The 54,563-nt window shown below is 71.0% G+C and carries 63 protein-coding genes and 1 pseudogene (2 of these 64 cut by a window edge); 52 read left to right on the top strand and 12 right to left on the bottom strand.

The window, feature by feature from the left end; genetic code table 11:
• The 3 genes in view from AB0E90_RS36435 to AB0E90_RS36445 are tightly spaced (at most 41 nt apart) and all read left to right on the top strand, a layout consistent with a single transcriptional unit that may run on beyond the window.
• Positions 1-473: the end of an iron-containing redox enzyme family protein gene (locus tag AB0E90_RS36435; protein ID WP_360416105.1), read on the top strand. 484 nt of this gene lie to the left of the window's left edge; the window shows 473 of its 957 coding nt (coding positions 485-957); its start codon lies off the left edge, out of view; it ends in the stop codon at positions 471-473.
• 41 nt (positions 474-514) lie between these two features.
• Positions 515-1,105, top strand: coding sequence for an RNA polymerase sigma factor (locus tag AB0E90_RS36440; protein WP_360416107.1), 591 nt, complete (start codon positions 515-517; stop codon positions 1,103-1,105).
• The gene (locus tag AB0E90_RS36445; RefSeq protein WP_360416109.1) at positions 1,102-1,827 is read left to right on the top strand and encodes a hypothetical protein; all 726 of its coding nucleotides are present in this window, start codon (positions 1,102-1,104) and stop codon (positions 1,825-1,827) included. The genes AB0E90_RS36440 and AB0E90_RS36445 overlap by 4 nt, the downstream gene beginning before the upstream one ends.
• Before the next feature lie 47 nt (positions 1,828-1,874).
• Here AB0E90_RS36445 and AB0E90_RS36450 read toward each other — a convergent pair whose 3' ends face one another.
• Together AB0E90_RS36450 and AB0E90_RS36455 are read right to left on the bottom strand one after the other, a co-directional pair.
• Positions 1,875-2,642 (bottom strand): aminoglycoside phosphotransferase family protein, encoded by a 768-nt coding sequence (locus tag AB0E90_RS36450; protein WP_360416111.1) that lies wholly within the window; start codon positions 2,640-2,642, stop codon positions 1,875-1,877.
• Between the two features lie 10 nt (positions 2,643-2,652).
• Positions 2,653-2,847 (bottom strand): hypothetical protein, encoded by a 195-nt coding sequence (locus AB0E90_RS36455; protein ID WP_360416113.1) that lies wholly within the window; start codon positions 2,845-2,847, stop codon positions 2,653-2,655.
• Between the two features lie 88 nt (positions 2,848-2,935).
• Here AB0E90_RS36455 and AB0E90_RS36460 point away from each other — a divergent pair, with 88 nt between their 5' ends.
• The 9 genes from AB0E90_RS36460 (at position 2,936) to AB0E90_RS36500 (ending at position 11,495) form a co-directional block, all read left to right on the top strand.
• Positions 2,936-3,589, top strand: a complete 654-nt coding sequence (locus AB0E90_RS36460; protein ID WP_360416115.1) for a hypothetical protein — start codon at positions 2,936-2,938, stop codon at positions 3,587-3,589.
• Entirely contained in the window at positions 3,579-4,574 is a 996-nt protein-coding gene (locus tag AB0E90_RS36465; protein ID WP_360416117.1) for a TIGR03617 family F420-dependent LLM class oxidoreductase, read from the top strand. The genes AB0E90_RS36460 and AB0E90_RS36465 overlap by 11 nt, the downstream gene beginning before the upstream one ends.
• A 535-nt stretch (positions 4,575-5,109) precedes the next feature.
• Positions 5,110-6,111, top strand: a complete 1,002-nt coding sequence (locus AB0E90_RS36470; protein ID WP_360416119.1) for a sulfotransferase — start codon at positions 5,110-5,112, stop codon at positions 6,109-6,111.
• A gap of 60 nt (positions 6,112-6,171) precedes the next feature.
• Positions 6,172-6,654: a hypothetical protein gene (locus tag AB0E90_RS36475; protein ID WP_360416121.1), complete on the top strand. Its 483-nt coding sequence runs from the start codon at positions 6,172-6,174 to the stop codon at positions 6,652-6,654.
• 91 nt (positions 6,655-6,745) lie between these two features.
• Entirely contained in the window at positions 6,746-7,828 is a 1,083-nt protein-coding gene (locus AB0E90_RS36480; protein ID WP_360416123.1) for an efflux RND transporter periplasmic adaptor subunit, read from the top strand.
• Positions 7,829-7,884: 56 nt separating this feature from the next.
• Positions 7,885-9,036, top strand: coding sequence for an HlyD family efflux transporter periplasmic adaptor subunit (locus AB0E90_RS36485; RefSeq protein WP_360416125.1), 1,152 nt, complete (start codon positions 7,885-7,887; stop codon positions 9,034-9,036).
• The gene (locus AB0E90_RS36490) at positions 9,036-9,755 is read left to right on the top strand and encodes an ABC transporter ATP-binding protein (protein ID WP_360416127.1); all 720 of its coding nucleotides are present in this window, start codon (positions 9,036-9,038) and stop codon (positions 9,753-9,755) included. Before AB0E90_RS36485 ends, AB0E90_RS36490 begins: the two co-directional genes overlap by 1 nt.
• Positions 9,752-10,957: an ABC transporter permease gene (locus AB0E90_RS36495; protein WP_360416129.1), complete on the top strand. Its 1,206-nt coding sequence runs from the start codon at positions 9,752-9,754 to the stop codon at positions 10,955-10,957. The genes AB0E90_RS36490 and AB0E90_RS36495 overlap by 4 nt, the downstream gene beginning before the upstream one ends.
• A gap of 40 nt (positions 10,958-10,997) precedes the next feature.
• Entirely contained in the window at positions 10,998-11,495 is a 498-nt protein-coding gene (locus AB0E90_RS36500; protein ID WP_360416131.1) for a DUF5666 domain-containing protein, read from the top strand.
• A gap of 7 nt (positions 11,496-11,502) precedes the next feature.
• Here AB0E90_RS36500 and AB0E90_RS36505 read toward each other — a convergent pair whose 3' ends face one another.
• A complete protein-coding gene (locus AB0E90_RS36505) occupies positions 11,503-11,883 on the bottom strand; it encodes a DUF427 domain-containing protein (protein ID WP_360416133.1) in 381 nt (126 codons plus the stop codon).
• Positions 11,884-11,926: 43 nt separating this feature from the next.
• Here AB0E90_RS36505 and AB0E90_RS36510 point away from each other — a divergent pair, with 43 nt between their 5' ends.
• The 3 genes from AB0E90_RS36510 to AB0E90_RS36520 all read left to right on the top strand — a co-directional run bounded on the left by AB0E90_RS36510 (position 11,927) and on the right by AB0E90_RS36520 (position 13,281).
• Positions 11,927-12,382, top strand: coding sequence for a YbaK/EbsC family protein (locus AB0E90_RS36510; RefSeq protein WP_360416135.1), 456 nt, complete (start codon positions 11,927-11,929; stop codon positions 12,380-12,382).
• Between the two features lie 9 nt (positions 12,383-12,391).
• The gene (locus tag AB0E90_RS36515) at positions 12,392-12,742 is read left to right on the top strand and encodes a UBP-type zinc finger domain-containing protein (protein WP_360416137.1); all 351 of its coding nucleotides are present in this window, start codon (positions 12,392-12,394) and stop codon (positions 12,740-12,742) included.
• 74 nt (positions 12,743-12,816) lie between these two features.
• A complete protein-coding gene (locus AB0E90_RS36520) occupies positions 12,817-13,281 on the top strand; it encodes a hypothetical protein (RefSeq protein ID WP_360416139.1) in 465 nt (154 codons plus the stop codon).
• Here the strand turns inward: AB0E90_RS36520 and AB0E90_RS36525 are convergent.
• Both AB0E90_RS36525 and AB0E90_RS36530 read right to left on the bottom strand, forming a co-directional pair.
• Positions 13,188-13,730 carry a DUF6114 domain-containing protein gene (locus AB0E90_RS36525; RefSeq protein WP_360416141.1) on the bottom strand — a complete coding sequence of 181 codons (543 nt, stop codon included), beginning with the start codon at positions 13,728-13,730 and terminating at the stop codon, positions 13,188-13,190. The genes AB0E90_RS36520 and AB0E90_RS36525 overlap by 94 nt on opposite strands.
• A gap of 5 nt (positions 13,731-13,735) precedes the next feature.
• Entirely contained in the window at positions 13,736-14,368 is a 633-nt protein-coding gene (locus AB0E90_RS36530; protein WP_360416143.1) for a DUF6230 family protein, read from the bottom strand.
• 313 nt (positions 14,369-14,681) lie between these two features.
• On the opposite strand from AB0E90_RS36530, the gene AB0E90_RS36535 reads away from it, so the two are divergent.
• The 3 genes from AB0E90_RS36535 (at position 14,682) to AB0E90_RS36545 (ending at position 18,359) form a co-directional block, all read left to right on the top strand.
• Positions 14,682-15,350, top strand: a complete 669-nt coding sequence (locus AB0E90_RS36535; RefSeq protein WP_360416145.1) for a Tat pathway signal sequence domain protein — start codon at positions 14,682-14,684, stop codon at positions 15,348-15,350.
• A gap of 110 nt (positions 15,351-15,460) precedes the next feature.
• Entirely contained in the window at positions 15,461-17,689 is a 2,229-nt protein-coding gene (locus tag AB0E90_RS36540; protein ID WP_360416147.1) for a glycoside hydrolase family 9 protein, read from the top strand.
• A 106-nt stretch (positions 17,690-17,795) separates the two neighbouring features.
• Positions 17,796-18,359, top strand: a complete 564-nt coding sequence (locus tag AB0E90_RS36545; protein WP_360416149.1) for a DUF2087 domain-containing protein — start codon at positions 17,796-17,798, stop codon at positions 18,357-18,359.
• Here AB0E90_RS36545 and AB0E90_RS36550 read toward each other — a convergent pair.
• Entirely contained in the window at positions 18,343-19,206 is an 864-nt protein-coding gene (locus tag AB0E90_RS36550; protein ID WP_360416151.1) for an LLM class flavin-dependent oxidoreductase, read from the bottom strand. The two genes, AB0E90_RS36545 and AB0E90_RS36550, sit on opposite strands and share 17 nt — an antisense overlap.
• A gap of 78 nt (positions 19,207-19,284) precedes the next feature.
• Here AB0E90_RS36550 and AB0E90_RS36555 point away from each other — a divergent pair, with 78 nt between their 5' ends.
• Entirely contained in the window at positions 19,285-19,845 is a 561-nt protein-coding gene (locus AB0E90_RS36555; RefSeq protein WP_360416153.1) for a helix-turn-helix domain-containing protein, read from the top strand.
• Here the strand turns inward: AB0E90_RS36555 and AB0E90_RS36560 are convergent.
• Positions 19,839-20,105 (bottom strand): annotated as a pseudogene (locus AB0E90_RS36560) (methyl-accepting chemotaxis protein); the annotation flags it as partial. The gene AB0E90_RS36555 and the pseudogene AB0E90_RS36560 overlap by 7 nt on opposite strands.
• A 423-nt stretch (positions 20,106-20,528) precedes the next feature.
• Here AB0E90_RS36560 and AB0E90_RS36565 point away from each other — a divergent pair.
• The 6 genes from AB0E90_RS36565 (at position 20,529) to AB0E90_RS36590 (ending at position 25,832) form a co-directional block, all read left to right on the top strand.
• Positions 20,529-20,978, top strand: a complete 450-nt coding sequence (locus AB0E90_RS36565) for an oxidoreductase (RefSeq protein WP_360416155.1) — start codon at positions 20,529-20,531, stop codon at positions 20,976-20,978.
• A 165-nt stretch (positions 20,979-21,143) separates the two neighbouring features.
• A complete protein-coding gene (locus AB0E90_RS36570) occupies positions 21,144-22,271 on the top strand; it encodes an ABC transporter substrate-binding protein (protein WP_360416157.1) in 1,128 nt (375 codons plus the stop codon).
• 55 nt (positions 22,272-22,326) lie between these two features.
• Positions 22,327-23,145, top strand: coding sequence for an ABC transporter permease subunit (locus tag AB0E90_RS36575; protein ID WP_360416159.1), 819 nt, complete (start codon positions 22,327-22,329; stop codon positions 23,143-23,145).
• Positions 23,133-23,924, top strand: coding sequence for an ABC transporter permease subunit (locus tag AB0E90_RS36580; RefSeq protein ID WP_360416161.1), 792 nt, complete (start codon positions 23,133-23,135; stop codon positions 23,922-23,924). The genes AB0E90_RS36575 and AB0E90_RS36580 overlap by 13 nt, the downstream gene beginning before the upstream one ends.
• On the top strand, positions 23,921-24,961 hold the full coding sequence (locus tag AB0E90_RS36585; protein ID WP_360416163.1) for an ABC transporter ATP-binding protein: 1,041 nt from the start codon (positions 23,921-23,923) through the stop codon (positions 24,959-24,961). Before AB0E90_RS36580 ends, AB0E90_RS36585 begins: the two co-directional genes overlap by 4 nt.
• 64 nt (positions 24,962-25,025) lie before the next feature.
• Positions 25,026-25,832: a M15 family metallopeptidase gene (locus AB0E90_RS36590; RefSeq protein ID WP_360416165.1), complete on the top strand. Its 807-nt coding sequence runs from the start codon at positions 25,026-25,028 to the stop codon at positions 25,830-25,832.
• A gap of 60 nt (positions 25,833-25,892) precedes the next feature.
• Here AB0E90_RS36590 and AB0E90_RS36595 read toward each other — a convergent pair whose 3' ends face one another.
• On the bottom strand, positions 25,893-27,395 hold the full coding sequence (locus tag AB0E90_RS36595) for a multicopper oxidase domain-containing protein (protein WP_360416167.1): 1,503 nt from the start codon (positions 27,393-27,395) through the stop codon (positions 25,893-25,895).
• A 34-nt stretch (positions 27,396-27,429) separates the two neighbouring features.
• Positions 27,430-28,743: a cation:proton antiporter gene (locus tag AB0E90_RS36600; RefSeq protein ID WP_360416169.1), complete on the bottom strand. Its 1,314-nt coding sequence runs from the start codon at positions 28,741-28,743 to the stop codon at positions 27,430-27,432.
• 18 nt (positions 28,744-28,761) lie between these two features.
• On the opposite strand from AB0E90_RS36600, the gene AB0E90_RS36605 reads away from it, so the two are divergent.
• From AB0E90_RS36605 to AB0E90_RS36730, 26 genes are all read left to right on the top strand, one after another.
• Positions 28,762-28,857 carry a TcmI family type II polyketide cyclase gene (locus AB0E90_RS36605; protein ID WP_360416277.1) on the top strand — a complete coding sequence of 32 codons (96 nt, stop codon included), beginning with the start codon at positions 28,762-28,764 and terminating at the stop codon, positions 28,855-28,857.
• A complete protein-coding gene (locus tag AB0E90_RS36610) occupies positions 28,854-30,503 on the top strand; it encodes an acetyl-CoA carboxylase carboxyltransferase subunit alpha (protein ID WP_360416171.1) in 1,650 nt (549 codons plus the stop codon). The genes AB0E90_RS36605 and AB0E90_RS36610 overlap by 4 nt, the downstream gene beginning before the upstream one ends.
• A gap of 3 nt (positions 30,504-30,506) precedes the next feature.
• Positions 30,507-30,980 carry a biotin/lipoyl-containing protein gene (locus tag AB0E90_RS36615; protein WP_360416173.1) on the top strand — a complete coding sequence of 158 codons (474 nt, stop codon included), beginning with the start codon at positions 30,507-30,509 and terminating at the stop codon, positions 30,978-30,980.
• Between the two features lie 24 nt (positions 30,981-31,004).
• The gene (locus AB0E90_RS36620; protein WP_360416175.1) at positions 31,005-31,706 is read left to right on the top strand and encodes an ATP-grasp domain-containing protein; all 702 of its coding nucleotides are present in this window, start codon (positions 31,005-31,007) and stop codon (positions 31,704-31,706) included.
• On the top strand, positions 31,649-31,987 hold the full coding sequence (locus AB0E90_RS36625; protein WP_360416177.1) for a hypothetical protein: 339 nt from the start codon (positions 31,649-31,651) through the stop codon (positions 31,985-31,987). Before AB0E90_RS36620 ends, AB0E90_RS36625 begins: the two co-directional genes overlap by 58 nt.
• Positions 31,984-32,328, top strand: coding sequence for a hypothetical protein (locus tag AB0E90_RS36630; protein ID WP_360416178.1), 345 nt, complete (start codon positions 31,984-31,986; stop codon positions 32,326-32,328). Before AB0E90_RS36625 ends, AB0E90_RS36630 begins: the two co-directional genes overlap by 4 nt.
• Positions 32,329-32,450: 122 nt before the next feature.
• Positions 32,451-33,179: a sulfotransferase family protein gene (locus AB0E90_RS36635; protein ID WP_360416180.1), complete on the top strand. Its 729-nt coding sequence runs from the start codon at positions 32,451-32,453 to the stop codon at positions 33,177-33,179.
• Positions 33,176-33,715: a flavin reductase family protein gene (locus AB0E90_RS36640; RefSeq protein WP_360416182.1), complete on the top strand. Its 540-nt coding sequence runs from the start codon at positions 33,176-33,178 to the stop codon at positions 33,713-33,715. Before AB0E90_RS36635 ends, AB0E90_RS36640 begins: the two co-directional genes overlap by 4 nt.
• 90 nt (positions 33,716-33,805) lie before the next feature.
• A complete protein-coding gene (locus AB0E90_RS36645) occupies positions 33,806-34,180 on the top strand; it encodes a hypothetical protein (protein WP_360416185.1) in 375 nt (124 codons plus the stop codon).
• Positions 34,181-34,254: 74 nt separating this feature from the next.
• Positions 34,255-36,174, top strand: a complete 1,920-nt coding sequence (locus tag AB0E90_RS36650; RefSeq protein WP_360416187.1) for a multicopper oxidase domain-containing protein — start codon at positions 34,255-34,257, stop codon at positions 36,172-36,174.
• An 86-nt stretch (positions 36,175-36,260) separates the two neighbouring features.
• Positions 36,261-36,950 carry a response regulator transcription factor gene (locus AB0E90_RS36655; protein ID WP_360416189.1) on the top strand — a complete coding sequence of 230 codons (690 nt, stop codon included), beginning with the start codon at positions 36,261-36,263 and terminating at the stop codon, positions 36,948-36,950.
• Positions 36,947-38,296 carry a HAMP domain-containing sensor histidine kinase gene (locus tag AB0E90_RS36660; protein ID WP_360416191.1) on the top strand — a complete coding sequence of 450 codons (1,350 nt, stop codon included), beginning with the start codon at positions 36,947-36,949 and terminating at the stop codon, positions 38,294-38,296. The genes AB0E90_RS36655 and AB0E90_RS36660 overlap by 4 nt, the downstream gene beginning before the upstream one ends.
• Positions 38,297-38,360: 64 nt before the next feature.
• Complete coding sequence (locus AB0E90_RS36665) at positions 38,361-38,876, top strand: hypothetical protein (RefSeq protein WP_360416193.1); 516 nt, start codon at positions 38,361-38,363, stop codon at positions 38,874-38,876.
• Positions 38,873-39,943 (top strand): peptidoglycan-binding protein, encoded by a 1,071-nt coding sequence (locus tag AB0E90_RS36670; protein WP_360416195.1) that lies wholly within the window; start codon positions 38,873-38,875, stop codon positions 39,941-39,943. The genes AB0E90_RS36665 and AB0E90_RS36670 overlap by 4 nt, the downstream gene beginning before the upstream one ends.
• Before the next feature lie 59 nt (positions 39,944-40,002).
• Complete coding sequence (locus AB0E90_RS36675; RefSeq protein ID WP_360416279.1) at positions 40,003-40,680, top strand: ABC transporter ATP-binding protein; 678 nt, start codon at positions 40,003-40,005, stop codon at positions 40,678-40,680.
• On the top strand, positions 40,677-41,906 hold the full coding sequence (locus tag AB0E90_RS36680) for an ABC transporter permease (RefSeq protein ID WP_360416197.1): 1,230 nt from the start codon (positions 40,677-40,679) through the stop codon (positions 41,904-41,906). Before AB0E90_RS36675 ends, AB0E90_RS36680 begins: the two co-directional genes overlap by 4 nt.
• 99 nt (positions 41,907-42,005) lie before the next feature.
• On the top strand, positions 42,006-43,409 hold the full coding sequence (locus AB0E90_RS36685; protein WP_360416199.1) for an NAD(P)/FAD-dependent oxidoreductase: 1,404 nt from the start codon (positions 42,006-42,008) through the stop codon (positions 43,407-43,409).
• Positions 43,349-43,498, top strand: coding sequence for a LuxR C-terminal-related transcriptional regulator (locus AB0E90_RS36690; protein WP_360416281.1), 150 nt, complete (start codon positions 43,349-43,351; stop codon positions 43,496-43,498). The genes AB0E90_RS36685 and AB0E90_RS36690 overlap by 61 nt, the downstream gene beginning before the upstream one ends.
• 108 nt (positions 43,499-43,606) lie before the next feature.
• Positions 43,607-43,876, top strand: a complete 270-nt coding sequence (locus tag AB0E90_RS36695; protein WP_360416201.1) for an acyl carrier protein — start codon at positions 43,607-43,609, stop codon at positions 43,874-43,876.
• Positions 43,873-45,846, top strand: a complete 1,974-nt coding sequence (locus tag AB0E90_RS36700) for a multicopper oxidase domain-containing protein (RefSeq protein ID WP_360416203.1) — start codon at positions 43,873-43,875, stop codon at positions 45,844-45,846. The genes AB0E90_RS36695 and AB0E90_RS36700 overlap by 4 nt, the downstream gene beginning before the upstream one ends.
• A 31-nt stretch (positions 45,847-45,877) precedes the next feature.
• Complete coding sequence (locus AB0E90_RS36705; RefSeq protein ID WP_360416205.1) at positions 45,878-46,534, top strand: response regulator transcription factor; 657 nt, start codon at positions 45,878-45,880, stop codon at positions 46,532-46,534.
• Positions 46,531-47,772, top strand: a complete 1,242-nt coding sequence (locus tag AB0E90_RS36710; RefSeq protein WP_360416207.1) for a HAMP domain-containing sensor histidine kinase — start codon at positions 46,531-46,533, stop codon at positions 47,770-47,772. Before AB0E90_RS36705 ends, AB0E90_RS36710 begins: the two co-directional genes overlap by 4 nt.
• Positions 47,773-47,817: 45 nt before the next feature.
• Complete coding sequence (locus AB0E90_RS36715) at positions 47,818-48,495, top strand: response regulator transcription factor (protein ID WP_360416209.1); 678 nt, start codon at positions 47,818-47,820, stop codon at positions 48,493-48,495.
• Complete coding sequence (locus AB0E90_RS36720; protein WP_360416211.1) at positions 48,488-49,957, top strand: HAMP domain-containing sensor histidine kinase; 1,470 nt, start codon at positions 48,488-48,490, stop codon at positions 49,955-49,957. Before AB0E90_RS36715 ends, AB0E90_RS36720 begins: the two co-directional genes overlap by 8 nt.
• Positions 49,958-50,012: 55 nt before the next feature.
• The gene (locus AB0E90_RS36725; protein ID WP_360416213.1) at positions 50,013-51,374 is read left to right on the top strand and encodes a DUF2079 domain-containing protein; all 1,362 of its coding nucleotides are present in this window, start codon (positions 50,013-50,015) and stop codon (positions 51,372-51,374) included.
• 95 nt (positions 51,375-51,469) lie between these two features.
• Positions 51,470-52,636, top strand: coding sequence for a GNAT family N-acetyltransferase (locus tag AB0E90_RS36730; RefSeq protein ID WP_360416215.1), 1,167 nt, complete (start codon positions 51,470-51,472; stop codon positions 52,634-52,636).
• Here AB0E90_RS36730 and AB0E90_RS36735 read toward each other — a convergent pair.
• Positions 52,633-53,055, bottom strand: coding sequence for an SRPBCC family protein (locus AB0E90_RS36735; RefSeq protein WP_360416217.1), 423 nt, complete (start codon positions 53,053-53,055; stop codon positions 52,633-52,635). The two genes, AB0E90_RS36730 and AB0E90_RS36735, sit on opposite strands and share 4 nt — an antisense overlap.
• A gap of 23 nt (positions 53,056-53,078) precedes the next feature.
• On the opposite strand from AB0E90_RS36735, the gene AB0E90_RS36740 reads away from it, so the two are divergent.
• The gene (locus tag AB0E90_RS36740; protein WP_360416219.1) at positions 53,079-53,606 is read left to right on the top strand and encodes a TetR/AcrR family transcriptional regulator; all 528 of its coding nucleotides are present in this window, start codon (positions 53,079-53,081) and stop codon (positions 53,604-53,606) included.
• On the opposite strand, the gene AB0E90_RS36745 is transcribed toward AB0E90_RS36740, so the two are convergent.
• Together AB0E90_RS36745 and AB0E90_RS36750 are read right to left on the bottom strand one after the other, a co-directional pair.
• Complete coding sequence (locus AB0E90_RS36745; RefSeq protein ID WP_360416221.1) at positions 53,603-54,232, bottom strand: ABC-2 transporter permease; 630 nt, start codon at positions 54,230-54,232, stop codon at positions 53,603-53,605. The two genes, AB0E90_RS36740 and AB0E90_RS36745, sit on opposite strands and share 4 nt — an antisense overlap.
• On the bottom strand, positions 54,229-54,563 hold the final stretch of the coding sequence (locus AB0E90_RS36750) for an ABC transporter ATP-binding protein (protein WP_360416223.1). The gene runs 547 nt beyond the window's last position; 335 of the gene's 882 nt are visible here — the last part of the coding sequence; the start codon falls outside the window, past its right edge; the stop codon is at positions 54,229-54,231. The genes AB0E90_RS36745 and AB0E90_RS36750 overlap by 4 nt, the downstream gene beginning before the upstream one ends.

The following is a 54,563-nucleotide window of genomic DNA, read 5'->3' on the forward strand; positions in this document are numbered from 1 at the left end:
TCGAGATCCAGCAGGACGAGTACGGCAACGGCGATCCCGAGCGCATGCACCAGGAGCTGTTCCGCGCGACGATGCGCTGGTTCGGCCTCGATCTCACCTACGGCGCCTTCGTCGGCACCGCCTCCGCGCTGACGCTGGCGATCAACAACCTGATGTCGCTGTTCGGCCTGCACCGGCGGCTGCGCGGCGCGCTCATCGGGCAGCTGGCCGCGTTCGAGATGACCTCGTCGCTGCCCAATCGCGCCTACGGCAACGGCCTGCGCCGGCTCGGTGGGACCCCGGACGCCACCCTGTTCTACGACGAGCACGTGATCGCTGACGCCGTGCACGAGCAGATCGCCGCGCACGACCTGTGCGGGTCGTTCGCCGCCGCCGAACCCGAGGCCGCCGCCGAAATCCTCTTCGGCGCCCGCTGTGCCATGCTCCTCGACGCCTACTGGGCCGAGGAAATGCTCGGGAGATTCCAGGTGTGACACAAACGGATCCCCATGCGCTGGAACGGATGGGGGTGTTCATGACGGCTGAGGACGACGAGCTCGCTGCGGTGCTGCCGGCGGCGCGGGCCGGCGACGAGACGGCGTTCCGGATGGTCTACCGGGCCCAGCACCCGGCGCTGCTGCGCTACCTGACGGTGCTGGTCGGTGCGGACGCCGAGGACGTCGCCTCCGAGGCGTGGCTGCAGATCGCCCGCGACCTGCGCTCGTTCGCCGGTGACTGGGACGGGTTCCGTGGCTGGTCGGCGACGATCGCCCGGCACCGTGCCATGGACCATCTGCGCCGCAGCCGCCGCCGGCCGGTCTCGGCCGTTCCGGTCGAGCTCGTCGCCGCCGATCTGGTGGCCGCGCAGGACACCGCCGAGCAGGTCCTGGAGAACCTCGGCACCGACGCGGCGGTGGCGCTGATCGCCTCGCTGCCCCGTGATCAGGCCGAGGCGGTGATGCTGCGGGCCGTGCTCGGGCTGGACGCGGCCTCGGCCGGCAAGGTTCTCGGCAAACGGGCGGGGGCCGTCCGCACCGCGGCGTATCGGGGGTTGCGCACGCTCGCACAGCGATTTCCCGGCGATGTGACGCCACGGCCGGCGACGGCGCTGAGGGGAGTGAGATGAGCATTCACGAAGATCACCGTCCGTTCAGCCGGGACACCGCGGAGCTGTTGCTGCGTGGTGACACCACGGCCCACCCCGCTGTGGGCGCCGTGCTGGCGGCCGCGTCGGCGCCGGCCACCGGTCGCCGCACCGCGGCCGAGGACGCGGCGGTGGCGGCCTTCGCGGCTGCCCATCTGACATCCCCACGCTCCCGGAGGATCCAGATGCTCAAGACCACCCTGGCGAAGATGCTCACCGTGAAGGTCGTGGCGGCGATCGCCGCGCTCGGCGCCGGTGGCGTAGCGGTCGCCGCCGGCACCGGCACGCTGCCCGGCCCGCTCCACAAGCCGGCGCGGCAGCACGCGCCGGCGCTCGCCTGGCCCTCGTCCGCGCACTCGGACTCGCCCGAGTCGCACCCGTCCGGCAGTCCGTCGGCCCGGCCCAGCCACTCGCTCCCCCCGGGCGACCTGGCGAAGCTCTGCGCGAAGTGGACGGCCCGCCCCGCCGAGCAGCGCGGCAACGCCCTGGCCGAGCCGGAGTTCGGCAACCTGGTCAGGGAGGCGGGCCGCAGCGACCGCGACCGCGTCGACAATTTCTGTGCCGACCTCCGCAAGATCGACCCCAGCGGCAAGCCCGCGCCCCGCCCGTCCGGATCCGCACGCCCCAGCGGATCCGGTAACCCCGGCCCCCGATCGGCGAACCCCCCCAGCGGGACGCCGAACTCCACACGGCCGGGCCGGTGAAAAGCGTCCGTCCCGGAGTGGCGCCCCCGCTCCGGGACGGACGCCCCTCAGCGGCCGCCGGCGAGGAACTCCCGGCTCCAGCTGATCTGCGCCTCGAACTGCTCGAACCAGCCGTCGTTCTGCCAGTCCACCTGCGGCTGACGACCCTCGGCGGCAAGCCGCCGGACCCGGGCCAGGACGGCCTCCTGCTGGGCGACGACGGCTTCGGCCAAACCCTCAAAATCACTGATTCCGTACGCCTGACCGAAGCGTTCCATCCGCGCATGCCGGTCGGGTGGCGCCGGATAGCGCATCCACTGCCGGCTGTGGTCGTCGCTGCGGAACGGCGCCACGTACTCCAGCGCGTAGGCGACGTCGTGCAGCGGCGGCTGCGGCCAGGCGTAGTCCCAGTCGAGGATCCCGACCGGCCGGTTGCCGTGCCACACAAGGTTCCACGGCCCGAAATCACCGTGGCAGACGACCTCCCCGCCGGCGGCCGGCCCCGTGGCCCCGGCCCATATGGGCGCGGACGGCCGGAAGTCGGCGACGGCGTCGTGGTAGTCGCGCAGCAGGCGGGCCATCGCGGTCAGGCCCTCGTCGCCGAGCACCCGCGACCAGCCCGCCGCGCCGGAGTCACCGTCGAGATAGGTCAGTACCTCGCGGCCCTCGTCGTCGATGCCCAGAAAGCGCGCCGCCGCGGTGAAGCCCACGCTCTCCAGATGCTGCAGCAGTTCGTGGATGGTGGCCGACCACGGGTGCAGCGGCCGCCGCACGGTGTCGCCGATCCGCACGACGCGCCGGTGCGGACTGTCCTGCAAGACCTGCGGGTCGTCCATGAACGGCACTCTACGACCGGCGCTCCGGGCCGTGCTCGATCAGGCGGTCGAGCCACTCGACCAGTATCTGTCGCTCGGCGGGGGTCAGCGCATCGAGTCGCGGCGCCCTGGTCCGGAGGGCGACCGCGGTCGTGACGAGGCCGCCGCCGGCCGGACCGGATGCGGGTGGGTCGGTGAGGACCTGCCCGAGAACGGCGTCGCACATGCTCGCGGCGAGGCCGGGATCGCGACTTTCCGGTGGTGTCGCCAGCAGGGTCTGGATGACGCCGATGGCCCCGGCCTCGATGAGACCGATGGCACGTTGCTCGCTGAAGCCCGAAGCGCTCTCCTGGGACGTGGCGGGTTCGCTCTACACCACGCCGATGGCGGGTCTGGGGGCGATCAAGGCGGTGCAGCCCGGCCCGGGCGAGACCATCGTGATCTCCGGCGCGTCCGGCGGGGTCGGCTTCACCGCGGCGCAACTGGCCGTTCGCGCCGGCGCGACGGTGCTCGGCCTGGCCGGTGCCGGCAACTTCGAGTTGCTCCGGAAGCACGGCATCGAACCCGTCCAGTACGGCGACGGCGAGCAGGAGCGCCTTCGCGCCGCGGCCGGGCAGCGCCCCGTCGACGCGTTCATCGACGGGGTCGGCGGCGGTTACCTCGATCTCGCACTCGCCCTGGGTGTGCCGCGCGAGCGGATCGACACCGTCGTCGACTATCGCGGCGCGCAGGAGAAGGGGGTCAAAGCGCTGGGGACGACCGACGCCGGCGGCACTCCCGCGTTGTCCGAACTGGCCCGGCTCGCCGCTGCCGGAGACCTGCACATCCCGATCGCCGCCGGCTACCCGCTCACCGCGGTGCAGGACGCCTACCGCGCCCGCCGCCCGCCGCGCGCACGGGCGAATCGTGTTGCACCCGCAGGAGCTCAGCTGATTCCCGCCGTGTTACTACTTTCTGATGTTGGTTGACTTTGCGGCTGGGGTGGCGGCGTCGCCGCTCGAGGTTCAGGACGCTGCGGCGCAGGCCGAGCGGGACGGTTACGACGGGTTCGGGGCGGCCGAGACCAGGCACGACGTGTTCACGTCGCTCGCCCTGGCGGCGCGGGCCACCTCGGCGATCACGCTGCAGTCCGGGATCGCGGTCGCGTTCGCCCGCAACCCGATGACGCTGGCCATCCAGGCCAACGACCTGCAGCTCATCTCCGGCGGCCGGTTCCAGCTGGGGCTCGGCTCGCAGGTGCAGCCGCACATCGAGCGCCGCTTCGCGATGCCGTGGAGCAAGCCGGCCGCGCGGATGGAGGAGTTCGTCGCGGCGGTGCGGGCCATCTGGGAGTGCTGGCGCACCGGCGAGCGGCTCAATTTCCGCGGCGAGTTCTACCGGCACACCCTGATGACCGACTTCTTCAACCCCGGGCCCAACCCGCACGGCAACCCGCCGGTCTTCCTGGCCGCGGTGGGGGAGCGGATGACCGCGGTGGCCGGCCGGGCCGCGGACGGCATGCTGGTGCACCCGCTGACCAGCCCCGACTATCTGCGCGAGCGCACCCTGCCGATCCTGCGCGAGGCCCGCGACGGCTCGCTCGACGGATTCCAGCTGGGCCTGTCGGCGTTCGTGGTGCTCGGCGCGGACGCGGCGGCGCGCTCGGCGGCGGAGCAGGCGGTCAAGGGGCAGATCGCGTTCTACGCCTCGACGCCCGCTTATCGGCCGGTGTTCGAGCTGCACGGCTGGGGCGAGCTCGCCGACCAGCTCAACGGGCTGTCCCGGCGGCAGGCGTGGGCCGAGATGACCGCGCTGATCACCGACGAGGTGCTCGACACGTTCGCGGTCGGCGGCGACGTGGCCACGGGGCTGCGCGACCGATTCGGCGACACCATCGACCGGATCTCCTTCTACACGCCCTACCCGGTCGCGCCCGAGCTGCTCCGCGACCTTCGCACCGTTATCAAGCTGTGAACACCTTCTGGACCGGCTAGGTCTAGATTGCGGTGATTCCGTTGCTTTGATGACGGGATGCCAAGGGACTCACTCGCCGAGATACGTGCCCGGACCTGCAAGCCGCTCGATGCGTGGTGGATCGTCGCGCTGGTCGACCCGTACGCGATTCGCCTGGTCCGGCTCGTTTCGCCCTGGCGGTGGGTGACCCCGAACCGGCTCACCGCCTTCTCCGCCGTCCTCGGGCTGGCCGCCGGGCTGCGGGGCGGCGGCTCACTGTTCGGCGGCTGGTGCGACGGGGCGCGTGCGTCCGGCGTACATCAGCAGGGTTTCGGGTCTTCGAAGGCGCTGTTCGAACTACGGATTGTGCATGCCCTGTGGCGGTCACTCGGGAAACCCCTGTTCATAGCTTTCCGACAGCATCCGGAGCAGTCACCCACAGCCGCGGCCCCGAAGCTTCTCTCATCCGGCAGCCAGCCGGTGGCTGAGTGGATGGGCCCATCCCCTGGCGCGAATAATGTCCGGATCGCGGTATTTACTCCCGTAAGGTCTGCTCATGCCAACTGATCGCCCGATCTTCATCGTCGGCTGTCCGCGCTCGGGGACCACGATGCTGCAGCTCATGCTGCATGCGCACCCGAGAATTGCGCTCCCCCCGGAGAACCGGTTCGTGCTCCCGGCCTACCAGCGGCGGCATGAGCTCGGCGACCTGCACGACCCGGCCAACCGGCGCGATCTGGCCCGGTGGATGATCGCCACCCCGCAGTTCAACGATCTCGGGCTCGGCGAGCAGCAGGTGATCGACGCCGTGGTCGGCGCGCCCCCCACACTCGGCTCGGCCATCGGCACGGTGTTCCGGCTCTACGCCCAGCGGTTCGGCAAGCCGCGCTGGGGCGACAAGCGCCCGGCCTATCTGCGCAGCCTGCCCGCGCTGCTGCGGATGTTCCCGGACGCGCAGATCATCAACATCCTGCGGGACGGCCGCGACTGCGTGGCGTCCCTCAAGGAGGCGCCGTGGAGCTCCGACGACATCGGCGACCACATCGCCAGCTGGTCCCGCTCCGCCGACGCGTCGCTGCGCGCCGCCCGGCGATACGCGCCGGACACCTACCACGCGGTCCGGTACGAGGACCTGGTCGCCGACCCGGAGACCTACCTGCGCCGGATGTGCGACTTCCTCGAGGAGGAGTACGACCCGGCCATGGCCCGCCCGAACGAGATGGCCTGCGTGGCCGTACCGGAGTACAAGATCTGGCACACCCGCACGCACCAGAGCGTCACCACCGAACGGGTGCGCAGCTGGCAGCAGCGGCTCACCACCACGGAGATCGAACGCTGCGAAGCGGTGTTCGGCTCCCGGTTGCGCCGCCTCGGATATGAGCAGTCCACGTTCGCCGCGCCGACCACCGCCGACCGGGCCGACCGGCTCCGGCTGGCCGTGTTCGACCGGATCGGCCCCGTGCGGGGCCTGATGAACGACGCGCGAGCGGCGGTGCGCACCCGGCGCCGCGAACCCGCCATCGCTGCTCGGCTGACCAGCGGCCAGCGCCTTCGCTGAGCCGTCCTCCCCCCTCGTGCCGCGGCGCGATGCCGCGGCCGGTCGACAAGGAGCACCCCCGTGTCCGTAACCGCCGTTCTGTCCCGTAACCGCCGTGTGGCGGCCGGCCTGCTCGCCGTTTTCGCCGCGGCGACCCTCGCCGCCTGCGGTTCGAGTGACGATTCCAGCGGCGACACCAGCAACACCGGCACCAACAGCAACCAGCAGGGCGGCGGCGGTGGCAACAGCGCCATGACCGCGTATATCAACTGCCTGAAGGAGAACGGCGTGACCATCACGATGCCGTCGCGCGGCACCGGCGGCAACGGCGCGATGCCGTCCGGCGCTCCCGGTGGCGGTAACGGCGGCACACCGCCGTCCGGTGCTCCCGGTGGCGGCAGCGGCGCGATGCCGTCCGGCGCTCCCGGCGGCGGCAACGGCGGAGGCGGTGGCCGCGAGATCACCCAGCCGGACGGCGTCGACGACGCGACCTGGACCAAGGCCACCACGGCCTGCGCCACCCTTAAGCCGACCGCGAGGGCCAGCGCCGCCGCGACCAGCTGAGACGGGCGGGCGCGGTCCCGATCACCGGGACCGCGCCCTTCTTCGCGGAAACCGACCCAACCAACCACTATTGACGGAAAAATCCGGATCTGTGCGGATCAAGTGGATAGCTCTCGGGCTCGTACTCGTGGCCGCCGGCGCCGGCGTCACCGCGATCGTGCTCAGCCAGGACGACGACGGCGCGACAAAGACGACCGTATCGACCGTCGCGGCCGACACCGGGACGGTCGCGGTGAGCGTGGCCGCGACCGGAACGGTGCAGGCCAGCCTCACCCGCACATTGTCGTTCACCGTCGCCGGGACGGTGGAGGTGGTCAACGTGCGGGCCGGCAGCAAGGTCAAGGCCGGGTCGGAGCTCGCCGCCGTCGGCAACGACGACGCGGCCGACGCGGTGAGCGATGCGTCGGACAGCCTGGACAACGCCGAGGACCGGTTGACGGCGGCGAAGAAGGCGGCGGCTTCGGCGACCGCGTCGCCGGCCGCTACCGCATCTATGTCCCCTTCCTTCGGGGCGCGGGCGAATCAGGGCGGCAACACCGCCGGCGGAACGAACGACGACACCGACGCCATCTTCTCGGCGCAGGAGCGGGTCAACTCGGCCGAGTCCGCCCTGGCCGAGGCGAAGGACGCCCTCGCCGGCGCGACGATCACGGCGCCGATCGCCGGCACGATCATGTCGGTGGCCGGTTCGGTCGGCAGTCAGGTCGGCTCCGGCTCGACGTTCATCACCCTGGCCGACACGTACGCCATGCAGGTCTCCGCCTCGTTCCCGGAGGCCGACGCCGGCGCGGTCGCCACCGGCCAGTCCGCCGTCGTCACCCTCGCCGACCGGGTGGGTGAGGAGTTCACCGCGAAGGTCGCCCAGGTCGACCCGGTCGGCACCGACGACGGCACCCTGGTCACCTACGGCGTGCTGCTGTCCTTCACGAAGCAGCCGGCCGACCTGCTCGTCGGGCAGAGCGCGTCGGTCGAGATCACCACCGGCTCGATCGCCAAGGCGCTGCGCGTGCCGACCACCGCCGTGCACGACGTCGCCGACGAGCGCGGAACGGTGCTGGTGAGCGCGGCCGGCAAGACGGCGCGGCGCGAGGTAAAGGTGGGGCTGCGGGGCGGCCAGTACACCCAGGTCGTCTCCGGTGTCACCGGGGGCGAACTGGTCGTTCGATCCTGGTAGCCGGGCTTTTCTCCGGTTTCGCCGCGATGGACGGTTATCGCCGGTAAACATGAGACGTGCGCCGGCTCCCTGCCCTGATCCTCAACCTCGCCCTGGTGTTGCTGACGGCGGGCGCGGCCGGCTGGTCGATCGCGCTGGTGCGGGACACCGGCGCCACGACCACCAAGGCCTCGTCGAGCACCCGCACCGTGACCGTCGCCCAGGGCACGGTCACCTCCACCGTCACCGCCGACGGCACCCTCGCGACCGCCACCACGGCCAGCGCCAGCTTCGACACCTCCGGCACGGTCACCGCCGTCTACGCGAAGGTCGGGCAGGTGGTCAAGTCCGGCCAGCTGCTCGCCAAGGTCGACCCGGCGAGCGTGCAGCGCGCCCTCGACCTGGCCGAGGCGAACCTGGACGCCGCGCAGGACGCGCTCGACCGGGCCGAGGACGCCGGCTCCGACACGACCACCGCCGAGAACAACGTCACCACGGCGAAGCTGGCGGTCGAGGACGCGCAGGCCGACGTGGACGGCACCAAGCTGACCGCGCCGATGGCCGGCACGATCATCGCGGTGAACGGGACGGTCGGCTCGTCGGCCTCCGGGTCGTCCTCGTCGTCCGCGGGCGGCGCCGGCGGTTCGAGCAGCAGCAGTTCCACCAGCTCCGGCTTCATGGAGCTGGCCGACCTCGGTGATCTGCAGGTGACCGCGTCCTTCGGCGAACAGGACGCGACCAAGCTGAAGATCGGCCAGGCCGCCACCTTCACCTGGGACGCGCTCAGCGACGCGACCGCCACCGGGAAGGTGACCGCGATCGACCCGTCCGCGACGACCACCAACAGCGTCAGCACGTACGGGGTGACGGCCAGCGTCGACACCCTGCCGGACGGCGCGAAGCCCGGGCAGTCGGTCAGCGTCGTGGTCACCACCGGCACGGCCACCAGCGCCGTCTCGGTCAGCTCGGCCGCGGTCACCGTCTCCGGCACCCGCTACACGGTCACGGTGCTGGGCAGTGACGGGACCACCGAGACCCGGACGGTCAAGGTCGGGGTCAAGGGTGACGACTCCTACCAGATCACCGACGGTCTCACCGTCGGCGAGAAGGTCGTCGTGCCGGAGACCAGCACCTCCAGTTCGAGCACCAACACCCAGAGCGGTAGCGGCTCCGGGTTCGGCAGCGGCTCCGGGGGCGGCGCCCCCGGCGGGGGCGGGGGACCGCCCTGATGCATCCGGTTCTCGACTGCCGGTCACTGACCAAGGTGTACGGCGAGGGCGACACCACCGTGCACGCGCTGCGCGGGGTGTCGCTCGCCGTCGAGCGCGGCGAGTACGTCGCGATCATGGGCTCCTCCGGCTCCGGCAAGTCCACGCTGATGAACATCCTCGGCTGCCTGGACATCCCCAGCGGCGGAAAATACCTGTTGGACAGCGTGGACGTCTCCCAGCTGTCCGACCGCCAGCTCGCCCTCGTCCGGAACCGCCTGATCGGTTTCGTCTTCCAGTCGTTCAACCTGATCCCGCGCACCAGCGCGCTGGCCAATGTGGAGCTCCCGCTCGCCTACGCCGGCGTGCACGCGCGGGCCCGCCGCCGCCGGGCCATGCACGCGCTCGAGACGGTCGGCCTCGCCGACCGCTACGACCACGAACCCAACCAGCTCTCCGGCGGCCAGCAGCAGCGCGTTGCCGTCGCGCGGGCCCTGGTCACCGAGCCGGCGCTGCTGCTGGCCGACGAACCCACCGGAAACCTGGACAGCCACTCCACCGAGGACGTACTGACCGTCTTCGACGAACTCCGAGCCGCCGGTCGTACCATCGTCCTGATCACGCACGAGCCCGAGGTCGGAGCCCGGGCCGATCGCTTGATCAAACTCTTCGATGGTCAGATCCAGTCCGACGAGCGGCAGCACGCCGTCGGCAGGCACGCGGTGGGAGCCCCGGGATGAGCTTTGGCGAGATCATTCGGTTCGCGTTGCGCGGTCTCGCGGCGAACAAGCTGCGATCCGGGCTGACCATGCTCGGCATCCTGATCGGTGTCGCGTCGGTGATCCTGCTGGTCGCGGTCGGCAACGGCTCGGCCAAGGCGGTCGCCGACCGGATCTCCGCGCTCGGCACGAACACGCTGACCGTGTCGACCAGCGGCGGCCGGGGCGGGACGACCACCACCGGCGGGCTGACCCTGAAGGTCGCCGACGCGCTCGACGACCCGGTGCTCGCGCCCGACGTGAAGTCGGTGTCGCCGCTGGTGAGCACGTCGGCGACGATGGCCTACGGCAGCACCTCGTACGACGTGAACTCGTTCGTCGGCTCCACCCCCAGCTACTTCACCGCGGCCAACTACCCCCTCGCGTCCGGCGCCGCGTTCAGCGAGGACGACAACGCGCAGGGCCGCCGGGTCGTGGTGATCGGGCAGACCGTCGCCGAGGAGATGTTCCCCGGTGTCGACCCGATCGGCGAGCAGGTCACCGTCAGCGGGGCGCTGTTCACCGTGGTCGGCGTGCTCGACGAGAAGAGCTCGAGCGGCGGTTTCCAGGACGCCAACGACGTCGCGATCGCGCCGATCACCGCGGTCCGTCAGGTGCTCACCGGTTACGGCGCGATCAACTCGATCCTGGTCGAGGCCGCGAACTCGAAGATGGTCAGCACGGTGCAGAGCGAGATCACCGTGATCCTCAACCAGCGGGTGCCGACCAGCTCCAGCGGCACCGCCGGCTACACCGTGCGCAGCGCGTCGCAGCTGCTCGAGACCCAGACCGAGACGGCCGACACGTTCACCACGCTGCTCGGCGCGGTCGCCGCGATCAGTCTGCTGGTCGGCGGCATCGGCATCACCAACATCATGCTGGTGACCGTCACCGAGCGGACCCGGGAGATCGGCATCCGCAAGGCGCTCGGCGCGCCCCGCCGGGTCATCCTGACCCAGTTCCTGATCGAGGCGACGCTGCTCAGCTTCATCGGCGGCGGCCTCGGCGTGGCCGCGGCGCTGATCGGCGCCAACTTCAAGATCGTCGGCGTGACGCCGGTCGTCGTGCCCAGCTCGGTGATCCTCGCCCTCAGCGTCTCCGTGGTCATCGGCCTGTTCTTCGGCGGCCTGCCCGCCGCCCGCGCCGCCCGGCTGCGGCCCATCGACGCACTTCGGTACGAGTAACAGGGGGATCCGCCATGAGTGAGCGAAGCGGAGAGCTGGCATGAGCGACAGCGATACCGAAGTTCTGGAGCCGCCGGTCGATGAAGACTTGCCCGCTCAGCTGTCGAAGGCGGCGCCCCGCCGGTGGTTCAACCGGGCCACCCCCGTACTCCTCGGGGTGTTTCTGCTGGCCGGCGGTTTTCTCGGCGGGGTTGGGGCGCAGAAGCATTGGGGCAAGACGTCGTCGTCCGGCACGTCGGCAGTCACTCGCAGCGGGAGTTTCTCGGGGCAGATGCCGAGCGGGATGGGAGCGTCCGGCGGCCCCGGCGGAGGCTTTGGCGGCGGCACCGCGACGGTCGGCACGATCAAGTCGATCTCGGCGAGCGCGCTGACCATGACGACCGCGGCGGGCAAGACGATCACCGTGAAGATCGCCGAGTCGACCAAGGTGCAGCAGACCATCACCGTCGCGAAGCTGAAGGCCGGTCAGTCGCTGTCGGTGCAGGGGAGCACGGCCACCGACGGGTCGATCACGGCGACGTCGGTGACCGCCTCCTGACGGCTGATCAGTCCTGCTGGACCTCGATCGAATCGACCCGGCCGGTCCAGAACGCGACGTGGCCCGCGATCTCGGCCACCGCGTCGTGCGGTTTCGAATATTCCCAGACGGCGTCGACGGCCTGGTCGCCGCCGGCCGGGATGGAGTAGTAACTGGCGTCGCCCTTGAAGGGGCAGTAGCTCTCCGTCACCGTCCGCTCGAGCAGGTTTTGATCGACATCGGCCAGCGGCACGTACTGCACCGGGGGATACGTCGATTCCTGCAGGGTGAGGGCATGGCGCGAGTCCGCGACGACCTTGCCGCCGGAGGTCACGACGACCCGCCCGGCCGTCGGGGTGATCGTGATCGGGTGGCTTGGCCCGGGTTGAAGCACCGGCTTGTCAGACATACGTGAAACGTACTCCGCACCTCTGACAGTTATTGTTGATCTCATGCCGTCGCCCGCTGAACAGGCCGCTCTCGAACTGGGTGTCGCCCACCACGTGGTGCGCCACGGGCCGGTGTCGACCGTCGCCGAGGCCGCCGCCGCGCAGGGCGTCGAGATCCGTGACCTGGTCAAGACCATCGTCGTGCGCCGGGCCGAGGGGGAGTATGTTTTCGTGCTCGTCCCCGGCGACCGGCAGATCTCCTGGCCCAAACTGCGCGCCCAGCTCGGCGTCAACCGGCTCTCCCTGCCCGACGCGGCCACCGCCAAGGAGGCCACCGGCTACGAGCGCGGCACGATCACCCCGTTCGGCTCGGCCAAGGCGTGGCCGGTGATCGCCGACGAGCGCACCCGGGGCCGGACGATCAACCTGGGCGCGGGGGAGCGGGGCGTGGGCCTGCAGGTCGCCGCGGACGACGCGGTGGCGGCCCTGCAGGGGACGTTCGCCGACGTGACCATGTAGGTTTCGGCTGTGACGAGCGAAGACCCGATCCAGCCCGACGTCCCCCCGTCCGGCACCGGCTGCGTGGAGTGCCTCGACGCCGGTGGCTGGTGGTTCCACCTGCGGCGCTGTGCGCAGTGCGGCCACATCGGCTGCTGTGACACCTCCCCGTCGCAGCACGCCACCGCCCACTGGAAGGCCACCGGCCACCCGGTCATGCAGTCCTTCGAGCCGGGCGAGGACTGGTTCTGGGACTTCTCCACCGAAGAGGCCGCCAACGGCCCGTCGCTGGCGCCCGCGGACAGCCGCCCCGCGGACCAGCCCGTCCCGGGCCCGGCCGGCGCCGTGCCCACCGACTGGCGCACCAAGATCCACCGGTAACTCTCCCGTTTACGTCCGGCGCCCTGTCCGGCTGACCTAGAGTCGGCACAGGGAGCCTGACACGGGGGTGTGTGGTGTCCGATCCAATGCTCGACTCGATCATGAGCCGCTCCGACTGGAGCGAGCCGGACAGCGTGCTGGGCACCTACGTGGCCCAGACCGACCGGCTGATCAAGCCGCAGGACGGCGTGCCGCTCACGTTGACCGTGCACGGCCTGCTGGTCAGCGGCGACCTGATCCCGCAGTGGCAGTGGTTCGCCGAGGTCAGCGAGATGGACGACTACGAGGACGCCTTCTACACCGGCATGGCCGAGCACATGAAGGAACAGTCCGACCTCGCCCACGACGCGATCCGGGCCCGCGACACCGGCGCCGAGGTGTCCCACCGCCAGATGGCCGCGCTGCTGGCCCCGACGAAGTACATCCACCTGCGCAAAGCGCGAATCTACTCGCCGGACAGCAAGCCCGGCGAGGGGCGCCTGTGGCGCGGCAGGCTCTGCGACGTGTCCGGCTGGACGCCCGGCGTCTCGTCCGACTGATCCAGCTCCGCCTCCTGCTCAGCCGGTTCTTCCTCAGCCGGTTCTTCCTCAGCCGGTTCTTCCTCAGCCGGTTCGTCCTCCGGCGGGGCGACCGGGGCGCGGTGCTTGGTCGGTGACCAGGCGAACGCCAGGGCGCTGCCGAGGACGCCCATGATCAGGCCGAAGATGAAGCCGCCCAAGTTGGACGTCAGCCATGAGGCGAGCGCGAGCACGGCCGCGACCAGCGAGTAGAACAGGTGCTGCTGCGGGTTGAAGATCAGCAGCACGCCGAGGACGGCGAGCAGGATCGGCAGCAGGTAGCCGATGAAGCCCTGCATCCCGACGTGCACCACGACCGGCAGCGGCGCCCATACGGTCAGGAACATCTCGACGCCTGCGATAAAGACGAACAGCCCGCCCCAGAAGGGGCGGGCGTGTCGCCAATGCCAAAAGGCAGAGCGCTGCGGCATTTCGCTCAGCAGCCGGTGGCCGAGAACGACATACGCAGGTGCGGCAGCGTGAACTTGGCGGCCGTGGTCGCGTAGTTGTTCTGCCAGAGGTTCTTGATCTGCACCGCGTCGGCCTGCTGCCCGAAGACATAATCGGGGCCGACGACCTGCTGACCGGTATTCGGATTCTTCACCTTGTCGAAGGTGCCGGCGTCGCCACCGACCTCGATGTTGGTGAAGTCGGCGTTGCCGTTGATCTGGTCGGAGTCGACGACCAGCGCCTTGGCCGAGACCGGGGTGCCGTTGTCACCCGCGGTGATCTTCAGGTAGGCGCCGCCGAGCGAGACGCTCTGGCACAGGTTGGTGAGCGTCGCGGTGTTGATGGCCGAGACGATCAGCACCTTCTGCCCACCCTCGTCGGCCAGGTTGGGGTTGCCCTCGCGGGTGGTGTCCAGCGTGGCGAACTGCTCGAAGCCCTGGCCGTTCAGCTCGGTTGCGGCAACCACGAACGGCATGCCGGAGATCGAGAAGTTCGCGGCGAGCACGCCGGTGGCGGTCAGGGCGATCAGGCCGGCGGTCGCCGCCCCGGTCAGCCCGAGCATGATGCCGAACTTCCGCCACTGGACGCCGCCGGCGGAAACGTCGTCCGGTTTCGTCATCGGAAAACTCCCTGTTTGTAGCCCGTGAATAAAATTGGAAAATCAAATTGTGGCTCGTCGACAACGACATTACACAAAGGCCGTTGTCTATCTAAGAGACCGAAGTTACCGCTCGGTACGGATCGGGTCAAGGGCCTTGACTCGTCCCGTTCGACGGGTCTATACATCGACGTCGCCAAGTGTCGCTTTTGTTCGTTGTATTTTCAATTGTCGATGCTCGGCGTGGAATCGCTCGGACCTGGTCTCCCGCATCCCCCCGCAGGTGACCGCCCGGGTGTTTTCGTCCTGTCCCCGAACGCAAGGAGGAACGCCCATGCGGGTGTCTCGCAGCCTCACCATCGCCGCGGCCGTCGCGATGTCGGTGGCGCTGACCGCCGGTCCGGCCCGGGCCGACGACGCGGTCGCCGTGCTCACCAGTGGCAGCGCCGCCGGCGCCAACATCGCCGTCGGTGACGTGCTCAACGCCGCGGTCGCGGCCGGCACCACCGCCGACTTCGCCACCGCGTCCGGCGGCACGACCGGCGTCAAGTGCGCCCAGTCGGCATTCAGCACGACGGTGGTGGACAACCCGGCCGCGCCGGGCGTGGCCACCCAGTCGACCACCGCGCACACGTTCGCCTCGTGCACGGCCAACATTCTGGGCGTGACCAAGGTCAACAGCGTGACGGTCAACAACCTGCCGTTCGCGACCACGATCGACAGCGCCGGTGTGGTCACGGTCAGCGGCACCGACGCGGCGCCGATCCGGACCACGATCGTGCTCGGCACCCTGCTGGGCACGGTGACCTGCGTGTTCCAGGCGAACGGGGACGCGATCACCGGCGCCGTGGCGAACGCCGACAACTCGATCAACTTCGTGAACCAGGCGTTCGCGAAGTCGACCGGGCCGGCCACCTGCCCCAGCGCCGGCTACTTCACCGCCAAGTACGCCCCGGTGGTGGACACCTCGGTCGAGGGCTCGCCGGCGGTCTTCACCAACTGACCGCTGGTAGATGGTTCACGGCCGGAGCTTCCTGAGGCGGACGCTCCGGCCGTGAACGCGCTGTTTCGGGAGCGTTGACAGCACGTCACGGCACCGATTCAATTCTTTCCATGTCTCTATGGGAGCGCTCCCGAACGGTTGCCGTCCTCACCGCTGCCGCTCTGCTCACCCTCGGCGCCGCCGCACCCGCCACCGCGGCTTCAGCTTTGGCGGATGAGGTCGAGCAGGTGAAGAACGGCGGATTCGACGGCACCACCGATCCCTTCTGGTCCACAACCGGCATGCCCATGACGTTGACCGACGGGCAGGCTTGTGTGGACGTGCCCGGCGGCACCGCCAACCGCTGGGATGCGGCGATCGGGCAGAACGAACTGCCCCTGGTCGCCGGCGAGAGCTACCGGTTCAGCTTCGATGCGGCCGGGGACGCCGGTCACGTCGTACGGGCCATCGTCGGTCTTGCCGTCTCGCCTTATGACACGTATTTCGAGCAGTCGCCCGTTCTCGGCGGCCTGACTCACTACTCGTACACGTTCACCGCCTCGGCCGACACCGCGCAGGGGCAGGTGGCGTTCCAGATCGGCGGCAGCGCCGACCCGTGGCACTTCTGCGTGGACAACGTCTCGCTGGTCGGCGGCGTGCCGCCGGAGGTGTACGTGCCGGACACCGGCCCGCGCGTGCGGGTCAACCAGGTGGCGTACCTGCCGGCCGGGCCCAAGACCGCGACCGTCGTCACCGCCGCGACCACCCCGCTGCCGTGGCAGCTCCTCGACTCCGCCGGGCGCACCGTCGCCCGCGGCGCCTCGACGCCGCGCGGTGTCGACGTGTCCTCCGGCGAGAACGTGCAGACCATAGACTTTGGTCGGTATTCGCGGCCGGGCTCGGGCTATACGGTGGTTGCGGACGGGGAGACAAGCCGGCCGTTCGACATCGGAGCGGCCGCCTACGACAAGTTGCGGGCCGACGCGCTGAAGTTCTACTACACCCAGCGCAGCGGCATCGCCATCGACGACGCCCTGCGCCCGGGTTACGGGCGTGCGGCCGGGCACGTGGACGTTGCGCCCAACCAGGGTGACGGCAACGTGCCCTGCCAGGCGGGCGTCTGCGACTACACACTCGACGTGCGCGGCGGGTGGTACGACGCCGGCGACCACGGGAAGTATGTGGTCAACGGCGGCATCACGACCTGGGAGATCCTCAGTGAGTACGAGCGCTCGCACGCCGTCCGCTCGGTGTCGCTGAAGATCCCGGAGAGCGGCAACCGCGTCCCGGACATCCTCGACGAGGCCCGCTGGGAGCTGAACTTCCTGCTCAGCATGCAGGTGCCGGCCGGCAATCCGCTCGCCGGGATGGTCCACCACAAGATCCACGACCAGGCGTGGACCGGGCTGCCGCTGCTGCCCGACCAGGACCCGCAGCCCCGCGAGCTGCACCCGGTCTCGACCGCGGCGACGCTCAACGTGGCCGCGGTGGCGGCGCAGGCGGCCCGGATCTACCGGCCGTTCGACCCGGCGTTCGCGAAGCGTGCGCTGGCGGCCGCGAAGACCGCCTACACGGCGGCCAAGGCCAACCCGGCGCTGTTCGCGCCGGAGTCCGACGGCGTCGGTGGCGGCGCCTACAACGACAGCAAGGTCAGCGACGAGTTCTACTGGGCGGCCGCCGAGCTCTACCTGACGACCGGCGACCGGGCCTATCAGAACGACGTGCTCGCCTCGCCGGAGCACACCGCCGACGTGTTCGGCACCGGCGCGTTCGACTGGGCGTCGACCGCCGCGGCCGGCCGCCTCGACCTGGCCGCGCTGCCGTCGAAGCTGCCCGGCCTGCCGGCCGTGAAGGCGTCGGTGGTCAAGGGGGCGGAGAAATACCTGGCCACGGCCAAGGCCCAGGCGTACGGGGTTCCGTACGCGCCGGCCAACAACATGTGGGACTGGGGCTCGAACAGCGCGGTCCTGAACAACATCGTGGTGCTGGCCTCGGCGTACCGGCTGACCGGACGTCCGGCCTTCAAGAACGCGGCGCTGACCGGGTTCGACTACGTGCTCGGGCGTAACGCGCTCAACCAGTCCTACGTGACCGGCTACGGCGAGGTGAGCTCGCAGAACGAGCACAGCCGGTGGTACGCGCACGAGCTGGACCCGGCCCTGCCCAACCCGCCGGCCGGCACCCTGGCCGGCGGCGCGAATTCGTCCATCCAGGACCCGTACGCGCAGAGCAAGCTGACCGGCTGCATCGCGCAGTTCTGCTACATCGACGACATCCAGTCGTGGTCGACCAACGAGGAAGCGATCAACTGGAACGCCGCCCTGGCCTGGGTGTCCAGCTTCATCACTGACGTCAGCTGATCGGGGGATCACCGCGCCGGAGACCCGAGGCGGGTCTCCGGCGCGGCCGTTCGTCGCCGCGAAAATCCGGATGCGCGGGCGGTGCGGACCTGAATACGGTGGGGTGATGTCCGCCGATGCCGCCCGCGCCGCCGAATTCCTGTCGCAGCTCGCCGTTCCGGCCCGGCTGGCGGCCTACGCCGACCTGGTTCGGCGGGGAAACGACGGCGCCACTCTCGCCGAGCTCGCCTACGCCCTGGATGTTCCGATCCAGGAGGCCGGCAACCTGCTCGCCCGGCTGGTCGGCGCGGGGCTGGCGACCGGCACCGGCAACGGCGTTTACCGGGCCAATCCCGGCGTGCTCCGCGAGGCCGCGCAGGCGGTCGACCGGGCGCAGCCGGTCAGCGTGCTGCTGCTCGACTATCCGCAGTTGCGGGGCAACTTCGCGCACGGCCGGTTGACCAGCCTGCCGCCGACGCTGAGCGAGCGTTACCACCAGGTCGGCGAGCTGTTCGCCCGGTTCCTGGCGCTCGAGGCCCTGCACGCGGAAGACGAGATCAACCGCCGGCTGTCGGCCGTGACCGACGACGTGGCCGGCGTGCGCCGCATGCTGGTCGAGACCGGCTGGCTGGAGCGCGACCGCGCCGGCACCACCTACGGCCCGGCCCGCCCGTTCACCGCGACGGAGTGATCAGCTCGTCGGTGACCCAGCGGGCGACGGCGGCCGGGTAGGGCGGGGGCACGCTCAGGACGATGTGGCCGAAGCCGGCTTCGATCGCCTCGGCGATGGCGGCTCTGGTCGCGGCGGGGTGGTCGTAGTCGACCGGCACGTTCATCGAGCGGGTGATCTCGGCGGGGTCGCGGCCGATCTCGGCGCAGTAGCGGTCCAGCAGCGCGCTGCGGCCCTTGATGTCGGCCATGTCCTTGCCGCCGGGGATGTTCCAGATGTCGGCGTGCTCGGCGGCCAGGCGCAGCACCGGGCTGGTCCGGCCGGCCAGCAGGAACGGCGGCTTGCGCACCGGCTTGGGGTTGGCGAAGGCGCCGGTCAGGTCGACGTAGTCGCCGTGGAAGTCGAACGGCTTGTCCTCGCTCCACAGCCGCTTGATCACGGTCAGCGCCTCGCCGAAACTGCCCACGGCGTGCGGTACGTCGTGGAAGGGGAGGCCGTGGGCCGCGTACTCCCGGATGGCCAGGGGGTGTCCGGGCCGTGAGCCGACGCCGAGGCCGAAGATGAGCCGGCCGCCGGAGACGACGTCGACGGTGGCGGCGATCTTCGCGAGCATCGCGGGCGGGCGGAACCGGTTGCTGCTGACGAGCAGGCCGAGCTCCAGGCGCTGGGTGCGGGCGGCGAGCGCCGACAGCAGCGTCCAGCCCTCGAGGATCGGACCGTCCGGATCGCCGCCGATCGGCATGAGGTGATCGAAGAGCCAGGCGTTGTCGATCTCGGGGATCCCGTCGGCCTCCTGCCAGACGCGGAGGATCTCGTCGTAGCCGACCTGCATGGGCGCGGTCATGAGTCCGAAGCTGGTTCTGGTCATCTGGCATCCTTGGGGTAAGCGGATCGTTGTTCCGCTACCGACGATACGGAACTTGGTTCCGTTTACCAAGTGGGAGACATGGCGGAACGGAAGCGGGCCGACGCCCGGCGCAACGAGAAGTCGCTGCTGGACGCGGCGGCCGAGGCGTTCGTGGTGGCCGGCGTGCACGTGCCGGTGCGGGAGGTCGCCGCGCGGGCCGGGGTCGGCGTCGGCACGATCTACCGGCACTTTCCGACCCGGGCCGACCTGGTCGTCGCCGTCTACCGGCATCAGGTCGAGGCGTGCGCCGCCGCCGGTACGGCTCTCCTGGCGGAAAGCGCGAGCCCGCATGCGGCCCTCGGGCGCTGGATCGACCTGTTCGTCGACTTCCTGGTCACCAAGCACGGCCTGGCCGAGGCGATGCAGTCCGACCGGGCCGGCTTCCAGACGCTGCACGCCTACTTCCTGGAGCGCCTCGTCCCGGTCTGCGACCAGTTGCTGACCGCGGCCGCCGCGTCGGGCGAGATCGAGGCGGGCATGGCGGGCCTCACGCTGATGTACGGCATCGGGAACCTGTGCGCCGGCGCGGGCGTCCCCGGCTACGACGCCCGGCGCATGGTGGCGCTGGTGATCGCGGGCTTACGGCGTACACCTCAATAGCGGAACGCGCCGACCAGGGCCGTGAGGTCGCCGGAGAGCTTGGTCAAGTTCGCGGCCGCCTGTTGGGTCGTGCCGGCGATCTCGGCGATCGCGGCCGCCGCGGACGCGCTCGACGACTGGATCGCGGCGATCCGGGCGGTGATCTGCTCGGTGGCCTTCGCGGTTTCCTGCGAGAGGTCCTTGACCTCGGACGCGACCACCGCGAACCCCTTGCCCATGTCGCCGGCCCGGGCCGCCTCGATGGTCGCGTTGAGCGCGAGCTTCATGTCGACGCCGGCCACGCCGACGAATTTGTCGTCCCGGAGGATCGGGACGACCGTCGAGGTCATCAGGACGTCGGCGCCGCCGACCTGGTAGCTGTACGGCTCGATCACCTTCTCCGCCCTGGTCTTCTTCGGTATCTGGTAGTAGTAGTCGCCGTCGCCGGCCACGTCGTAGCTGGTCAGCGGGTCGAGACTGATCTTGTCGCCGTCGCGGTACCAGTACGGGATGAACCGGCCGGTGGCGTCAGGCCCGTCGGCGTTGCGGTAACGGCTGTCGTGCCCGTCGAACGCGTTCGCCTCCCAGCCGGTCCACCCACCGAGGTAGCCGGTGTGCGCGGCGAGGACCGCCCGCAGCTCGGCCGAGGCGACCTTGCGGCTGCTGCCGCTCGCCGAGGCGGCGTGGAGCTAGAGTGCTGAGCCATGCAGAGCGTCTATGAGGCGGCCGGTGGTCTTCCCGGCCTGACCCGGCTGGCCGCGGCCTGGCACGAGCGGGTGCTGGCCGACGAGGTGGTGAGCCACGCGTTCGAGCACGGTTACCGCGCCGACCACACGTCCCGGCTGGCGGGTTACTGGGGCGAGGCGCTCGGCGGGCCGCCGTCGGAGATCGACGAGACCACGGTCGTCCGCATGCACAGCGGCAACGGCCCGCACGAGGAGATGGACCGCCGCGCGATCGCCTGCTTCGACGAGGCCCTGACCGACGCCGGCTTCACCACCGACCCGCTGCGCCAGGTGCTGCACGACTATTTCGCCTGGGCCACCACGACGACGATGAGCCAATACCACCACTCGGCCGACGACGTGCCGTCCGGCCTGACCGTCCCACGCTGGTCCTGGACGTCGACCGCGGGCGAATACCGGCACGAATAGGGGCCGTTGTTCGTGGGTGTATTGATCAAAGTGAACTTTGTGGTGTAGGTAACGAACAGCAGGAATGTTTCCCTCTGTACTTTCCTCCGTCGCCTCAGCGCCACCAAGCACTTTCATGATCCACCCAGCGCGCACCGGTTGTGGTCGCGCAGAAGGAGGCTCTCAGTGCGCACCCCCATCGGCTGTACCCTGGCCGTCGTCATTGCTGCCACCGCGGCCGTCGCCGTGGCGGCCTGCTCGCCGCCGGAGAAGAAGGACGATTCCGCGTCCGCCTCGGGCAGCGCGGCCACCGCCACCAGCGCCGCCGACCTCGGCGGCATGGACGCCCTGATCGCCGCGGCCAAGAAGGAAGGGCAGCTCAACGTCATCGCGCTGCCGCCGAACTGGGCCAACTACGGCGAGATCATCAAGGGCTTCGGCGACAAGTACGGCATCAAGGTCAACTCGGCCCAGCCGGACGGGTCCAGTCAGGACGAGATCAACGCCGCCAACCAGCTCAAGGGTCAGGACAAGGCCCCGGACGTGTTCGACCTCGGCGGCAGCGTCGCCTCCGCGAACACCTCAATGTTCGCCCCGTACAAGGTGGCCACGTTCGCCGACGTGCCGGACGCGCTCAAGGAGGCCGCCGGCACCTGGGTGAACGACTACGGCGGCTACATGTCGATCGGCTACGACAGCGCCAAGGTGCCGGCCCCGACCAGCGTGGCCGACCTGCTGAAGCCTGCGTACAAGGGCAAGGTCGCGCTCAACGGCGACCCGACCCAGGCCGGCGCCGCGTTCGGTGGCGTGCAGATGGCCTCGCTGGCCGGCGGCGGCACGGTCGAGGACATCAGCAAGGGCGTCGAGTTCTTCGGCAACCTGAAGAAGGCCGGCAACTTCCTGCCGGTCGACCCGTCCGCCACGACCATCGAGTCGGGACAGACGCCGGTCGTCTTCGACTGGGACTACCTGAACGTGGCCGAGGCGGCCAAGCTCAAGACCTGGAAGACGTTCGTGCCGTCGGGCGCGGTGCTCGGGTCGTACTACGTGCAGGCGATCAACAAGGAGGCGCCGCACCCGGCCGCCGCGCGGCTGTGGGAGGAGTACCTCTACTCCGACGAGGGCCAGAACCTGTGGCTCAAGGGCGGCGCCCGGCCGGTCCGGGCCGACGCCATGCAGAAGGCCGGCACCCTCGACGCGACCGCCTTCGCCGCGCTGCCCAAGGTGGACGGCACCCCGGTCGTGCCGACCGAGGCGCAGAACACCAAGGCCAAGGAATACCTGACGGCGAACTGGGCCAAGACCATTGGCTGACCAGGCCGTAGCGGCCCCGCGGCGCAGGCCGCGGGGCCTTCCACTGCTGGGCACGGTGCCGTTCTTCGCGTACGTGGCGATCTTCCTGATCATCCCGACGCTGGTGGTCGTGATCGGCGCGTTCGCCGGCAACGGCGGCGGGGCCAGCCTGTCCAACGTGAAAGCGCTGACCGACGGGTACATCCTGGACGCGTTCGGGCGCAGTATCACGCTGTCCGCGGTCAGCGCGGTCATCGGCGCGATCGGCGGGGCCGTCCTCGCCTACGCCCTGGTCACCGCGAAGGCCGGCGGCGTGCTGCGCCGGGTCGTCACCTCGGCGGCCGGCGTTCTCGCCCAGTTCGGCGGCGTCACCCTGGCATTCGCCTTTCTGGCGACGATCGGGCTGAGCGGTTTCGTCACGGTCTGGCTGCACGACCATCTGAACATCGATCTGTACGCGAACGGAGTGTGGCTGTTCGAGCTGCCGGGATTGATTCTCGTCTACACGTACTTCCAGATCCCGCTGATGCTCATCGTGTTCCTGCCGGCCCTGGACGGCATTCGCCCACAGTGGCGGGAGGCGACCGAAAGCCTCGGCGGCACCACCTGGCAGTACTGGACCCGGGTCGCCGGGCCACTGCTCGCCCCGGCTTTTCTCGGGTCGACGCTGCTGCTTTTCGCCAATGCTTTTTCGGCGTACGCGACGGCGGCCGCCCTGGTCAGCCAGGGCAGCCCGATCGTGCCTTTGCAGATCCGCGGCGCGCTCACCAGTGAGGTCGTGCTCGGCCAGCAGAACCTCGGCAAGGCGATGGCGCTCGGCATGGTGATCGTCGTGGCTGTCGTGATGACGCTTTATGCCCTGCTGGAACGGAGAACCGCGAAATGGCTGGGGTGATCGCCGGCCGGCGGCGTAAACAACGGGTCTTCCGCTGGGCGGTGCTGGTCGTTCTCGGCGTCTTCTTCCTGCTGCCGCTGGCCGCGATGGTGGAGTTCAGCACCCGCGACTCGGCGACGTGGCCGCTGCTGGTCAACTGGCCGAAGCTCAGCGACACCTATCCGGACCTGGCCGAGGGCATCGTGGCCTCCCTCGAGCAGGCCGGGCTCACCGCCGTACTCATGCTCGCTCTTCTTGTTCCGACCGCGATCTGGGTGCGGCTGCGGCTGCCGTGGTTGCGCCGGATCGTCGAATTCCTCTGCCTGCTGCCGCTGACCATTCCGGCGATCGTGCTGGTCGTCGGGCTGGCGCCGGTCTACGCCTGGGTCAACTATTTCCTGGGCGGATCGTCGCTCACGCTGGTCTTCGCGTACACCATCCTGGTTCTGCCTTATGCCTATCGCGCCATCGACGCCGGCCTTTCGGCCATCGATGTCAAAACCCTCGCGGAGGCGGCCAGGAGTCTCGGTGCGAGTTGGACCACCGTGATCGTACGGGTGGTGCTGCCGAACATCAGGTCGGCCGTTCTGTCCGCCGCGTTCCTGACCGTCGCGCTCGTGCTCGGCGAATTCACCATCGCATCCCTGCTGAATCGCACGAATTTGCAGGTCTCCATCGCCCTGCTCGGCAAGAGCAGCGCCACCATGTCGGTCGCGGTGTCACTCGCCGCCCTTCTGCTGGCCTTCCTGTTGCTGATGCTGCTGTCGCTGGCCGGCCGTTCCACGAAGGAGTCGAAATGAGCGACCGCAGCGGCGTTGCTGTGCACCTGGAAGGGCTGCGCCGCACATTCGGCTCGGTGCACGCCCTCGACAATCTCGATCTGCAGATCGGCGCGGGCGAGCTGATCGCGCTGCTCGGCCCGTCCGGCTGCGGCAAGACGACGGCGCTGCGCGTGCTCGCCGGCCTCGAGGACGCCGACGCCGGGCGGGTGCTGGTCGGCGGCAAGGACGTCACCGGTCTGCCGGCGAACCGGCGCGACATGGGCATGGTGTTCCAGGCCTACAGCCTGTTCCCGCACCTCACCGCGGAGCAGAACGTCGAGTTCGGGCTCCGGCTGCGCGGCCGCCGCCGGGTGCCGGGCCGGGCCGCGGCCATGCTCGAACTGGTCGGGCTGTCCGCGTTCGGCGCCCGCTACCCGCATCAGATGTCCGGCGGGCAGCAGCAGCGGGTCGCGCTGGCCCGCGCCCTCGCGATCGAACCGGCCGTGCTGCTGCTCGACGAGCCGCTGTCGGCGCTCGACGCCAAGGTGCGGGTGCAGCTCCGCGAGGAGATCAAGCGGATCCAGACCGAGGTCGGCACGACCACGCTGTTCGTCACGCACGACCAGGAGGAGGCCCTCGCGGTCGCCGACCGGGTCGGAGTGATGCGGGCCGGCCGGCTCGAACAGCTGGCCACGCCGGCCGAGGTCTATCAGCAGCCGGTGAGCGCGTTCGTCGCCGACTTCGTGGGGCTGAGCAACCGGCTGCCCGGGATCGTCTCCGGCCCGGTCGTCTCGGTGCTCGGCACCGAGCTGCCGCTGGTCACCACGGCCGCGGCCGGGTCGGCGACCGCTCTGGTGCGGCCGGAGGCGATCGGCATCACGCCCGACCCGGACGGCGAGGGGCGCGTGCTGACCAGCAGTTTCCTCGGCCCGACCAGCCGCGTCACGGTTACCGTGCGGGAGACGCTCGTCATTGCCCAGGTGGCCAGCGGCCTGCTGCCGTCCCTCACTCCGGGCACGGCCGTGCGCGTGACGCTCCAGCCCGTACCGGTAGCGCTTGATGTTCCGGTGAACTGAGAAACTGGTATCAGTTTCGCGTTTCGCCTGCGACACATGAAACTGGTTCGTACGGTCGGTAACCGTGTTGAAAAGACTGGTGGCCGCCCTCCTCGCCGTGGTCGTCCCGGTAACCGTCCTACCGGGGCGACCGGCCGCGGCGGCGCTGCGCCCGGGCTCCGTGTGGCACGTCGTCGCCCCGGGCGAAACCTTGTACAGCATCGCCCGGGCAGCGCGGCTGCGGGTGGCCGACATCGGCCGCTGGAACCAGATCGTGCCGCCCTATCCCGTGCACGTCGACGAGACGCTGCGGCTGACCCCGCCCCGCGTGCAGCTGCAGGACTGGCGCACCCGGGTCGAGCTGGTCAGCCCGGCTACGGTCAACTGGCGGGCCGCCGACCGGTGCCCGGTCCCGCCGGCCGCGCTGCGCAAGGTCTGGGTCTCGTACATCGACCTGCAGGGCAACTACCACGACGGCAGCCTGGTCGTGCACCGCGACGTCGTCACCCGGGTCCAGAAGATCTTCTTCACCCTGTTCCGCTGGCGCTACCGGATCATGGCAATGGCCCCGATGTCGGTGAACATGCCCGGCGAGACGAACATGGGCATCGTGACGGCCGGCTACAACTGCCGGCCGGTGGGCGGCACGTCGGTCTGGTCCGAGCACGCGTACGGCACCGCGATCGACATCAACCCCCTGCAGAACCCGATGATCCGCGGCGGCTCGGTGTCTCCGGCCGGCGGCAGTTCCTACCTGAACCGGCGCAGCTACAAGATCGGCATGATCCACCCCGAGGGCGCGGCGCGGGCCTTCACCGCCAACGGCTACTTCTGGGGCGGCGGCTGGCGAAGCCTGAAGGACTACATGCACTTCAGCGTCACCAACCGCTGACGACCGGGGCCGGTGGCCGGTGCTCTTCGGGGGAGCGCCGGCCACCGGTGTCTCGGTAGATCAGTGGTGATGGCCGGCCTTGACCACGTCGAACTGGCCCATCAGGCCGAAGTCCTCGTGTTCGAGCATGTGGCAGTGGAACATGAACATGCCGGTGTGATCGGTGAACGTGGTCTTCACCGTGAGTCCCTCGCGCGGCGGCAACACGAACACCTCCTTCAGGCCCTGCTCGTAGGCCGGTATGGCGAGCGGATCACCTCGGACCGGGGTGCCGTCGCCGGCCACGGTCACCCCGAAGCGTTCGGTCAGCAGCCAGTCGACGTCGTGCAGGTGGATGGCGTGCGGCTGGGTGGTGGGGTTGAGGAAGGTCCAGCTCTCGGTGCTGCCCAGCACCGGATCGGCGTCCATCCGCGCGGGGTCGAAGCTCTTGCCGTTGAAGGTCCACGCGGTCGGGCTGCCGGTGCTGTCGGTGACGGCGCCGATGACGAACTGGCGGGTCTGGGACGGCTCGGGGAACGCCGGCAGCGGCCGCAGCTTCGCGGGCACGTAGCTGCGGTCCACGGCCGGCCGCTTCACCCGGAACTGCATGGTCTCGGGGGCGATGTCGTTGACCGTGTTCAGGTTCATCAGCGTGATGTTCTCGCCGAGGTGCGCCGCGAAGTCGACGACCACCTCGACCCGTTCGCCGGGCATCAGGTTGATCTGGGTGCGCTCGATCGGCGCGGGCAGCAGGCCGCCGTCGGTGGCGATCTGGGTGAAGCTCTGACCGTTGCCCAGGGTGAAGATGTAGGGGCGGCGGTTGGACGCGTTGAGCAGGCGGAACCGGTATTTGTGCGCGGCCACGTCGAGGTACGGCAGGTAGGTGCCGTTGACCAGGACGTTGATGCCGAGCAGGCCGACCGCGGCCGGGCCCTGAGCGGCCGGCTCGTACGGGATCTGGTTGTTCTCGTCGAAGGTGCGGTCGGTGATCATGAGGGGTACGTCGTACTCGCCCTTCGGCAACGGCAGGGCCGAGTCGACCGCGTCGTCGAGGATGAACATGCCGGCCAGCCCGTTCCACACGTTGCGGCCGGTCACCCCCATCCGGTGGTCGTGGTACCACTGGGTGGCGGACCGTTCCGGCTTGCCGTCCTCACGCATCCCGTAGGTGTAGGTGCGCTTGCCACCGGGCGGGATCAGCTCGCTGTCGGCCTGTCCGTCCTCGGTGGTCAGCGAGTGGCCGCCGTGGTTGTGCAGGGTCGCGTCGCCGAACTCCGGGCCGAGGTTGTTGCGCACGGTCACCCGGGTGGGCACGCCCGTGGGCCGGCGGATGGTGGGCCCGGGGAACACCCCGTTGTAGGTCCACATGTGGGTGGCGGGGCCGTCCGCCGCCAGCTGGACGTCCGCCTCCTTCATGGTCAGGTTGATGTTCGAGCCGGTCAGGACCGGGGGGATGCGCAGCGGCTGGGCGAACTCGACGCCCTCCGCCTGCGCGGACGTGTTGAGGTGGATGATCGCGGCCACGGGTACGGCCAGGGCGATCGCGGCGGCCAGGATCCGGCGGCCGGCGGGCAGATAGCGCATAGGAAGATCTCCGATTCAGGTCGTGAAACGGTGCTCACCCACCGGTGGGCACCGCGTCGCGGGCGCTGGTGCCGCTCCATGCCGTCAGACGCATCTCCTCCTCCCGGGTGCACTCGACGTGCCGCATCGCGACGCGCAGCAGCGGTGGCGCCATCACCGACGTGACGACGGCCAGCAGGACGACGATCGTGTAGCCGGCCGCGTCGAGGATGCCGAGCCGGAGCCCCACCGTCGCGACCACGATCTCGATGACCCCGCGGGCATTCAGGCCGGCGCCCAGGGCGAGCGCCTCCCAGCGGTTGAGCCGGCTCAACCGGGCGCCGAGATAGGCGCCGGAGAACTTGCCCAGGACGGCCACGGCGATCACCAGCACCGCCGCCAGCAGCACCGCGGGCCGGCCCAGCGCGCGCAGGTCGATGCGCAGTCCGGCGGTGGCGAAGAAGACCGGCGCCAGGAACGAGAGCACGACCACCCGCAACGAGGACGTACGGACGCCGGTCGCCCGGGCCGCCGAGCCGATCACGACGCCGCACACGAACGCGCCGAACACCGGTTCCAGGCCGAGCGCCTGGGTGCCGGCCGCAGCGAGCAGGATCATGGCGACGGCCACCGCCACCGTGCGTTCCTCGCTGTCCTTGCTGCGCCGGAGCGCCCACTTGGCGATCGGCCGGCCGGGCCACCAGGCGAGCTTGACGACCAGCGCCAGGCTCGCCAGCGCCATGAGCGCCACGGCCGGGGTCAGGCCCTCGATCGCGGTGGCCGAGACGATGGACAGCATGAACCACCCGAACGCGTCGTCCAGCACGCCGACCCCGAGCGCGAGCTGGCCGATGTCCCGGTGCATGAGGTTCATGTCCATCAAGATCTTGGCCATCACCGGGATGGCCGTGACGCACAGCGCCACCCCGAGGAACATCGCGAACACGTGGGTGTCCGCGCCGGGACCGCGCAGCAGCGCCGCCGCCGGGTAGCCCAGCGCGATGCCGAGGCCGAGCGGGATGATCAGGCCGGCGAGGCCGACCCGCAGCAGGGTGCCCCGCCGGCGGCGCAGGAGCGACGGGTCCATCTCCATGCCGGTCAGCCCGACCAGGAGCACGACCGCGATCTGACCGATTGCGTCGAGCAGATGCGCCTGCTCGGGCCGCGCCGGCGTCAGCCACTGCGCCACGCCGGGCGCGGCCCAGCCGAGCAGCGACGGGCCGAGCACCACGCCGGCGGTCAGCTCGCCGACGATGGCCGGCAGGCCGAAGCGTGCCGCCAGCCGGCCCAGCAGGATGACTAGCACCAGCAGCAGGCCGAGCTGCAGCAGCAGCAGCATCGACTGGTGCGCCGCGAGCGGGGCCGGCATCAGTAGCTCGCCACCACGCTGAGCCCGTACGTGCACCCCTTCGACCCGCAGACCTGGCGCTCGCCGGCCGACGCCATGGCCGGCCGCTTCTATTCCTGGCAGGCGGAGCGATGACCCTCGTGGCGCAACGCGCGCCGGTGTCCTGGACCCGGTGCCCCACCTGCGCGAATCTGATCTACCAACCGCGGCTGGAGCGCGGGCACCGGGTCTGCCCCGAGTGCGGCCACCACCACCGGCTCAGCGCCCCCGAGCGCATCGAGCAACTGCTCGACCGGGGATCGTTCCGGTCCGCGCCGGGCATCGCCGGCGGCGATCCGCTCGGCTTCACCGACATCAAGCCGTACGCGCAGCGCCTCGCCGACGCGCGGACCCGCACCGGCCTGGACGACGCGGTCTGCTGCGGCCGCGGCGAGATCGCCGGCACGCCGGTCGCCATCGCGGTGATGGACTTCCGCTTCCTCGGCGGGAGCATGGGCTCGGCGCTCGGCGAGGCGGTGACCCGCACCGCCGAGGAGGCGCTGCGGCACCGCATCCCGCTGGTGCTGGTGACCGCCTCGGGTGGCGCCCGCATGCAGGAGGGCGCGCTCTCCCTGATGCAGATGGCCAAGACCGGCCAGGCTTTGCAGGACCTGCGCCGGGCCGGCGTGCTCAGCGTCGCCGTGCTGACCGACCCGACCTTCGGCGGCGTCACCGCGTCCTTCGCCACGCTGGCCGACGTGCTGGTCGCGGAGTCCGGCGCGCTGATCGGCTTCGCCGGGCCGCGGGTGATCGCGAACGCCACCCGGGCCGGTCTGCCGGAGGGCTTCCAGACCGCGGAGTACCTGTTCCGGCGCGGGCTGCTCGACCGGGCCGAGTCGCGCGCCGACCTGCGGGCGGTCCTGGGTCAGCTGGCCCGCCTGGCCCGCCCGGCCACGCCGCCACCCGTGGACGATGATTTCCCGGCGCGGACCGGCGGCGCCGCGGTGCCCGGGGGAGCCGCCGCGACCGTCCGGGTGGCCCGGGCGATCGACCGGCCGACCACATTGGACTATCTGTCCCGGATCAGCGACGAGTTCCTGGAGCTGCACGGCGATCGCGCCCACGGCGACGACGCGGCGATCGTCGGCGCCTTGGCCCGCGTCGACGGCGTACGGATGATGGTGATCGGGCACCAGAAGGGGCACGACACCCGTGAGCTGGTGACCCGGAACTTCGGCATGCCGCAGCCGGAGGGTTATCGCAAGGCGCTGCGCCTGATGCGCCTGGCCGAGCGGCTCGGCCTGCAGGTGCTGACGCTGGTCGACACGCAGGGCGCGGCGCCCGGGGTCGGCGCCGAGGAGCGTGGCCAGGCCTGGGCCATCGCCGAATGCATCGCCGGGATGTCCGAGCTGGCGGTGCCGGTGGTCAGCGTGGTCATCGGCGAGGGCGGCAGCGGGGGCGCGCTGGCCCTGGCCGTCGCCGACCGCGTGCTGATGCTCGAGAACGCCGTCTACTCGGTGATCAGCCCGGAGAGTTGCTCCACGATTCTCTACGGCGAGCCGTCGCACGCCGCCGAGATGGCCGAGGCGCTGCGGATCACCGCGCCCGAGCTGCTCCGGCTCGGCGTCGTCGACGGCATCGTGCCGGAGCCGGCAGGCGGGGCCCAGGCCGACCATGCGAGCGCCGCCGCGGCGCTGAAGGGCGTGGTCCTGGCCGAGTTCGGCCGGCTCGGCGCCCGGAGCGTCACCGACCTGCTCGCCGCCCGTCACGAACGGTTCCGCCGGCAGGGAAGGGTGAGCTGAGCCGTGGAGGAGGCCTTGCAGGCAATCCGCCGACTCCGCGAGGAGGTGGCAAGTGTTGCCAAGACCATTCCCGGCACCGTGTCCCGGGTTTCGCTGCGTGTGGGTGACTGCGCGCTGGAGATCACCTGGGAGCCGCCGGCCGGTGTGGAGCGTTCCCCCGTCGCCGCACCGGCCGGCCACGTCGAGCCGGCGCTCCCGGCCGAGCCGGTCCGGGCGCCGGCCGATGACGCGCTGCGCACCGTGGCGGCGCCGCTGGTCGGCACGTTCTACACGGCGCCCGCGCCGGGGGCGGAGTCGTTCGTCGCCCCCGGCGCCCGGATCGAGCCGGGACAGCCGATCGGCATCGTCGAGGCGATGAAGCTGATGAACGAGGTCGCCAGCGACTGGTCCGGCGAGGTGGTGGAGGTCCTGGTCGGCGACGGCGAGCCGGTCGAGTTCGGGCAGGACCTCGTGCTGATCAGGGTGGCCGACCGATGATCCGGAAGATTCTGATCGCCAACCGTGGCGAGATCGCGCTGCGCATCGGTGCTGCCGGGCAGCGACGGGCCGGTCGGCGGCGCCGCGGAGGCCGAGCAGGTCGCCCGGGCCATCGGCTTCCCGCTGGTCATCAAGGCCAGCGCGGGCGGTGGCGGCCGCGGCATCACCGTGGTGGAGCGAGCCGCCGACTTCGTGCCCGCCCTGCAGCAGACCAGCCACCAGGCCCGCATGGTGTTCGGCAACGGCGAGGTCTATCTGGAGCGTTACCTGCCGGCCGCCCGCCACGTCGAGGTGCAGATCCTCGCCGACACGCACGGCAACGTGGTGCACCTGGGCGAGCGTGACTGCTCGCTGCAGCGCCGCAACCAGAAACTGGTGGAGGAGTCGCCGTCTCCAGGCCTGGACCGGGCGCTGGCCGATCGGCTCGGTGAGCTGGCGGTGACCGGAGCCCGATCGCTGGCCTACAGCGGCGTCGGCACCATGGAGTTCCTGGTGGGACCGGACGGCACCGCCACCTTCATGGAGCTGAACGCGCGGATCCAGGTGGAGCACCCGGTCACCGAGATGGTCACCGGGATCGACCTGATCCGCGAGCAGATCCTGGTCGCCGCGGGCGAGCCGCTGAGGTTCACCCAGGACGACATCCGGCCGTCCGGCGTGGCCATCGAGTGCCGGTCAACGCCGAGGACCCGGACGCGGGATTCCGCCCGGCACTGGGTCTGCTGAAGGCCTTCCGGCCGCCGGGTGGTCCGTTCACCCGGGTGGACTCCGGCTTCGACGAGGGCGACCAGGTGTCCGCGTTCTACGACTCGCTGCTGGCCAAGCTCATCGTCTGGGCCCCCGACCGGGAACAGGCGATCGCCCGGGCCCAGCGGGCGCTCGCCGAGTTCGTGGTGGACGGGCCGGGGGTGCACACCACCATCCCGGTGCTGCGGCGCCTGCTGGCCGAGCCCGCGTTCGTCGAGGGCCGGCACACCACCAGATTCGTGGAGGGCCTGTTGCCGTGAGCGTGGCGCTGGTGGTGCGCCGGCCCGACGAGCCGGCGGTGCGGTGCGCGGCCCGGCTGGCCGCGAGCGCGAACACCCGGCTCACCGTCATCGTGGTGGCCCGCCGGCTGTCGACGCTGTGCTACGACATGCAGGCGGCGCTGACCCTCGACCTGCGCGATGTCGAGCTCGACTACCTGATGTGGCTCAGCCGGGTGCTGGGCGGCGAGGGCGTCGATTGGGAGCTGGTGCGGGTCGATTCCGGCGGCGAGGCGGAGGCCGAGGTGCGGCTGCGGGGCCCGGCCTGGGTGCTGCTCGGCCGGCGGTACGGGCGGGGTCCCGCCCGGATCCGGCTCGGATGAGCCGGATCCGATCCGGTTCCCGGGTGTCCCACCTTGGCCCGGCGCTCACCCCCCGGTGGGAGGCCGGCGGTCATCACGGCGGTGGAAGACCCGGCCCGGCGACCGCACCTATCGTCGGCCGCATGACGACAAAGCTCGAGGTCATCGGCGCCGGGTTCGGCCGCACCGGCACCACCTCCCTCAAGGAGGCGCTGGACGTGGTCGGCCTCGGGCCCTGCCACCACATGTTCGATCTGATGCAGGACCCGGCGCTGATCGGGCCCTGGCTGGACGCGGCCGAGGGCCGCCCGGCCGACTGGGACGCCGCCTTCGCCGGTTACCGCAGCGCCCTGGACTTCCCGACCGCCGCGTTCTGGCGTGAGCTGGTCGACCGCTACCCGGGCGCCAAGGTGATCCTCACGGTGCGCGACCCGGAACAGTGGTACGACAGCGCCATCGAGACCATCTTCGCCAAGGCGATGGCGAACGAGCGGCGGCGGCAACACCCGATCGGCCGGCTCGGCTACCGGTTCATCACCTCGGTGAGCCCGGAGCTGGGCGCGTTCGCCCGGATGACCGACGAGGCGGTGATGCGACGGGTCTTCGACGGCCGGTTGTCCGACCGGCGGCACGCCGTCGAGGTCTTCCGCCGGCACAACGCGGAGGTGCAGGCGACCGTGCCGGCCGACCGGCTGCTGACGTACCGGGTCACCGAGGGGTGGGAGCCGCTGTGCGACTTCCTCGGCGTGCCGGTGCCGGACCGGCCGTTCCCGCGCGGCAACGACCGTGACACGTTCCACCGCGAGGAGCGGGACCGGATCCGGCGGATGATCCGCGGGTCGGTCGCCCGGCGCCTGGGGCGCGCGACGTGAGCGGTGTGCGGGTCTTTGATCCGGGCAACCCCCGCGAATTCCGTACGGTCCTGGCCCGCTTCGCCACCGGTGTGGCCGTGGTGACCGCGGCCACCGACGACGGCCAGGCGGTGGGCATGACGGTGAACTCCTTCTCCGCCGTGTCACTGGACCCGCCGCTCGTGCTGTTCTGTGTCAACCGCGCCTCCCAGCTGCACCCCGTGTTCGCCGGCGCGCAGGCGTTCGCGGTGCACATCCTCGCGCAGGCCCGGCTGCCACTGTCCCGCCGTTTCGCCCGGCCCGGCCTCGACCGTTTCGGGGGCGTGCGGGTCGGCGCGGGCCGGCAGGGCGTGCCGCTGCTCGACGAAGGGGTGCTCGCCGTGCTGGAGTGCCTCGGCGAGCGCACCGTCCCGGCCGGCGACCACGACATCGTGCTGGGCCGGGTCGAGCGGGCGGTGCTGAGCCCGTACGCGGACGCTGATCCGCTCATCTACTACGGCGGCGCCTACCGCTCGCTGGTGCCCGGCGCCGACGACTGGGCGACCGCGGTCCAGTGACCGCCTTTCGGGGTTCTTTCGGTTGCCGGTGACGGAGGCGTCGGCTTTCCCGGCGATGGTGAAGACCCGCCCTCTACCGAACGGACTGACATGCGGAAACGTCCTGCCATCCTGGCCGCGGCCGGCCTGCTCCTGGCGCTCGCCGGGTGCGCGAACGACACCCCGGCCGTCGCGCCGACCCAGCCCCTGGCCACTCACTCGCACGACCTCGGCGCGGTCCCGTCGGCCGGTGCCACCCCGAGCGGCGGAGGCCGAGGGGCGCCGAACTTCGCGTCGATGATGCCGGCCCTGCAGGCGTACGCGAAATGCATGCGCGAGCACGGCTTCCCGATGCCCGACCCGAGCACCGACGCCGACGGCTTCTCCTTCGGCGGCAAGGTGAACCGCGACGATCCGAAGTGGAAGCCGGCGGACGACGCGTGCGAGGACCTGATGCCCGCGGGCGGCCCGGGCGGGAACCGCTGACTGTCCTCCGCCGGTAGGAGAGCCTCCTCATCGCGGCGGAAGACCGCGGCTCGCCGGAAACCTAATCTGGCGCGGTGACTGACGAAAGTACGGGACTCAGCCGGCGGACCGTCATGAAGGCGGCCGCTGTCACCGGCGCCGGCGTCGTGCTCGGCGGGCCGCTCGCGCGGCCCGCCGCGGCCACCGCCGGCGCCGCCGAACCGCCCATCGACCCGATTCTGGTCCTCACCAAGTTCGCGCAGCGGCTGCCGATCCCCCCGGTGCTCCGGGCGAGAGGCGCCCGGCCGGAGCTGACCGTGCGGATGCGGGTGGTCCGGCGCCGGCTGCATCCGCAGCTGCCGCCGACCACGCTGTGGACGTACGAGGGCGCCTTCCCGGGGCCCACCATCGAGGTGGAGCGCAACCAGCCGATCCGGGTGAGCTGGGAGAACGAACTGCACGGCATGATGCCGGTGGTCGCCATGAGCTATCAGGAGACCGACCCCGGCCGGGCCGTCGACCCGCGCACCAACTATCCCGGCCGGGACGGCGTCCCACCCGACGAGATGGTGGCGATGCTGCCGCCGTGGACCGCGGTCCACCTGCACGGCGGGTTCAACGGCGGCGGCACCGACGGGCGGATGGAGGACGTGATCGCGCCCGGTCGGACGCAGCTCACCCCGTTCGTCAACCCGCAACGGGCCACCGCGCTCTGGTACCACGACCACGCGATGCACCTGACCCGATGGACGATGATGGCCGGCCTGGCCGGCATGTACCTGATCCGCGATCCGGAGGAGCGGGCCCTGCGGCTGCCGTCGGGCGAGTACGAGATCCCGCTGGTGCTGACCGACCGCAACCTGGACACCGACGCCGCTGGCGCGCTGACCGGGCAGATGCTGCACAAGATCGAGCTGGTCAGCCCGAAGAAGGTGGCCCGCCCGTTCGCCGGCCCGTACAGCCTGGTGAACGGCGTGATCTGGCCGTACCTCACGGTCGAGCCACGCTGGTACCGCTTCCGCATGCTGAACTCCTGCAACGGCCGGGCGTACCGGCTGATGGTGCTGGACGACGCGGGCCAGGTCGTGCCGGGGATGCTCAAGGTGATCGGCACCGACCAGGGCCTGTTCGACAAGCCGATGCCGGCCGACGCCGACGGGGCGATCACGCTGTCCCCGGCCGAACGGGTGGATGTGCTGGTCGACTTCAAGGCCTTCGCCGGGCGCACGCTGAAGCTGATCAACACCCGGCCCGAGGTCGCGCCCGGTCAGCAGGACAAGGAGAACGACCTGCTGGAGCCGGACATCATGCAGTTCCGGGTGGCGAGCGCGGGCGGCACCGACCGGTTCGCGCTGCCCGGCAAACTGGCCGCCAGCTTCACCCGGCTGACCGCGGCCGACGTGCCGGCCGGCGCCACCACGCGATGGATCGTGCTCACCACGCCCACCGCGCCGAAGGACCCGGAGCTGTGGGAGATGGTGGAGGTCGACCCGGCCACCGTCACCGTCGCCGACCAGGGCACCGACGGCATCATCCAGCTGACCGACAAGAGCGGCCGGGCGATCACCCTCAAGCGGGTGGCCTATCGGGAGTACGACGGCACCACGATCGTCATCCCCAAGGGCGACATGGAGGTCTGGCGCTTCCTCAACATCAGCGGCCCGCCACACCCGATGCACATTCACATGTGCCGCTTCCAGGTGCTGGGCCGCGAGTACTTCCGGGTGGACGGCTGGAACCGGCCGACCCGCGGCACCCGCAAGGGCCAGCCGCTCTACTACACCTCGGACGCGGCCGTCGAGCCGCACGAGAACGGCTGGAAGGACGTGGTGCGGGTGGCCGGGCACATCGTCAGCCCGCCGATGGGCGAGATGGTCACGGTGGCCGCCGAGTTCGACACGGTCGGCGCCTCCGTCTATCACTGTCACGCGCTGGAACACGAGCCGCACATGATCCGCCCGTTCGTGGTCCTGCCCACCGAAATGATGCACATCATGGACGAGGGACACGGCTGAGCGGTCGGCCGACGGTCAGATTCAGGTCAGCTTCCGGTCAGCGTCGAGTGACAGACTGGCCGAAAGCTGTCTTTCGGGGGTACAAAGTGGCCGAAGCCCGACTTCTGGTGGTGGAGGACGAGCCCAACATCCGCGAGTTGCTGGCCGGAAGCCTGCGATACGCGGGCTTCGACGTGGTCAGCGTCGAACGCGGGCAACTGGCCGTGCAGGCGGCGCTGCGCCAGCCGCCCGACCTGGTGGTGCTCGACGTGATGCTGCCCGACATGGACGGCTTCGAGGTCGTGTCCCGGTTGCGCTCCGGCGGCAGCCGCATCCCGGTGCTGTTCCTGACCGCGCGCGACGGTGTGGAGGACCGCATCCGCGGGCTCACGATCGGCGGCGACGACTACGTCACCAAGCCGTTCAACCTCGACGAGGTGGTCGCCCGCATCCGGGCGGTGCTGCGCCGCATGCACAACGGTGCGGGCGGCGCACCCACCCGGCTCCAGGTCGCCGACATCGAGCTCGACGAGGACGCCCAGGAAGTGCGCCGGGCGGGCCGGCTGATCGAGTTGTCGCCCACCGAGTTCCGGCTGCTGCGCTACTTCATGACCAATGTCGGCCGGGTGCTCTCCAAGTCGCAGATCCTCGACCACGTCTGGCAGTACGACTTCCGTGGCGACTCGGGCATCGTGGAGAAGTACGTGGCGGCCCTGCGCCGCAAGGTCGACACCGCCCAGCCGCCGTTGATCCACACCCGGCGCGGCGTCGGCTACCTTCTCCGGCTGCCCGGATGACGCTGCGCACCCGGCTCGTGCTGGCGGTGCTCGCGCTGGTCACGGCCGGGCTCACCTCGGCCGGCGCGGCCGGGGTCTACGCGCTGCGCGACTATCTGGTCGACCGCACCGACGACCAGCTCCACAAGATGGCCACCGGCCTGCGCGCGGATGTCGCCGCGGGCCAGCCGTTCGACCCCGGGAAGATGGGCCAGCGCATACCGCGCGACGTGCTGTTCCAGATCTATCAGAGCGACGGCACGATGACCGAGTCCTTCCCGGACGACGCCACCGCCCGGCCCAGTTTCCCGGTGCTCGGCCGCAGCCTGGACCGGCCGTTCACGGCCGGCTCCTGGCGGGTGATCCTGCTGCCGGTCGGCGGCGGCCGCACGCTCGCGGTGGGCCAGAGCCTCGCCGACGTGAACGGCATCGTCCGGCGGCTGGGCGCCGCCGATCTCGTCATCGGCGCGGTGGTGCTGCTGATCCTGACCGTGGCGGGCGTGGTCATCGTCCGGCGGAGCCTGCAGCCGCTGGTGCGCATCGAGGAGACGGCCGAGGCGATCGCGGCCGGCCGGCTGTCCGAACGCGTGCCCGACCGCAACCCGCGCACCGAGGTCGGCCGCCTCGCGGCCGCGCTCAACGGGATGCTCACCCAGATCGAGGCGGCGTTCCGGGTGCGGACCGCCTCCGAGGCGAACATGCGCCGGTTCGTGGCCGACGCGGGTCACGAGCTGCGCACCCCGCTGACCGCGATCCGCGGCTTCGCCCAGTTCGCCGGGCAGGGGGAGCGGGAGAAGGCCGAGCTGACCGAGGTGATCGGCCGCATCGACGGGGTGGCCGGCCGGATGAGCGTGCTGGTCGACGACCTGCTCCTGCTGGCCCGGCTCGACCAGCCACGGCCACTGGAACGCAAGGTCGTCGACCTGCTCGACCTGGTGGCCGACGCGGTCACCGAGGCGCGCGTGCTGGCCCCGGACCGGGAGATCGCCCTCGAGGTGCGGGCCGACGCGGCGTACCACGTGACCGGCGACCCGGGCCGGCTGCGCCAGGTCATCGGCAACCTGCTGACCAACGCGGTGACGCACACCCCGGCCGGCACCCCGGTCACCGTGCTGCTCTCGGCGACCGGCGGCTCGGCCGTGGTCGAGGTGGCCGACAAAGGGCCGGGACTGAGCGAGGAGCAGGCGGACCGGGCGTTCGAGCGGTTCTACCGGGCCGACCCGGCACGCTCCCGCGACAGCGGCGGCAGCGGCCTCGGCCTGGCCATCGTGGCGGCCCTGGTGGCCGCGCACGGCGGCACCGTGCGGCTGCACACCGCGCCGGGCGCCGGCTGCACGTTCCGGATCGAGCTGCCGCTGGCCGCCTGACGGTGGGCGGACTTTCGGCCGGTGGGCGGCGTACCGGTCAGCTTCCGGAGCCAGGCTTCCCGGCATGACGAAACTACGCATCGCGGCGGGAGTGCTGGCACTGTTCGTATTGGCCGGCTGTTCCTCGTCGAAGGACTCGGACGACGGGGTGGCGAGCGCGGGGGGCCAGGAGAACAGCAGCGCCGCCCCGTCCGTGGCGCCCAGCCGTGATCTGGCCAAGTGGGCCGAATGCATGCGCGGCGAGGGCCTGCAGGTCAGCGATCCGAACACCGACGGGCAGGCGCTGTCCACCGACGGTTCCGCGGTCTCCCAGGAAAAGCTCCAGGCCGCGTTGAAGAAGTGCCAGCCGTACGTGACCGGCACGACCGGCAAGGCCACCGACTCCGACAAGCTCGAGGCGTTCCTCAAGCTGGCCAAGTGTATGCGGGACAACGGCTACCCGATGCCCGACCCGCAGATCGACGAGAGCGGCGAGATCAGCTTCCCCACCAAGATCGACCGGAACGCGCCGAACTTCAAGACCGCTCAGGACGCCTGCCGCGATGTCGGCCCGAAGGGTGGCCCGGGGAGCGGGTCGTGAGGCGCTGGATCGTGGTTTCCGGCGTCACGGTGCTGGTGCTGGCCGGCGCGGGCACGGCGGCCTGGTTCGTCGTGGACGACTCGGCCTCGGCGTCCGGACAGGAGACCCCGCGGATCCCGGCCACCGCCGACGTCGAGCGCGGCGACCTGGTGGACACCAAGACCGTTTCCGGCACGCTGGGCTACGCCGGCGAGCGCACTCTGGTCTCCGGGCTCAGCGGCACGCTGACCTGGGCGCCGGCGCCCGGTGCGACGCTGACGCAGGGCAAGGCGCTCTATGCCGTCGACCGCAAGCCGGTCACCTTGATGTACGGCAACACCCCGATGTACCGGACGCTGGACACCTCCGCCGCCGACGGCCCGGACGTGCGCCAGTTGGAGGCCGACCTGGCGAAGCTCGGCTACACCGGTTTCACCGTGGACGACGACTACACCTCGGCCACCGCCGACGCGGTGAGCCGGTGGCAGGCCGACCACGGGCTGGACCAGACCGGCGCGGTCGACTCCGCGCAGATCCTGTTCCGGCCCGGCCAGTTGCGGGTGCGCGAGGTGAAGGCGGCCGTCGGCGACAAGGTCGCGGCGGGCAAGGCCATCCTGGACGTCAACGACCAGAGCCGGCTGGTGACCGTTCCGCTGGACGTCGTCGACCAGGAGATCGCCCGGACCGGCGCCGCGGTGAGCATCGAACTGCCGGACAACTCGATGACCAAGGGCAAGATCTCCAAGGTGGGTACGGTCGCCACCGCGCCCGCCTCCAGCGGCAACAGCACCTCCACGGCGACACCCACGATCACGGTCGAGGTGACCCTCGACGACCCGAAGAAGGTGGGCAGCCTCGACCAGGCGCCGGTGAGCGTCACCATGCAGAGCGAGACACACAAGAACGTGCTGTCCGTGCCGATCGAGGCGCTGCTCGCGCTGAAGGAGGGCGGCTACGGCCTGCAGGTCGTCGAGGGTGCCGCCACCCGGATCATCGCGGTCGAGGTCGGCATGTTCGCCGGCGGCCGGGTGGAGGTCAGCGGCGGCGGCGTCGCCGCGGGCATGAAGGTCGGGGTGCCGCGGACATGAGAGCCGTCGAGGTGACCGGCGAGCGGCTCGCGCCGGTGGTCGACCTGGCCGCCGAAGCCGTGGTGGACCTGCACGAGGTGACCAAGGTCTATCCCGGAGGGGTGCGCGCGTTGCGCGAGATCGACCTGCGCATCCGGCGCGGCGAGCTGGCTTCGATCATCGGGCCGTCCGGCTCGGGCAAGACGACGATGCTGCACATCGTCGGCACGCTTGATCGGCCCACCTCGGGGGAGGTGCGCATTGCCGGGTACGACGTGAGCACGCTGAAGGACCGGGAGTTGTCGGCGCTGCGGGCACACCGGATCGGGTTCGTCTTCCAGCAGTTCCACCTGTCGTTCGGCATCCCGGCGGTGGACAACGTCGCGGACGGCCTGCTCTACACCGGCCTGCCGGCGCGCCGGCGACGGGAACGGGCGGTGGCCGCGCTCGAACGGGTCGGTCTCGGCCACCGCCTCGGCCACCGTCCACATCAGATGTCCGGCGGCGAGCAGCAGCGGGTCGCGGTGGCGCGGGCGGTGGTGGGCGACCCGCCCCTGGTCCTCGCGGACGAGCCGACCGGCAACCTGGACAGCTCGTCCGGCGCCGAGGTGCTGCGGCTGCTGCGTGACCTGAACGCCGAGGGCACCACGGTCGTGATCATCACGCACGACATGGAGGTGGCGGCCGCGACCGATCGCCAGGTCCGGATGCGGGACGGGCAGATCGTCGAGGACGTGCGCACCGGAGGAAGCTCATGAGCCGGCACTCGAGTGTCGCGGACCGGCCGCCGGGTCTTCCCGAGCTGCCACCGTCCCGGCTCGCCGCCGCCGACGTGGCCCGGGTCGGCGCCGTCGGGCTGCGGGCCCGCCCGGTCCGGGTGCTGCTGTCGTCGCTCGGCATCGCCATCGGCATCGCCACGATGATCGCCGTGGTGGGCATCTCGTCGTCCAGCCAGGCCGACCTGCTGGCCCAGCTCGACCGCCTCGGCACCAACATGCTGACGGTCACGCCGGGGCAGACCCTGTTCGGCTCGAACGCCAAGCTGCCGGTGGAGTCGGTCGACATGGTGCGCCGGATCGGCCCGGTGACGGCGGTCAGCGCCACCGGCATCGTCCCCGGCACGGTACGGCGCACCGACCGGATCCCGGCCACCCAGACCGGCGGTATCTCGCTGCGGGCCACCAGTCTCGACCTGCTCGACACGTTGCAGGGCAGGGTGGTAAGCGGCGCCTGGCTGAGCGCCGCCAATGAGGGCTTCCCCGCCGTCGTGCTGGGCTCCACGGCGGCCGACCGGCTGGGCCTGCTGACCGCGAGCAACCAGGTGTGGCTGGGCGACCGCTGGTTCACCGTGGTCGGGGTGCTCGACCCGGTGCCGCTCGCGCCCGAGATCGACCGGTCGGTGCTGATCGGCTGGCCGGCCGCCGAGAAGTACCTGGACTTCGACGGACACCCGACCACCATCTACGAGCGGTCCGAAACGGATGCGGTCGAGGACGTCCGGGCGGTGCTCGCCCGCACCGCCAACCCGGCGAACCCGCAGGAGGTCGCGGTCAGCCGGCCCTCCGACGCGCTCGCGGCACGGGCGGCGGCGGCCGGCGCGTTCACCAGCCTGCTGCTCGGCCTCGGCGGGGTGGCGCTGCTGGTGGGCGGCGTCGGCGTGGCGAACACCATGGTCATCTCGGTGCTGGAACGGCGCCGGGAGATCGGGCTGCGCCGCTCGCTCGGCGCCACCCGGGGCCAGGTGCGCATCCAGTTCCTCACCGAGGCACTGCTGCTGTCGGGTCTCGGCGGGGTGGCCGGCGCGCTGATCGGCACGCTGGTGACGGTCGGGTACGCGTACACCCGCGGTTTTCCGGCCGTCGTGCCGGCCTGGGCCTTCGGCGGGGGATTCGGCGCCACCCTGCTGATCGGGGTTCTCGCCGGGCTCTACCCGGCGATCCGGGCGGCCCGGTTGTCCCCGACGGTGGCGCTCACCGCGACCTGATTCCTCCCCCGGGCGCCCGGGGGCTCCTCCTGCCGGGGGAGCCCCCGGGCGCGTCCGCGGGTGGAAGACCGCGCGCTCGCACGCACCTAGCGTGCGGGCATGGACGATTACGACGTCATCATCCTCGGCGCGGGGATCGCGGGCTCGATGCTCGGCACGATCCTCGCCCGCAACGGGGCGAATGTGCTGCTGGCCGACGCGGGCGTGCATCCGCGCTTCGCGGTCGGCGAGTCCACCACGCCGCACACGCTGAACATCTTCCGGGTGCTCGCCGACCGCTACCAGGTGCCCGAGATCGAGGCCCTGGTGAACTACGACCGGTGCCTCGCCGAGGTGGGCCCGACCGCGGGCACCAAGAAGCACTTCGGCTTCATGCTTCATCACGAGGGCCGCGAGCCCGACCCGCTGGAGGCCAACCAGTACGGGACCTCGATTCCGCACCTGCAGACCAGCCACCTGTTCCGGCAGGACAGCGACGCGTTCCTGTTCCACACCGCGATCCGGTACGGCTGCGTGGCCCGGCAGGGCTTCGCCGTCACCGAGGTGGAGCTCGGCGACGATCAGGTGGCGGTCCGCGGCGCCGGTGGCGAGCGCATCACCGCCCGGTACCTGGTGGACGGCAGTGGTTTCCGCTCGCCGGTCGCCCGGGAACTGGGTCTGCGGCCCGAGCCGAACCCGCTCAAGCATCACGCGCGCTCGCTGTTCACCCACATGCTCGACGTGAAGCCCACCGACGACTGCCTCAAGGACCCCGGTTCCGCGCACGTGCCGTGGGCCGACGGCACCATGCACCACCTCATCGAGCGCGGCTGGTTCTGGATCATCCCGTTCAACAACGATCCACGCTCGATCAACCCGCTCGTCAGCGTCGGCCTGACGTTCGACGAGCGGCGGTATCCCAAGTCCGACGACATGACTCCGGAGGCGGAGTTCATGGAGCACGTGGCCCGGTACCCGCTGCTCGAGCGGATCTTCGGGGACGCCCGGACGGTTCGCCCGTGGGTGTCGACCGGCCGGCTGCAGTACACCTCGACCAAGACGGTCGGGCATCGGTGGTGCCTCATGTCGCATGCCGCCGGCTTCATCGACCCGCTGTACTCGCGGGGCCTGACCAACACCGGGGAGTTGATCAACGCGCTGGCCTGGCGCCTGCTGGCCTCGCTCGAGGACGACGACTTCGCCGAGGAGCGGTTCACCTTCGTCGAGGAGCTGCAGCAGGGGCTGCTGCGGCACAACGACGAGATCGTCAACGCCTCCTACATTCGCCGACCGAGAAACTGTTGGACGCGGTGCGCGCCGCCGCGACCGGTAATGCATTGCTTTCCCCGTCGATCAACCGGCGGCTTATCGAGGAATTCGCCCGCCGCCCGCCGCCCGGCACGACTTCGACGCCGCAGTTGTCCCGTCTCACGGATCGGGAACGCGACGTGTTCAACCTGTTGGTGCGCGGTTACCGCAACGACGACATCGCGCGCTCGCTCGTGCTCGGCGAGAGCACGGTGAAACCGCACGTCCAGCACCTCTACCAGAAGCTCGGGGTGCGCGACCGGGTGCAGGTGGTCATCTACGCGTACGAGAACGGGCTGGTCTGACTCATCACGCAGACGGGCGCCGGTTCATCACGCGGGCGGAAGACCGGCGCACCGGCCGTCGGTAACGTCCCCGGACGAGAGCCGACAGCTTAATGTGGAGGTAGACCCGTGGCAGCCGATGTGTTCACCGACGAGGACGTGCGGGCTCTGCTGGCCGCAGTGGGGGCCGACCAGGCCCTCGGCGCGGCGGAGTACTCCCGCTCCTTCGAAGACCTCGATCTCGACTCGCTCGCCCGCGTCGAGATCGCCAGCCGCGTGAAGACGCGGTTCGGCATCGACATCGGGGACGACCTGGTGGCGGAGCTCTCGCCGGCCGGGATGAAACACCTCGTCAACAACCGGCTCGGCGCCGTGGTGCGCCCCGGGAGCCCGTTGTGATCGGGCACACCGACAACACCGTCGAGATCGACGCTCCGGTCGACTTCGTGTGGCGGCAGACCAACGACGTACGCACCTGGCCCGGTCTCTTCACCGAGTACGCCGCTGTCGACGTGCTCGAGGAGGCGTCCGACTCGGTCACCTTCCGGCTGACCATGCACCCGGACGACAACGGCGACGTCTGGTCGTGGGTCTCCACCCGCACGTGGGACGAGCAGGCCCGGCTGGTGCGGGCCCGCCGGGTCGAGACCGGCCCGTTCGAGTTCATGAACATCACCTGGACGTACGCGGCGATCGAGCCGGACCGCACCGTCCTTCGCTGGGTGCAGGACTTCCGGATGAAGCCCGCCGCCCCGGTGGACACCGCGGCGATGACCGAGCGGATCACCCGGAACTCCCGGATCCAGATGGACATCATCAAGAACAAGCTGGAGCAGCGCCGGCGACGCGTGATCGGCTTCCACGAGGTGCCGTCCAACGGCCGCCGCGGCGGTGACCTGCACCGGGCGGTAACGCCGGCCCTGCTGGACTGGCCCCTCACCGCGAGAGAGGGAGACCCGGTGTCCGATGTGACAGAGCAAGGCCCGGTCAGCCGCCGTACGGTGCTGGGGGGACTGGTGCTCCTCGGCGCCGGCGGCGTGGCGGGCGCCTGCCAGTCGACTACCCCCACCGCCAAGAGCTCGCAGCCGGTGCCGCGCTTCGCGATGCCACTGCCGATCCCGCTGGTGCTGCGGCCGGTGCGGTCGACGGCGACGACCGACTACTACGAGATCACCCAGCGGCCGGGCCAGGCCGAGATCCAGCCCGGCACGCGGACCGCCATCCTCGGGTACGACGGGGTGTTTCCCGGCCCCACGATTCGTGTCCGCAGCGGACGGGAAACCGTGGTCCGGCACACCAACCAACTCGGCGGTCCGCACTCGGTGGTGCATCTGCACGGCGGGGTCACGGCACCGGAAAGCGATGGATACCCGACCGACATGGTCCTGCCGGGGCAGTCGCGGGACTACGTCTATCCCAACCGGCAGCGGGCGGCCACCCTCTGGTACCACGACCACTCCATGGACGGCACCGCCGACAACGTCTACCAGGGCCTCGCCGGCATGTACATCATCGATGACGACCGGAGCGCCGGGCTACCGCTGCCGCGCGACGAGTACGACGTGCCCCTGGCGCTGGCGACGAGGGTGCTGGACGCGGCCGGGCAACTGCAGTTCAGCACCGACAACGACGCCACCCTCACCGGGATCGTGCTGGTCAACGGCGCGCCGTGGCCGGTGCTGGAGGTGGCCCGGCGGCGTTACCGGTTTCGCCTGCTGAACGCGGCGAACGCGCACCACTTCCGGCTGGCGCTCTCCACCGCAACCCTGTTCACCGCGATCGCCACCGACGGCGGGCTGCTCGCCGCGCCGGTGCGGGCCCCCGAGATCATCCTCGGCGAGGGGGAGCGGGTCGAGGTGGTGCTCGACTTCGCGGCCTTTCCGCCGGGCGCTACCGTGACGCTGCTCGACCGCAACGCCGCCGGCATCCAGGGCGAGGTGATGCGCTTCGTGGTGGCCCGGCAGGCAACCGACGACAGTACGGTGCCGGCCAGGCTGGGCGAGGCGCCGCCGCCCCCGCCCGCCGGGGCGCCCACCCGCCGGATCCCGTTCTTCAGCAAGACCATCGACGGCCAGAAGTTCGACCCCGGGCACGCGCTCTACACCGTCGATCTGGACCGCACCGAGGTCTGGACCCTGCACGGGAGCGAGAAGCACACCGTGCACACCCACCTGGCGCAGTTCCAGGTGCTGGATCGGGGCGGCAAACCGCCGCCGGCCTACGAGCGAGGATGGAAGGACACGGTGCGGCTCGGCGAGGACGTACGCGTGGCGGTGCGTTTCTCAGGTTTTCGCGGGCGGTACCTGCTGCACTGCCACAACCTGCAGCACGAGGACACCGGCATGATGGCCCGCATCGACGTGCGGTGAAGCATCGGCCCGACCCGGAAGGCGGCGCACCGTGCGGGTGCTCGTGGTGGAGGACGAACGGGTGGTCGCGAGCGCGATCGCCGAGTGGTTGCGCCGGGAGTCGTTCGCGGTCGACGTGTGTCACGACGGCGATCAGGCGCTGGAGCGGCTCGCCGTCAACGACTACGACGTCGTGGTGCTCGACCGCGACCTGCCCGGCACCGGCGGGGACGAGGTGTGCCGTGGCCTGGCCGGCGCCGAGCGCAGCACCCGCATTCTCATGCTCACCGCCGCGGCCGAGGTGCACGACCGGGTCGCGGGTCTGGCCCTCGGGGCGGACGACTACCTTCCCAAGCCGTTCGCGTTCGTCGAGATGGTCGCCCGGGTGCACGCGCTGGGCCGCCGCACCCGCCCGGCGCTGCCTCCGGTGCTTGCGCGGGCCGGCATCCGGATGGACCCGGCCCGGCGCGAGGTCTATCGCGACGGCCGCTACATCCCGCTGACGCCCAAGGAGTTCGCGGTCCTGCTGGAGCTGATGCGGGCCGGCGGCGCCGCACTGTCCAGTGAGGATCTGCTCGATCGGGCCTGGGACGAGAACATCGACCCGTTCACCGGCGTGGTCCGCGTGATCATGCGCAAGCTGCGCCGCAAGCTCGGCGAGCCCAACCCGATCGAGACCGTCCCGGGCGGGAGGTACCGCATCCCATGAACCGCTTGTGGCCCCGGAGCTGGACCGTCCGGCTACGCCTGACCGTGCTGTACGCCGTGCTGTTCGTGTTCGCCGGCGCGCTCCTGCTCGGCCTCACCTACCTGCTGGTGCGGCACAATCTCAACCGCAGCCCGTGGGCCGACGGCGGGAATCTGATCCGGGTCGACACCGACGCCGGCCCGGTGCTGAGCCCGAGCGGTGACGCCGCCCAGGGCCCGCAGCGGATCCAGGACGAGCTGCGCCGGGCCGGCCTGAACTACGCGGCCCGCGACCGCGACTACCGGGAGACGCTGCTGCGCTCGATCGTCAACCGCGGCGCCGTCTCGCTCGGCGTGGTCGGCGTGCTCGCGTTCGGCCTGGGCTGGATCGTCTCCGGCCGGGTGCTGCGCCCCCTCGACCGGATCACCGCCACCGCCGGGCGCATCGCCGCCACCCCGACGGCCGACCGGGGCCTGCACGAGCGGATCGCCCTGGCCGGTCCGGCCGACGAGATCAAGCGATTGGCCGATACGTTCGACACCATGCTCGAGCGGCTCGACCAGGCCTTCGAGGGGCAGCGGCGGTTCATCGCGAACGCGGCGCACGAGCTGCGCACCCCGCTGGTGGTCAACCGCTCGCTGCTGGAGACCGCGATGACCCGGCCCGCGGCGCCGCCCGCCGTGCACGAGCTCGGCCGGCAACTGCTCGACTCGGCCGGCCGGCAGGAGCGCCTGATCGAGTGCCTGCTGACCCTGGCCCGCTCGGAGAACGGCGTCGCCGCGGCGGTGCCGGTCGACATCGGCGGCATCGCCGAATACGCGGCCGACATGACCGAGCCGGCCGCGACCGCGGCCGGTGTGTCGATCATCTGCGAGCCGTCGCCGGCCCTGAGCGCCGGGGATCCGGTGCTGCTCGAGCAATTGGCGCTCAACCTGGTCGGCAACGGCGTGCACCACAACCTGGCCGAGGGCGGCACGGTGTGGGTGACCACCCGCCGCCGCCCGGACGGCCGGGCCGAACTGACGGTCGGCAACACCGGCCCGCAAGTGGCCGCCGAAGCGGTCGAGCGCATCTTCGAGCCGTTCCGCCGGCTGGGCCGCGACCGCACCGGCGCGCACGGCGGCGTCGGGCTGGGCCTTTCGATCGTGCGGGCGGTGGCCCGCGCCCACGGTGGCACGGTCGAGGCCCGTCCCCGCCCCGGTGGCGGCCTCACCGTCGCGGTGACCCTGCCGCCGCCGGAGGCAGAGCCGGCAACCTGAAACAGGTTTCAGGATCGTGCGGGCCGGTGCTGTCAGGATGACCTGGTGCGGCTGCTGATTGTGGAAGACGAGCGTGAACTGGCCGAGTCCCTGCGTCGCGGCCTGACCGCGGAGGGTTACACCGTCGATGTGACTCACGACGGCCACACCGGGCTCGAGCACGCCCTGAGTGAGGGCTACCAGGCGGTGATCCTCGACCTGATGCTGCCGCGGATGAACGGCTACCAGGTGTGCGCCCGGCTGCGGGAGCTGGGAGTGGGCACACCGGTGCTGATGCTCACCGCCAAGGACGGCGAGTACGACGAGGCGGAGGCCCTGGACACCGGGGCGGACGACTACCTGACGAAGCCGTTCTCGTACGTCGTCCTGCTGGCTCGCGTGCGAGCCCTCCTGCGCCGCGGCGGTGAGCCGCGGCCGGTGCGGCTGACGGTCGGTGATCTGGTCGTCGACCAGGCGCGGCGGGCCTGTTCGCGCGGGCCGACCCCGATCACGCTGACCGCCAAGCAGTTCTCGGTCCTGGCCTGCCTGGCCCGCCGGGCGAATGCGGTGGTGAGCAAGGCGGAGATCCTGGACGAGGTGTGGGACGCCGCCTACGAGGGCGACCTGAACATCGTCGAGGTCTACATCCGGGCGTTGCGCCGCAGCATCGACGTGCCGTTCGGCGTGCGGAGCATCGAGACGATCCGCGGCGCCGGTTACCGGCTGGTCGACGCCCGTGCCTAGGCCGCAGCTGCCGGTTCGGGTCCGGGCGGCGGCCGCGGCGGCGCTGGCGGCCGCGTTGTGCCTCGGCGGCGGGGCGCTCTGGCTGCGCCAGGTGATCTACGAGAACAGCGTGGCGGGGTCGATCGCGACCGCGCGGTCGCAGGCCCTCGCCATCGCCTCGACCTACGACACGACTGCGGCCAGGGTCAACGCCGACGGGGGCACGCTGGCCCGCGGCCCGGTGGACTGCGACATCGAGAGCGACCCTGCGCACTGTATGTACGACAAGTGGTACGAGTTCCCCTACTACGGCATGGGGATCAGTTTCGCGGTGGTCGACAACCAGGGCAAAGTGCTGCTGGCCCAGAACCAACTGGCCTATTACGTACGGGAGAGTGGGCTGACTTTTCCCGCCACGTCACCACACTTCCTCTTCGACCGCGTCGACGTCCTCCTGCGACCCGCCCGCAGTGGCGCGGAAGGGCAGCTCGACGGTCGCGAGGTCACTCTGGTGAGCTATGTCGGTCCGTCGAGTACCGAGGACCTCAGGACGACCGTGTACATGCTCATCTCTCCGCTCGACGCGGAGGCCGCCGTGGCCCCGGTCGACCACTGGCTCCGCCGCGGTCTCCCCGCCGCCGTGCTGTTCGTCGCCGCGGTCGCCTGGTGGGCCGCCCGGCGCGCGCTGCGCCCGGTCGAGCGGATGCGGGCCGAACTGGCGCGCATCACCGCCGCCGACATGAGCAGCCGGGTGCCCCAGCCACGCACCGGCGACGAGATCGCCCGGCTGGCCGCCACCATGAACGCGACCCTCGACCGGCTCGCCGACGCGGCCGAGCGGCAGCGCCGGTTCGTCGCCGACGCGGCGCACGAGCTGCGCAGCCCCCTCGCCGGCCTGCGCAACACCATCGAGGTCGCGGCCACGCACGGTGGCGCCGTCGACCCGGAGGTGCTGCGCACCGGCACCGAGCGGCTGCAGCTGCTCACCGAGGACCTGCTGCTGCTCGCCCGCCTGGAACGCACGGCGCCGGCAACCGGGAAGCCGGTCGACGTCGCCGCGGTCGCCGAGGAACTGGCCGGCGAACGGCGCTACCGGGTGCCGCCGGACGAGCGCTTCACCGTGGTGGCGCCGGATCCCGCACTGGTGCTCGGGCGCGAGGAGGAACTGGCCCGGCTGCTGCGGAACCTCCTCGACAACGCTTCCCGGTTCGCGCAGGAGCGTGTCGTCGTGACGGTCACGAAGCCGGCGCCGGACGTCGTACGGGCGGAGGTCCGCGACGACGGCCCCGGCATTCCGGCCGCCGACCGGGAACGGATCTTCGAACGGTTCGCGCGCATCGGCGAGGCCCGCGACCGGGGCCACGGCGGCGCCGGACTCGGCCTGGCCATCGCCCGCGACATCGCGGAACGCCACGGCGGCCGCCTCCACGTGGCCGACTCGACCGGCGGCGCCTGCTTCGTGGCCGAGCTGCCGGCAATCTGAAGCTTCTTCAGCTCGCTTCAGTGGCGGTTCAGCCGCGGCCCCCGAATCTCGCCGCATGTCCGCAACCGCTGTCCGTTCCCCCGTCACGCCCGCGCGGGTCACCGCCCCGGCGCCGTACCTGCTGGCCGCCGTGCTGTTCGTCCTTTACGCGGCATGGTCGATACGCCGGCATCTGCGCCTGCAGACCAGCGGTTACGACCTCGGCATCTTCGAGCAGGCGGTACGCGGCTACGCCCACCTCGGCGCGCCCGAGTCGACGATCAAAGCGCCCGGCTTCAACCTGCTCGGCGACCACTTCCACCCGATCCTCGCGCTGCTCGCCCCGCTCTACCGGCTGTTTGCCAGCCCCATCACGCTGCTCGTCGCCCAAGCCGCGCTGATCGCGGTGTCATCGATACCGATCAGCCGCCTCGCCACGCGAATCGTGGGCACCGGCGCCGCGGCGAGTGCTGCAACGGCGTACGGGATGTCCTGGGGTCTGCAGTCGGCCGTTGGCTTTGATTTTCACGAGGTGGCCTTCGCCGTGCCGCTGCTGGCGTTCGGGCTGACCGCGCTCGTGGAACGTCGCTGGACCGCGGCCGCCGCGTGGACGCTGCCGCTGATCGCGGTGAAGGAGGACCTCCCGGCCACGGTCGCGGTCATCGGCCTGCTGATCGCACTGCGCGGCCGGCGCCGCCTGGGGGCCGCGATGATCGCCGTGGCCGTCTGCTCGGGCCTCGTCATCGTCGGCCTGATCCTGCCGGCCCTCAACCCCACACACATTTATGCGTACGCCGCGAGCGCGGCCCCCGACACGCAGGGCCCGCTGCACCGCCTCCTCCTGCCCGGCGTCAAGCTGCACACCCTAGCGTGGCTGCTCGCCCCGACGCTGTTTCTCGCGCTGCGATCCCCGCTGCTGCTCGTCGCGGCGCCGACGCTGGCCTGGCGGTTCTGGTCGACGAACCCCTTCTACTGGGGCATGGGCTACCAATACAGCGCCGTCCTGATGCCCATCGTGTTCGTGGCGTTCCTCGACGCGCTCGGCCCGGTCCGTCCGGCGCGGGCGGTGGTCCACGTGGCGTGCGTGTTCGCCCTGGCCGCGACGTTGCTGAAGCCGCTGCCGCTGCGCGGCCTCCTCGACCCGGACAACTGGGGCGCGAACGCCCCGGCCAGGCCGGAGCTCACCCACATCCCGGACAACGCCCGCGTCGCCGCCGACAACCGGCTGGCGCCGCAACTGACCTCTCGCTGCACCGTCTACCTGTTTCCCGGCTATCCGCAGGCCGGCGTCCGTCCCGAGTGGGTCGCCGTCAGCAACCCGCCGGACACCAGCATGGCCGCCTCGGTCACGATGGCCGCCGCCCTCGACCGGCTGCCGGCCTACGGATACCAGCTCACTCTCCGCACCGAAAGTCTGCTGCTCTACCACCGTCAGTGACGGATGTCAGCGCTCTCGAGCCGTGACCCGCCGCCTGGCTGGCCTTGCGGCAGATGGCGAACGTTCGCAGGCGAGTGCCGGGCACCATGGACCAGATGAAGGAAACGGCGAGTCAGGCACCCACACTCTTCTTGATGGTGGGCCTTCCCGCGTCCGGGAAGACCAGGCGGGCGCGGGAGCTGGCGGCGGAGCGCCGAGCCCTGCGGCTCACCCCCGACGACTGGGCGCTCTCCCTCTTCGGCCAGGAAGACCGTCACCAGGAGCGGCCCGACGGCAAGCGGTGGCTCCTGGAAGGCCGGCTCGTCGTACTGGCCATCGAGGCCCTGCGACTTGGGGTCAGCGTCGTGCTCGACTTCGGACTCTGGTCGCGCGATGAGCGCTCCGCCCTGCGCTGGATGGCCGCTTCGGTAGGAGCGTCATGTGAGGTCGTGTACCTGCCGGTGGAACGCGAGGTGCAGTGGAGCCGGATTCAGCACCGCTGGAAACACACGCCGGAGCAGACGTTCCCCATGGCCGAGGCGGAGCTCGACCCCTGGCGAGACATGTTCGAGGTCCCCGACGCGAACGAGCTGTCCGGTTCGTTTCTGCCCTCCCCACCGCCCGCCGACGAGACCTGGTTCGACTGGGCTCAGCGATTCTGGCCGTCCCTCGTTCAGGGCTTGAATGATGCCGGTCCGAACCACGCCCGACGGCAGGCCGCGTTGCGTGTATGCGAGGCTGGCTCGGTGCCCTGGGAAGCCGTCACTCCGCCCCGCCCGCAGTCCGAGCCGGTCGCCCTCGTCGCCGTCGACCGCACCCGTCGCGCGGTGCTCGGCAACCTCGGGCAGCTCTACCGGTACGACCTGTCCGAGGCATACGGTCATCTGCCCAACGATGACGGCTCGTTCAACGACCGGCAGTTGGACCGGTTCCTGGCCGGCGCCGACCCGCAGCACCGCGCCTGGCTGATCACCGCGGCCGGGCGGACCGCCGGCTTCGTGATGACGATTCCCGACCCCGACGGTGGCACCTCGATCAGCGCGTTCTTCGTCGTCCGGGCGCTGCGGCGCACCGGTGTCGGGCGGGCGGCCGCGGCGCTGGCCATCGCGACGGCGCCCGGCCGGTGGAGCATCGCGTTTCAGCGCTACAACCCGGGCGTCGAGAAGTTCTGGTCGCGGGTGGCGGCCGACGCGGCCGGGGATCGGTGGGACATGCGCGACGGGCCGGTGCCGGAGAGCCGGCCGCCGGACACCTGGATCACCTTCACCACCGCGCCCGGTTAGCGGACCGCGACCGCCTGGCGGGCGAAACCCTCGGTCTCGCGGCTGATCGATCCCCGCATCATGCCGCCGAACAGCGCCGACACCACCCCCGCGGCCGGGCCGGCGGTTTCCAGGGCGAGCGTCAGCCGGGTGCCCGCGCCGGCCGTGTCGAGCAGGTGGCTGCCGATCAGGCGCAGGCCGGCCCGGCCGGTCTCCCAGGTGAACTCGCGCAGCGGGTCGAGGCGCGTCACGGTCCAGACCGCGCTGAGCTGGCCGGGCTGCTTGATCCGGGCGCTGCTGCCGACCCGCAGCTCGCCCTCGTCGAGCCGCCGCAGCCAGTGCACGGTCGGCAGGAAGGCCGGCCAGTCGTCGATCTCGGTGGTCAGGCGCCAGATCAGCTCGACCGGCGCGTCGATGTCGGTGCTCACCTCGTATCGCATGCGGTGAATGTACCATGTGGTACATGTCTGATTCCCGTGACGAGCTTCTCACCCGCGTCCTCGGCTTCGCGGCCAGTGACGGGCTGGCCGACCGCAGCCTGCGTGAGATCGCGACCGGCGCCGGCACCAGTCACCGGATGCTGCTCTACCACTTCGGCTCCCGGGAGGGCCTGCTCACGGCCGTGGTCGGCGCGATGGAGGCGCAGCAGCGGGCCGCGATGACCGCGCTGGCCGAGACCGCGGCCACGCCCGCCGAGCTGATGACCGGTGTGTGGCGGGCCGTCTCCGGCCCCGAGGTCCGGCCGTTCGTGCGGGCCTTCTTCGAGGTCTTCGCGCTCGCCACCCGGGGGGCCGCGCCGGTGCCGGGGCTCACCGCGAGTTGGCTGGACGACGCCGAGCGGGCGGGGGAGCGGCTCGGCATCACCACCGACCGGGCGATGGCGCGGCTGGGTGTCGCGGTCTCCCGGGGCCTGCTGATGGACCTGCTGGCCGGCGAGGACCCGGCCGAGGTGGACGCGGCCCACGACCTGTTCGTCCGACTTGCCGGCTAGGGCACGTGCCGGCGGTCCGTAGCGATGGCCACCGTGACGGAAGCGGCCAACACCACCGCGCCGGCCACCCAGAGCAACGGGAGCCACTTCAGGAGCGCCGCGAACGTCACTATCGTCAGGTGCAGCCGGGTGACGGCCATCATGATCAGCGCCAGCGGCAGGAAGGTGCACAGCACGCTGATCCGGCTGTATCCGAAGCGGATGAACAGCGGGAACTGGACCGCGATGCTGATCACGAAGATCTCCCACGACAACGTCAGCGAGGTCAGCAGCGTGTGCCCGCCGAACGGCACGGAGCGGACCCGCGCGATGACGAGCGACAGCGCCGTACCCACCGTGACGGTGGCGGCGAAGCACGTCAGGGCCCAGCCGTAGTGCCCGGCGAGCACCGCGCGGCGGGGGAGCGGCAGCACGGCGTAGAGGGTCTCCAGCCGGGCCTTGTCGGCGATCACGAACGGATAGGCGGAAACCACCGACGTGAGCAGCAGAACGAGGGCCGGCACGACCACGGCGGGATTGTTGCCGGACAAGACCGCAACACAAACGGCGAAGACCACAAGACCCTGGATCTTGTACGGCGCGACAGTGCGCGCATCCAGCAGGACCATCCGGGCGACGGCGCTCATGCCATCTCTCGATTCCGGCGGGGAGCACGTGCTCCGATGTGGACGGCGATCTCCTCGAGGGTCGGCGCCTCGATGAGCACGTGGCCGCCGATCAAGTCGGCCTCCTCGGTGCGGACCAGGGCCTGCGCGCCGATCGAGTTCTGCCGGACGCCGATCAGCTCGACCCCGATCAGGCCGGTCAGCTCATCCGGGCCGGCCCGCACGATCCGGTACGCCTCCAGCAGCTCGTCCCTGGTGCCGGTGCGGACGATCCGGCCGCCGTGCACGAGCGTCACGTAGTCGCCGATCCGGTCCAGGTCGGCGGTGATGTGGGTGGAGAACAGCACACTGT

Source organism: Actinoplanes sp. NPDC026619 (genome assembly GCF_040638295.1).
Lineage (GTDB): Bacteria > Actinomycetota > Actinomycetes > Mycobacteriales > Micromonosporaceae > Actinoplanes.

Excerpts from the sequence above, each read along its gene's own strand:
- AB0E90_RS36555 (WP_360416153.1), top strand. The coding sequence starts at position 19,285 with ATGGCGGAACGGAAGCGGGCCGACGCCCGGCGCAACGAGAAGTCGCTG.
- AB0E90_RS36440 (WP_360416107.1), top strand. The coding sequence starts at position 515 with ATGACGGCTGAGGACGACGAGCTCGCTGCGGTGCTGCCGGCGGCGCGG.
- AB0E90_RS36665 (WP_360416193.1), top strand. The coding sequence starts at position 38,361 with ATGACGAAACTACGCATCGCGGCGGGAGTGCTGGCACTGTTCGTATTG.
- AB0E90_RS36540 (WP_360416147.1), top strand. The coding sequence starts at position 15,461 with ATGTCTCTATGGGAGCGCTCCCGAACGGTTGCCGTCCTCACCGCTGCC.
- AB0E90_RS36490 (WP_360416127.1), top strand. The coding sequence starts at position 9,036 with ATGCATCCGGTTCTCGACTGCCGGTCACTGACCAAGGTGTACGGCGAG.
- AB0E90_RS36565 (WP_360416155.1), top strand. The coding sequence starts at position 20,529 with ATGCAGAGCGTCTATGAGGCGGCCGGTGGTCTTCCCGGCCTGACCCGG.
- AB0E90_RS36685 (WP_360416199.1), top strand. The coding sequence starts at position 42,006 with ATGGACGATTACGACGTCATCATCCTCGGCGCGGGGATCGCGGGCTCG.
- AB0E90_RS36635 (WP_360416180.1), top strand. The coding sequence starts at position 32,451 with ATGACGACAAAGCTCGAGGTCATCGGCGCCGGGTTCGGCCGCACCGGC.
- AB0E90_RS36510 (WP_360416135.1), top strand. The coding sequence starts at position 11,927 with ATGCCGTCGCCCGCTGAACAGGCCGCTCTCGAACTGGGTGTCGCCCAC.
- AB0E90_RS36450 (WP_360416111.1), bottom strand. The coding sequence starts at position 2,642 with ATGGACGACCCGCAGGTCTTGCAGGACAGTCCGCACCGGCGCGTCGTG.
- AB0E90_RS36730 (WP_360416215.1), top strand. The coding sequence starts at position 51,470 with ATGAAGGAAACGGCGAGTCAGGCACCCACACTCTTCTTGATGGTGGGC.
- AB0E90_RS36645 (WP_360416185.1), top strand. The coding sequence starts at position 33,806 with ATGCGGAAACGTCCTGCCATCCTGGCCGCGGCCGGCCTGCTCCTGGCG.
- AB0E90_RS36500 (WP_360416131.1), top strand. The coding sequence starts at position 10,998 with ATGAGCGACAGCGATACCGAAGTTCTGGAGCCGCCGGTCGATGAAGAC.
- AB0E90_RS36745 (WP_360416221.1), bottom strand. The coding sequence starts at position 54,232 with ATGAGCGCCGTCGCCCGGATGGTCCTGCTGGATGCGCGCACTGTCGCG.
- AB0E90_RS36455 (WP_360416113.1), bottom strand. The coding sequence starts at position 2,847 with ATGTGCGACGCCGTTCTCGGGCAGGTCCTCACCGACCCACCCGCATCC.
- AB0E90_RS36680 (WP_360416197.1), top strand. The coding sequence starts at position 40,677 with ATGAGCCGGCACTCGAGTGTCGCGGACCGGCCGCCGGGTCTTCCCGAG.
- AB0E90_RS36495 (WP_360416129.1), top strand. The coding sequence starts at position 9,752 with ATGAGCTTTGGCGAGATCATTCGGTTCGCGTTGCGCGGTCTCGCGGCG.
- AB0E90_RS36460 (WP_360416115.1), top strand. The coding sequence starts at position 2,936 with ATGGCACGTTGCTCGCTGAAGCCCGAAGCGCTCTCCTGGGACGTGGCG.
- AB0E90_RS36550 (WP_360416151.1), bottom strand. The coding sequence starts at position 19,206 with ATGACCAGAACCAGCTTCGGACTCATGACCGCGCCCATGCAGGTCGGC.
- AB0E90_RS36735 (WP_360416217.1), bottom strand. The coding sequence starts at position 53,055 with ATGCGATACGAGGTGAGCACCGACATCGACGCGCCGGTCGAGCTGATC.
- AB0E90_RS36660 (WP_360416191.1), top strand. The coding sequence starts at position 36,947 with ATGACGCTGCGCACCCGGCTCGTGCTGGCGGTGCTCGCGCTGGTCACG.
- AB0E90_RS36525 (WP_360416141.1), bottom strand. The coding sequence starts at position 13,730 with ATGCCGCAGCGCTCTGCCTTTTGGCATTGGCGACACGCCCGCCCCTTC.
- AB0E90_RS36535 (WP_360416145.1), top strand. The coding sequence starts at position 14,682 with ATGCGGGTGTCTCGCAGCCTCACCATCGCCGCGGCCGTCGCGATGTCG.
- AB0E90_RS36585 (WP_360416163.1), top strand. The coding sequence starts at position 23,921 with ATGAGCGACCGCAGCGGCGTTGCTGTGCACCTGGAAGGGCTGCGCCGC.
- AB0E90_RS36710 (WP_360416207.1), top strand. The coding sequence starts at position 46,531 with ATGAACCGCTTGTGGCCCCGGAGCTGGACCGTCCGGCTACGCCTGACC.
- AB0E90_RS36595 (WP_360416167.1), bottom strand. The coding sequence starts at position 27,395 with ATGCGCTATCTGCCCGCCGGCCGCCGGATCCTGGCCGCCGCGATCGCC.
- AB0E90_RS36740 (WP_360416219.1), top strand. The coding sequence starts at position 53,079 with ATGTCTGATTCCCGTGACGAGCTTCTCACCCGCGTCCTCGGCTTCGCG.
- AB0E90_RS36465 (WP_360416117.1), top strand. The coding sequence starts at position 3,579 with ATGTTGGTTGACTTTGCGGCTGGGGTGGCGGCGTCGCCGCTCGAGGTT.
- AB0E90_RS36610 (WP_360416171.1), top strand. The coding sequence starts at position 28,854 with ATGACCCTCGTGGCGCAACGCGCGCCGGTGTCCTGGACCCGGTGCCCC.
- AB0E90_RS36445 (WP_360416109.1), top strand. The coding sequence starts at position 1,102 with ATGAGCATTCACGAAGATCACCGTCCGTTCAGCCGGGACACCGCGGAG.
- AB0E90_RS36600 (WP_360416169.1), bottom strand. The coding sequence starts at position 28,743 with ATGCCGGCCCCGCTCGCGGCGCACCAGTCGATGCTGCTGCTGCTGCAG.
- AB0E90_RS36530 (WP_360416143.1), bottom strand. The coding sequence starts at position 14,368 with ATGACGAAACCGGACGACGTTTCCGCCGGCGGCGTCCAGTGGCGGAAG.
- AB0E90_RS36505 (WP_360416133.1), bottom strand. The coding sequence starts at position 11,883 with ATGTCTGACAAGCCGGTGCTTCAACCCGGGCCAAGCCACCCGATCACG.
- AB0E90_RS36725 (WP_360416213.1), top strand. The coding sequence starts at position 50,013 with ATGTCCGCAACCGCTGTCCGTTCCCCCGTCACGCCCGCGCGGGTCACC.
- AB0E90_RS36470 (WP_360416119.1), top strand. The coding sequence starts at position 5,110 with ATGCCAACTGATCGCCCGATCTTCATCGTCGGCTGTCCGCGCTCGGGG.
- AB0E90_RS36545 (WP_360416149.1), top strand. The coding sequence starts at position 17,796 with ATGTCCGCCGATGCCGCCCGCGCCGCCGAATTCCTGTCGCAGCTCGCC.
- AB0E90_RS36580 (WP_360416161.1), top strand. The coding sequence starts at position 23,133 with ATGGCTGGGGTGATCGCCGGCCGGCGGCGTAAACAACGGGTCTTCCGC.